Source organism: Erythrobacter alti, assembly GCF_037996805.1.
Classification (GTDB): Bacteria; Pseudomonadota; Alphaproteobacteria; order Sphingomonadales; family Sphingomonadaceae; genus Alteraurantiacibacter; species Alteraurantiacibacter alti.
Window position 1 is genome coordinate 1 of record NZ_JBBNAX010000009.1, and the last position, 57,671, is coordinate 57,671.

Here is a 57,671-nt window from a genome sequence, read left to right on the forward strand (position 1 = left end):
GCCGAACATCATGTCATTGCCCGAGCCGCCATCGATAATGTCATGGCCATCATTGCCGAAAATCGTGTCGTCGCCGCTGCCACCGTCGAGATAATCGTCACCGCCATTGCCCATCAGCGTGTCCGCGCCATCTCTCCCTTCAAGTCTGTTGTCGGAAGAATTGCCAATCAGATTGTCGTTGAATTGCGAGCCAGCTACTCCGTCTACGCCGTTGAAGATGTCATTGCCTCGATCGCCGACGGACTGACTTCCAAAGATGTTGAGATCGACGGTTACCGCGATGCCGCTGTCATCGTACAGCGCTACGACGTTTGTACCCTGGGCATTCAGAGTATCGTTGCCAATGCCGCCGCGTAGGTATGTTATTCCCCCAGTCGCGAAACTGTCACCGCCACGTAGAGTGTCGTCTCCGGCGCCGCCGTCCAAAATGTTATTGCCACCGCTTACATCGACAAGACTATCGTTCCCGTCTCCTCCGAATAGCAGGTCGTTACCCGCTCCGCCGGAAAGCAAATCGTTGCCGTCCAGGCCGTAAAGATCGTCGTCACCCTCCCCGCCCTGGATGTCGTCGTTGGTGGCACCTCCGGTCAGCTTATCGTTGCCCAGATAGCCATATATCGCCGTATGGTTGCCGAGGCCGGAACCGCCAGCCAAGATCAGGTTTGTGCCAACGGTGATATCGTCGTCACCGACGCTTCCATTGATGACCTCAATGTGTTCGATGTTCTGGATCGTTCCGCCACCAACAACAATTGTGCCGCCGCTATTGAGAACTGTCGAAAAATCGACTGTTACGCCATTGGCTCCAGCCGCAGCGAAATTAAAATCCGCCGTATCGAAATTCGAACCGCCGTTGAAATTGTCACCATAACCGCCCGATAGGTAATCATCACCTGCTCCACCTTCGAGCGTATCGACAGAGCTGCCGCTCCCGTTTTCGTCGCCGCTGAACAGGCGATCGTTTCCGTCCATACCCTGCATTATGTCGGCACCCGCGCCGCCCTTTAGGTCGTTGTTACCAACTCCGCCGACGAGCAGATCGTCGCCATCGTTCCCTTCAATAGCACCGTTGCCAAATACAGTGATCTCATCGTCGAAATCTGTCCCACGGACTGTTATGAATTCGATATCGGTAATTGTGCCGCCTTGGACGACCGCTGTTCCGCCACCCGCGAGCAGCGAGAAATCCAATATCAAACCCGAGGCTGCACCAAGGTAGCTGATGTACAGATTGTCGCCATTGGTACCGGCTTCCTCGTCACCGCCATCAATATTGTCCCCAATGCTAGCGTAGATCGAGTCATTGCCGGCACCCCCGTCTATCGTGTCGACATCGGTATCGAAATGCCAGAATGCCACGGTTCCGCCTGTGATCAGGTCCCTTCCGTTGCGGCCAAAAATCGTGTCTGAGCCTTCGCCGCCGATGAGAATTTCAGCCGTTGAGCCGTTACCCAACGTTGCCCCGCCAGTGATCGTGTCATCACCAGTGCCGCCATCGATAGTGTTACTGGAATTGGATCCTACATTGGCAGTCACAGTAATAATGTCATTGCCGGCATCGCCATACAAAGAGCCGCCGCCTTCAATCGTGTCGTCGCCTTCACCGCCGGCGTAAAAGCCGTAGCCTCCGATCAAAGTATCGTTTCCTGCTCCTCCAAGAATATTAGCATAGTCCGCAGACGAGCGAAAAATATCGTCTCCATTGCCCCCAATGAAATCGGTAGGTGTGCTGAGCACCGTGATGTCGATGTCGTCGCCGAAATCGCTCCCTATAATCGAGCGAACTGCTTCAACGTTGGCAATGACTCCGCCAGCAATCGTGTCCGTACCGGTGCTGAAAAGCGTAGTAAAATCGGCGGTGACTCCGGCAACGGCACCCCTCCAATTGAAGTCAATCGTATCGAAATCTGCTCCGCCATCGGCGTTGTCGCCAAAGCCTATGATGAGCACATCGTCCCCGTTACCACCGTTAAGGGTATCAACCTCTGTGCCGTCATCCTGGTTCGTTGATCCGTTCGCATCAGAGGCGATGACGTCATCACCATCGAGTCCATTGAGGGTATCAGCGCCTCCGAGCCCTTCAATCGTGTCCGCATCGTTCGTGCCGTCGATTGTTTCTCCCGCATTAGTGCCGCTAAAATTACCCATCAAACGCCCCCTCATTTATCAATTTTTGAAAATTCCGACCGTCTCGATTAAAATAAATTTACATCTCTTTGTCAAATTCGTGCCCAAAATCAGTCAGGTTCCTGACAGTCAACATCGATTTGTGATGCCCCTATTTCGACCGCAGCGTGAAGTGCTATTTGAATATTACCAAAGGCAATCCTCAATTGGATCTTCCGCAGCTCAATTCATTTTATGACGCTTCCACCGAACACGGCACCTGCCACCAGCGGACATTGGGCTAGCCGCCTAAAGCGTGCGGAGCGCGATCACTGCCAACCGTGTGTTAGTGGTAAAAGCGGAGGAAGGACGCGAACCCCTGACACGCTGACAGTGACCAACAGAGGTTCGTCAATGCGTTTCCACGTGCATGCTCTTCAGCCAAGGGTCTTAGGAGCAACGAATTTGCGCAGCACCAAAAATGCAAAAATTGTTAAGCTTGTTTCTTGCCTAGAGTGTTAACCCTTAGCCTTGCGTCGATGTTATGAGTTGGTGTGCGACTAGCGTGGAATGCTTGGGGCGTTTCGCCTCGCAATCCAGGAAACGCACGTCATGAACAATACTCGTAGCTATGCCGTCGCCTTGGCCGCAGTCCCTATCGTTCTGCTGGCGCAGCCGGCCGCCGCCCAAGACAGCACTTCCGGCACCATGCCGGTCTCCGCAACTGTGCTAGAAAATTGCACTGTCGTCTCGTCTGCAATGGCCTTCGGACCGATCACCGATGTCGGTGCATCTAACGTAGATTCTACTGCGACGCTCACGCTCACTTGCACCGCGAACGCCAGTTATGAAATTCAGCTGGACGATGGTGTTAACGCGGATTCCGGCCAGCGTCGTCTTGCGAATGCAGGAAATGATCAATTCCTCAATTATGATATCTATCAAAACCTCGCCCGCAGCACACGGTGGGGCGACGACCTCGGTATCGACACGGTCAGCGGTTCTGCCAACGTTCTGGGCATCTCGACGGTGACCGCTTACGGTCGCATTCCCCAAGGGGTCGCCAAGGTCCCTGCGGGCCTTTACGCCGATACGATCACGGTTACGGTTAACTTCTAACGCGGATTAAACGTTTTTTCGGACATCGCCATTAGGAGCGGTGGGTGTGATGAAGCACTCGCCGCTCCTTTTGTTTTGCGCCATCATGGTAGCAGCCTGCTTGCCCGCAGATGCACGTTCGCAGGCTGCCACGCCACGCGCCAACATGAATGTTACACCGCTCAGCCTCAGCCTGCCATCTGGGCAGTCTGCCACGCAAATGCTCGTGCGCAACCAGGGTGAAGACCGGCTCGCTATTCAGCTTCGCGTATTCGAATGGACGCAGGTCGATGGCGAAGATCATTATGCCGAAGCCGAGGATATCATAGTCTCGCCGTCCATTGTCCGTATCGAGCCTGGCCAGGCTCAATCGTTCCACGTCCTGTCACGCAGCGAACATCAAGCGGGCCGCGAGGGCCGATATCGCGTTGTCATAGATGAACTTCCCGGAACCACCGTCGCAAGGTCGGGCACAGCACAGACGCGGCTACGGCTGACACTTCCCCTGTTTACAGGCAGCGATACGGTCGCCCCAGCCAGTCCGCAATTTGTTGTGCAACCGGGCAAACTTCTGATCGGCAACAGCGGCGGCCGCGTGCTGCGACTGACAAATCTTGAGGTCAATGCCGCAGGCCAGCCTGTCGATCTGGGCGCAGAAGCAGCGCTGCAATATGTATTCAGCAACAGCTGGGTGAGCATCCCGTTGCCGATCGATACCGCCTGCTCCGATGCCGTTGTAAGCGTGTCTGCGCTGGCTGCCGATGAGCCGATCGATGCGATCGCGCACCAAGACTGCTCTTAAGGCAGCTACGGGTCTAGCGACAGTTGCCCTTGCGTTTCAGTCGTTAAAGGCAAGCGCCCAGAACGATCCGTTCGCCCTGCCCCCTCAGACAGCACAGGGTTGTGAGGCACATTTCTGCCGAAACACTTCTTCGTCGCAAGATCCCACCGCTGACCGGGATCGAGGCACCTATTATGCCGATGTCGTCATCAACGGAGAGCGCCAGGATCGCATCGTAGCCATGCGCGGCGTTGGCAACGAATTGGCCATCGCCAGCGGCTTTGCCCTGTCGGCAGGCATAGTGCGAACATTGCCCGATACCGAATTTGTCAGACTGTCTTCCGTCGAAGGCCTGACGCATAGCTTCGATACGCGAAGCTACATCTTGTCGATCGAAATGCCGCTTTATTCGAATGGCGCCAACCTTGTCTCTTTCGCGGGCGCGCGACCAAGAGCGGTAACAGCGATCTCAGATCTCACTGCGCTAATCGTCGATTACGACCTTTCAGCCCAGCTTGATGGGGACGGTGCCCACCTGAGCGGATTGGTTGCACCGCGGCTGGTGAGGGGCAATGTCGCGCTGGAGGCTAGTGCACGCTTCGACACGAGCGGAGGCCGCGAATCACGCGGAGTCACAAGACTCGAAACTGCGCTGACAATCCGCGAGCCAGCAGAAACGTTGTCAGCCACATTGGGCGACTTCATCAGTCAGGCCCCAAACGGCGCGCGCGCCGTGCGAATGGGTGGCATCAGAATTGGCACTGACTTCGATTTACGCCCAGACATTGTGACACAACCGTTGCCCGATTTTGTTGATAGCGTAGCCGTCCCGACAAGTCTGGACGTGCTGGTAAACGATCGGCGAGTGGGGAGCGCACAGATCCAATCGGGTGAGTTCACGGTCCGAGACATTCCAGTTCCGGTTGGCCGTAGTGAAGTAGGCGTCGTGGTGCGCGACGCGCTTGGGCGGGAAACCATCAGGACGGTGAATTTCTATTCGTCACGCGCCTTGCTGGCCCCGGAGTTGCGAGAAGCAGCGCTGAATGTTGGCGCGGTGCGCAGGAATTACGGGCGTGCAAGTAATGACTACGGTCCACTCGCTGTAAGCAGCATGTATCGGCAAGGCCTGACGTCACGCCTGACCGCGGGGGTCATGGTCGAATTGGGAGGCCGCGTTAGCACCGCCGGTGTGACGGGAGATCTGGTCATAGGCGACCAAGGCATCTTGTCTGTCGTTATGCGTGCCAGTCGAGCGAACTATTTCTCTACGGGCGAGCAAGGCGGAACACTTGTTGAGATCGGATATGAAAGCGTTGGCCGCGAGCTCTCTTATTCAGTGCAATACCGCACTGTGTCGCCCTATTTCGCGGACATTGCCAGTGCTAATGGCGATGCACCGCCGCCATCGCTTATCGCGGCCAATATCGGCTTCGACTTGCGTGATTACGGCAAGGTTCGCTTATCGGCAATTCAGCAGGAACGGCGCAACGCATCGCAGCCGACAGACCCTGCACAGGTCACTCGCCTGATCTCTGCCAACTATCGTCACCGTGTCAGGCGGGGGATAAACCTCTCGCTCGATGCAAGCTATCGCAGCGATCGCCGCGGTCACGATGGACTGTCCTTCTTGGTGGGCCTTTCGATGTCGCTGGGCGGTTCACGGTTTGGTCAAGTCAGCTACTCGCATTCTTCGGGACATGGATATTTGCAGGGCGGATATTACGATCCTGATATTGAACCGCTCGACACCGGATACTCGCTCGTTGCGGGGCTCGGTTCTACACATCGGGTAGCGGCATCGGTATCTCGACGCGAACATTGGGCGCGAATGGAGGTGCAAGCCGAAGTCGTCGGAAGCGATTTGGCAATGCGCGCCGGAATGCGCGGTTCTCTGATTGTTGCCGATGGAGAAGTCTTTGCGTCAGAGGGCGGTAGCGACACCTACATCTTGGCCGATGCCAACGGCATCAACGATCTTGAAATCCAGCGCGAAAATCGACCAGCAGGCACCACTGGCCGCGGCGGAAGCCTGCTCATCGGGCAAGTGCCTGGATATAATGAGATCAAGATTGGCTTTGATCCAGCTCGCCTGCCAACTGACGTTTCAGCCGGTAGTATCGAAGAATATGTCACCGCGGCACCGCGATCGGTCGCGCGGGTGCAACTAGACGTCACGCGATATATCCCGAGGATCATTGCTTTGGTCGATCCCAGGGGCGAGCGCTTCCCCCCAGGAACGGTGGCAATCGCGATGCCATCGCGGTCAGAATATATTGTTGGCCTCGACGGAAGACTGGAACTGAATGCCGCGCTTGATGATGCCAGTCTCGAAATTATTGAGCCGAGCGGCGAGATATGCCGCGCGGAGTTGATCGAGAGCGTGACCACAGAACGCGGACACGAAATGCTGCGCTGCTTTATCCGCTCGCGAACCTATGCATTTGACCCCAGCGAAGCATCGAGCGCGATAGCCAGTCCCAAGAACCGAAAGTGTCGCAAACGCGCGAGCACGACGCAAGCTTGCCGTCGGTCGCTTTCCTTCGGAAGATGGTGACGGAGAAGAGACTTAAACCCGCGACACGCGGATTATGATTGAAAATGAAACGATAGATAGGCGCGTCCCATCGTAAGCGATGAATTTGCTCACGTCAGACCTGACTTCCAAGCCTATTTGCCACGTGCCTTCACTTGCTGCAATGTATGGCAAACAAAGGGATACCCGTGAGCATATTTAAATTCACCGCATTAGCTTTCGCAGCGATATTCTCCGCCCCTTCGATCGTGGAAGCCCAAGTGAGGATCACGAATGTCTCGGTTCTCAACGTCGAGAACGGAGAATTTTTACCTAACCGCACAGTTATGATTGTGGACGGTGTGATCGCCGATGTCTCGATGTCCGATGAGGAACCACCAAGCGCGGACGCACAGGTTATCGATGGGACCGGCAAATTCCTCATACCGGGTCTCATCGACATGCACGTTCATACCGATCGTTCAGGACTGCCGCTGTTTTTGGAATACGGTGTCACCACAGTCCGCGATATGGGCACCCATTTTGCGCCATTGGAGGCCGGATCTGGCGGTCAGCTGCAAATGCGTTCCGACGTGGCCAGCGGACTCGTGGCAGGCCCGGAATTGTTCCTCTCATTGCGTATTCTTGATGGAATTGAGCGCAACCGATGGCTCATGCACTTTGCGCATGCCGACACTCCCGAAGAAGGAGCAGCATTGGTCGATCAGGTTGCCGATGCGGGCGGAGATTTCATTAAAATCTACACCGACCTCGACCCGGATGTGTTTAACGCGATTGCCACCAGAGCGCGCGCAAGAAATCTGCCGATGGTCGGTCATGTCCCCGGACGTGTAGGCTATGCGAAAGCGGCAGAAATGGGCCTAACCACCGCCGAGCACCTGCGCGGATTCTTCATCGATGCGTCCAACGAGGAAGACCGCTGGCGCGACATATACGAATTGGCAGCACTAAGCGGAGACGCTTCACAAACATACGCCTTGGTCAACGGTCGCCTATTGGAGATTGCGGAAACTTACGACTACGAAAAGGCAGCGGCACTATTCAGTCTGCTCCGAGACAACCGGGTTGGAATCGTTCCGACTCTCGTAGTGCTGGACGATCCCCGCTGGCAATATCCCTCCGCTCAACCAGATCCGGCCCTCGTGGCGCGGCTAAGCGAGATTTATGGCAATATCGTCACGCCATCCGACGACCCGCGAGGGCCTTTTGCGAGCGTGGCTGACGGGCTCGCGGTTCATGTCAGGCAGCGCCAATTAGTTGGCGATATGCACCGCGCAGGAGTCGCCATACTTGTCGGGACTGACGCCTCAAATCCATTTGTATTGCCCGGTATCTCGCTGCACGAGGAGCTGGCACAGCTGGTGCGTGCCGGTCTGACAAATGCAGAGGTGTTGCGGGCAGCAACTATTACCAATGCGCGGTACCTTGACGCTGATGACCGCATCGGGTCAATCGCAGTTGGTAAAGAAGCTGACCTCGTTTTGTTGCGCTCAAACCCGTTGATTGACATCGCAGCCACGAGAGACATCGACGCCGTATTGGTCGATGGTGAGATCGTGCAAATCAATAGTGATGGTGCGCAAGACCGTCAGAGCGCTCCGCAGTAGCGTAGCGCTCGAAAACAGATCGACTAAGTTTGATAGCGAGAAGGGGCTTAAATCCCCGACAGGCGGATTGAGAGTCCTCTATTCGACACAATCTGCTCTCTAAGCTTTTGTCCGCTTTCCACCCCAATTGTCGCCATTGCGGTGGCGTTTGGTCGATCCAGAATGCAGTCGTCGTCAGGAATTGGTCTTGTGAACGGAATTGGGCCGCATCCGGACGGTAAGGTCGGAAGCGGGTTCCTAAAATGCTCTAGAAACACCTAATTCCATTCGCGTCCTCCGATAGTCGAAAATTTCAACGGTGCTTGTATTTCTTTCAAGCGTCCCGCGGATAAATGGTGCAAATGTGCCGATGCGGAAATTTCGAAATGTTGCTCCAAGACTGGCTCGATAAAGGCGGTCAGACCGCCTTTCAGGAAACAGTGCTAGTCGTTCGTCCGCTCTTACTCGCCCGAAACTTGCAGTTGCGATTAGCGTGATTGGCCCCGCTTCTCGGTAGGCCGAGAGCATGGCAATTCCTGCCCAAGTTGAATACGCTGGATCGCGCGACGATTGGCGATCAACTGAAACCGTCACTCCGATGCCCGCGCGGCTTGATAGAGCGCGCTCGTAGCCAAGTGAAACTGAGTAGGTAATTCCATCCTGCAACGCGTTGAAGTGGTTGGAATTGAAGAGCACGCTTGCCGCCCCGCGTATTTGCGCTTCGCGTCCGAGCGGATGGAAGTAGTTCAGATTGAGCGTGACGGCGCTCGAGTATGGGGCTCCGCCGAACCAGCGCCATAAACCGCCGGCCTCGACCGAAAATCGATCTGCACCAATGCGAAGCTCGGGGCCGAGCGTTGCCGCGAGGGCCAGATCGTTGAAGTCCTTTTCGCGATAAAGATCGGCTGAACCGGAAACACGGCTGAACAAGTTTACCTGATCATTCATCGGAAAGCGCGCAAATGCCTGCGCGCGGATTGCCAGTCCGACGCCAGATCGCTCTCTCGCGTCTTCGTTGAGCGTGAAGTCGCCAAATATCGTACCGAGCGAGTCTGAGCGTGTAGCGCGGTTGATATTGCTGTCAGGTGCCAGGGCTATGTCGAAGCTGGCGCCGATAGGTCTTTGTGCGCGCAAGGCAGCCGAATAGTGATCAACTATGCGCGCCACTTCGGGTGGCAATCCTCCAGCCTGTGCTTCGCGCAATGCGCGGCGTGCTCCCGCTTCGTCTCCCATCAAATCTAGCACTTGGGCCAATTCCAGACGAACCCGCTGTGCGTCGGGGATCTCATCGAGGATCGAGCGCAACAAGACCGCCGCTTCGGAGTAGCGCCCTGCCAACATGTTCAGTCCTGCGAGGCGGAACCGCGCTTCGCTGCGAATTTCGAGCGACGGGTCATCAGACAAGGCGCGATACGCGGTTTCGGCGGTAGCGAGATCGCCGTTATGCTGCGCTTCTTCGGCCAGCAGGAGAAGTTGACCTGCATCCAGTCTGACCTCCTGTCTTTCTTGGGCTTTATCAGCAGATGCAACCGCAGGAACTGATTGGGACATTGTCGCCAGCACCCATGAAACACCTAGGCAGGCATGGGCAAGCTGGCGACGAGACAATCCAAAGTGAGGCGCGGATCGCATTTTTCATCACCGCCCTGCTTGGGCACCGTCCTGCCGGCGGGCAATCCATGCCCCGATCGCCTGATGTGACTGACCGTTGATCATCAAAGGAAGAGCCCAGGAACCGATGGCTTCCTGGGCGGCCGGCCCGGTAAAGAGCCCATTGAAATGGTTGAAGCCGGTCAGACCGGTTATGAATTGGCCTGAAAAGGAATTGGTGCCCGATGTCAGAGTCATTGGCGACGTCGTGAAATTTCCCACCAAGCGCGATTGCATTCCATCCGGCACGTAAAGTTCAAGCGATCCTGTTAACAAGCTTCGAGCAAAATCGACGTTGAGTGTCGAATAGCCGTCTATCCCGCCAAAATAATAGCCGCCATAAAGATTGTCGAAATAGGTGATATCGACTTGGCCCGATGTGACGCCTCGATACGTCGCGCTGCCAGTGACCGGAATTGACGAGGTCGGAGTTGGCGAGCCAAACGCGAGATATCCAGTCAAGCCACTATTTGCATCGCTCCAACTGGCCAGCTCCGAATATTGAAACCCAAGATCGGCGCTGCGCCGGGTTATGAAAGTTGCATGATTTTGTGAAGCGGACGCAGTCTGGAAGAAATTGTTGTCGCGGGTCGGATCGAGCAGTCCCTTGTAGTGAATTAGCCGGTCATAAGCGGCACCCGGCAGCCGCACCTCATAATAGCCCGCCGCGTTGTACCGAATACTGGGCTGGCGGGTGGGCTCGATCGAGACATCTATCAGCCGCGTATTTTGTTCGATAGCCGAATAGCCATCGCCAGCATTTGTCGTACTGACACCAATCCCGGCGTATTGCTGGGGCGACGGATTGGCGAAAATCGTGACTGGCACATTCGGCGGAGCGGGAGTGGGAGCAGGAGTTGGTGTGGGGCGAGGCGCCGCAATTGGATCCGGCGCGAAAGCGATCCCGCTGTTCCCTCCACCACAGGCGGAAAGACCAAAGCATACCAACCCGGCAATCGATTTTGCCATGTTTGCGCGGAACAACATGATATTTTCCTCCCTGTGCTAGTTCCTTCGGGCGATCCAAACGCCCGCCATGGTGCCGATTTCAGTAGTATTGGGATAAACGAACGGAGCCTGCCAATTCGCCATCAGTTCCGTCCCCTGCGGCCCGGTGAATCTACCCCGGAAGAATGATTCCGCATTGGAACCAGGCGCAGCAAAAGAACCGGAGAAACTGGTACTGCCCGTCGAATAGACCGTGTCTCGAAACGCATAGGTCCCTAGCGGCGTGCCATTGACACCAATCGCAATCCTGGGCCTCATTTCACCGCTCAAGGTTCCCGCCGCAAAATTGAAGGCGAGATCGACAGAACCAAAGACGTCAAGGCTCGGTCCCACGCCACCAGTCGGCGATAGCCTGCCGTTTGTGAGCCCCCGAATGTCGCCCGAGTAGCTTGCCGTACCAGTGATGGGCACGTCGTTCGCCGAAGTTGGAATCCCGTAGGCAAGGACACGCTTGTGCTCGCCAAACGAAGCAGACTGATACTCGCTCCCGAAACTTGTGTAGGTGAAGCGCGATGATTGGGGCCAATCGAGTGAAAAGGATTTGCTGTTGAATTGAGAGCTGCCGTCAACTGATATGTACCCACGGGTCCGCTCGATGTTGGTCCAGCCGTTGGAATTGTAAGTGCCGTCGGCGGTAAGCGGAACATAGGTTCCACCATCAACCCGATAGGTTCCGTCGGTCGCCGAATACGTTATCCGAACGACATCTTCCTCTGACCAAATGGAGCCCCAGCCGTCAGTGCTGACACTGGCAGTAATGAACGGCGCCGAACTCTGCAGGCCAATTGGTCCAGCCGGAATAGGAGGAGCGGCAGCACTTCCCATCGGTGGGGTCGGCGATGGAGGAGGCGTACTGGCGATACCACCGCCGCTTCCTCCACCGCAGGCTGCCAGCAGCCCACAAACCGATCCTGCAAGGAAGAACTTGCGAATTTGCGATCTTTTCATTGGTGCCTCCATCTACCAGTATTCAGCGGCGAGACGGACCCCGTCGCGGTGGAATGCCAACCGGACTTTTTCTTTGCGAAAATGGACGTGCGAAATAGGCTGACGATGCTGAGAAATAGGCCTATTTTGGGCGTCGATGTCACAATCTGTATCCCGGTAGTCTTCCGAGAGTATCGGGTATTCAGCCGGAACAGTTAATGATGGAGCGACGATGTTTGGCTGATGATTTGCCGACGACTGGCCCGAAAGAGCGCGATTGCCTCGATCTTGCACACCGTGGAGACATTGTGCTTGGGCGCACCACTATCCGCCCATCAATCCGGACAATCGAGGGTCCCGAAGGCGCCGCAAAATGCGAGCCGCGCGCAATGCAGGTCCTTTTGGCACTTATCGACGGGCACGGTTCGGTATTGGCGAGGGACGATCTGATCGAGCTGTGCTGGGACGGGAGGATTGTTGGCGATGACGCGATAAACCGAGCAGTGGCTGCGATCCGCCGCACGGGTGCGGAGACGGGCGCGGATTTCACGATCGAAACGATTCCGCGTATCGGCTATCGACTCACCTGGGCCGATTCGCAATCTGGCGAACCGCCCGGGCTCGCAGGTGTCGAGCCGCGAGATGATCTTGACGGTGCTGGAAGCGGTCTGTCTCGTCGAGCAATGCTAGCCGGTTCGATCTCCACCGCAGCCATATTAGGAGCCACTGCTTGGGGATATTTCTTCTTGCAGGAACGAGCCGACTATCTTGCAAGGATTGGCTTGGCGCGGCGCCTTCTCAACACCCAAGATGGCATTGTGAGGGCTCAGCAGTCGCTTGAAGAACTGGCCGAAAGCTACCCCGACCGCCCCGAGGCCTGGGGGCTGCTGGCTTACGCCAGATATAAAGCGGCCGAAATGGTGCCTTTCCAGGAAACGGGTGCCATGGTGAGTTCTAGCGAGGAAGCCGCCGAACGTGCGCTTTCCCTGGATGCCGAGCAGAGCGATGCCTTGCTCGCCATCGCCATGCTCAGATTCAGCTTTGCAGACTGGAAGGAAACCGAAGACAGGGTCCGACAAGTCATCGACATTGCACCAGACAATGTAGAGGCTATCGAATTTCTTGTCGTCCTGCTTCAATGTGTCGGTCGATGCGAGGAATCGAGCCAATGGCTCAATCGCGCAATCGCAATCCGGCCGATGCAACCTTCGCTACTTTTCAAAAAAGCCCTCAAGCATTGGATATTCGGGCGAGTGGCAGACGCAGATCGGGTGATTGATGGAGCCCTGAACCTCTGGCCGCGAAACGAATGGGTATGGAACACGCGATTAATGATTTACGCGTTTACCGGGCGTCCCCGTGCGGCAATCACGATGCTTGAGGATAGAGAAAACCGGCCCGCATCGATGTTGTTGAGCACGGCGAGTGTTTGGCGAACTGCCTTAATAGCGCTCGATAGTGGCTTGGCTGATGACATTGCCAAGGCCCGCGACGCAATATTGCAGTCCGCGCCTCATGGACCAGCCAATGCAGGTCAGGGCGTCATGCTCTTGTCGTCGCTTGGCGAACTGGATGCAGCCTATGAAATCGCCAACGGTCTTCTTCTCGCCCGTGGCAGGAGTGTCGGGTCCATACAGGCAAGCATCGACCCACGACTAATTAACAGCCAAAGCTGGCGCAGGACCCAATGGCTTTTCATTCCGGCAACCGAGAACCTGCGCGGAGACGATCGTTTCAGTGATCTTTGCCGGGACCTTGGGTTGCTCGATTATTGGCGGATGGTGCAGGTGTGGCCGGATGACATCGTCATCGGGTCCTTGAAAACTGAAGTCGCCTGATCGATCAAAACCGAGCCTCGATGCCAGCCCCGACTTCTCGAGGATCACCTGCAGTTGCGCTCATCAGGTCAGCAAAGCGATAGGTGAGGTAGAACTCGTCGAGCAGGTTGCGAACATATCCGAATGCAGTGATGCCGCCCCAAGTCCACGATGCTCTCGCGTCCAGGGTGGTGGATCCGTCAATGCGACGCGCGGCAGTTTCTAGATCGTCACTGAAATAGCTACTGTTGTGTCGAACCTGTGCGGAAAGCGTAAAATGCTCGGAAGGCGCCCAAACCAACGAACCCGAGCCACTGAAATGCGGGGACCGCTGAAACCGCTTGCCTAGGGTCAGGTCAGTTGGATCGATGGTTTCTGTCGTCCGCGTGTCGAGGATGCCGATTGCACCTCGTATTTGAAGCCGCCTTGATGGTCGCCAGTCCACAGCGAACTCGCCACCCATTGACCAGGCGCGGGGCGCGTTGCCGACACTTGCTATTGTGGTAACTTGACCGCCGGGGAGAACTACCGGAATGGCGGTGGGGCGCTGGGCATCGGTCAATTCGTATCGAAAGACATTGGCCGAAGCGGCCAGACTGTTATCGATCAACTGCAGGCGGCCGAAAATCTCGAAATCCCAGAGATATTCAGCGTCGAACGTCTCAACCTGTCCAATTGCCGCATTGATGTTTATACCACCTGGGTTGGACGCGCGCTGAATCATTGATCCAACACGCAGTTCCGATGTTACGTCCCAAGCGAGTGAGACTTTTGGCAACCAAGCCGTGAATGTTCTATCATATTCAACGGGAAGGCTGAGAACATTTCCCGTTAGCGCCCCAAGCCGGACCTGTCCGTCATATTGGTAACGCAATCCCGCAATCAAAGTGAACGACGTGTCTAGTGGATAACTAACCTCGCCGAAAAGCCCGAGGCTAATCTGCGTATCTGAAAACACACCGGCTCCGCGAACCAGGGGAAACGCGGCAAGGTTGATGATCTGCTCAAGGCTCGACCGCGTGAAGTTCGTTCCCCCTGTCAGCGTCAGTCCGTCGCTCGATCGCCAAGTGATGACTGGCTCGACCGAGAAGTCCCTGGAGTAGATGGCAGCCTCCCCCAACCCCTCCGGGGCATAGCGTTGAACGTCAGCTACGCCGAAGCTGGAAATCACGCGCAATTCGAGACCGTCCGAGGGCTGGTACGAGATTTCGCTTGTCAGGGAATCCACGCTTATCTCGAATATGCCATAAATCGCGTTTGGATCGAGGCGATCTTCGAAAGGCTGTTTGATCCCTTCGATTTGAGGCATGCGGGAGAATCCGTGCGAATAGGTCAAGCCAATGCGAGTTTCCGGAAGGCTGGACGGCTCCACCAGCATCTTGGCGCGCACAAAATAAAATTCATCGATGTTGGGGTCGATACCAACTACCGCACTGACGATCTCGCTAGATGTTCGACTGCGTTGCCAATCTCCGCTAATTCGAAATGCGATTGTATCGTCTAAGAGCGGACCAGAAATCAAACCTGAGGTGTGCCGTTTGTCGTAATTTCCTGCGACAACCCGGGCTCGTCCCTGCCAATCGAAGGTGGGTTCATTGGTTTCGACATGGATCGCGCCGCCAATTGAATTACGCCCTTGCGAAGTCGATTGCGGGCTACGGAAAACTTCGAAGCGTTCAACGTCCCAAATCGAATTCATGCCGAACGCAAGCTCGTAATAAGTGAGGGTTCTACCATCGACCCGGATTGTGACACGCGGGCGCGAACCAGAAAGAAAGGCTGGAAGATCACGCACGACCCCCGTGGAATCTTGACCTCTGATTGATGGCCCTTCTCCGCCTGATCCTAGTTGGATATTGGGGATATGCGAGAGTAGTTGTTCAACCCTATCGGGGCTGGCTAATTCGTCGATTGCCTCGCGGTCCTGGACGACAGCGCTGGAAGCCGTCTCTTTGATGGTACGCGAAACGCGCTCGCCCGTTACGACAATTTCTGGCCGTTCCTGATCTTGATAAATTGCGGCTGGCTCGGCTGGGACCGAAGCCAGTATCAACACCTCAATCATTGGCAGATATTATCACAGTCTGCCAATGAGATCGCGAACTAATTGCATCGATTAGGAACGCCTAATCCAGCTGCTGCAAGCGGTGGAGGTCAACTGGTCGACGCTCACGCTTTCATTTGGTGCGTCTCCTCCTGCGAACACTCATGCTTAATAAGGGTGAATGATGGCAATAGCGCCTGCCTCTTTGCAACAACTCACGACTGGCGCTCGTTACCATCAGGCGCGACGTTGGTGGTTCCATCCCGAATCTCGCTTATGGCGGCTCTTAGACTGGAGCTAATAGCTGAGAATCGTGCAAATTTGAGGGCGCAAAGCGGTCTTTCGAAGGAGACTAATTGCGTTGTGACTGCCTCCACCGCCACTTGCCCAAGCACTTGTCTTTCGGAAGAATTCAGTCGCTCAGGCAGCGAGCGAATTTGGCGAATTGTCGGTCAGCTGACATGCCGGGCGCGCCGGGATATCTGGCGCCCATGACGGCGCCCTGATAGCGCGCAAGCGTGATTTGCGGATCAATGCGGCGGGCCTCGTTGACATTGGCTACAGCAGCGCGCGGCCTGTCCTCCATGCATTCGCTGAATGCGAGGCCATAGTAGAAGTGGGCGTAATTGGGGTTCCGGTCGATCGCTTCGACCATCGCCTCACGTGCGGCCGCATATTCACCCTGGGAGTTGTGACAGCTTGAGCGGAACCACGCCCACAAGCTGTAGCGCCGCTCTCGCGGCGCGCGCGTTTCCGATTGCCGCAGGAGCGCCAGACCATCCTCCGCATCGCCAAGGTAACAGGTCGCCAGGCCAAGCACTGCCGCGGTGTGCGCTTCGTTGGGATTGATCTCCAGCGCCCTGGACAACAGCCTTCGCGCGGTCGGCAAATCTCCATCGATATAGATCGCCAATTGCCCTGCCACAGCAAGGATTTCCGGATCGCCGGGATCGGACCCGCGCAGCGAAGCAATCAGTTGGCGCGCTTCGACAAGGTCCTGTTCGCGGTTCACCGAATACCTGCTTGTGGCGTTGAGGACGAGCTGGGTCGCAAGCAGGGTCTGCGCGGCACGGCTATCCGGATCGATCTCCAGCGCACGTCGCGCCAGATCGACTATCCGCAAGGCAGGCTCGCGGCCGTAGCGATAGCGCTCATCCTCTGCCTTTTGGACCAGTTCGTACACGTTGAGGTCAAAGGTATCGCGTTTGCGCACGCGCGCGATTTCCGATGCTTCGATTTCCGATAGCACGGCGGTAGCGATTTCTTGCACAGCCTGATCCTGCAGTTCGAAGAAATCGCCGATGGGGCGAGTAAACCGCTTGGACCAGATCTGCGTTTGGCTTTCGGTGTCGATCAGGTCGATACGGAGCAGGAAATTGTCTCCCTGTTCGCTGAGCGAGCCGGAAACGAGGTAGCGCGCACCGAGTTCGGCCACCCTTGAATCGGCCGATGTCAGTATATCTCTGGTGGAACTGTACGGCGTGATCCGCATATCCGGTACGCGCGAGAGGCGCGAAATGATGTCACGCGTCATGCCCTCGGCCAGAAATGTTCTTTCCGTCGACCGGCTGTCGTTTTCGATCGGGAGTATCGCCAACGAGACACGCGGGTCCTGCATCGCGGTCCCTGCATCCGATGCCCCGAGGCTGTCACCGCGCAGGATAGCCAGGGAAAACAGCGCGAGGACAGCGAAAACCGCCGCGATTGCCACTGCGTATCGGATACCCGCCTTACGCCCCGTTTCGGCGAGGGGATCGAAGGTCTCAGCTTGCGCAGTGGCAAGGTCCTGCGGCGCAGCTAGGGCGGATTCTATCGTTGCATCGAGACGGTATCCGAGTTTGCGAATGGTCGCGATGCGGTCTTCGAGCTGGTGATCGTCTGCCAGTGTCTTGCGCAACAGCGATATCAGCCTGCTGAGGCTTTCGTCGCCTCCTTCGCCGTGGGGCCAGAGCCGTTCGATAAGCTCGCTGCGCTGCATGAGCTGTCCGGGAAATTCCGCGAGCGTGGCCAAAAGGGCCATGACCTTGGGCTCGACCATGCTGGTTGCGTGCGGGCTGGACAGGCGCATGGCTGCCGGCTCGACAAGTACACCGTCGAGCGTGAAAGCCTCCAGCGAAAATTCAGACCGGCTCGCCAATTTCCAAACATGTCCCCCCTGCCCGCTCCTTAGCACTTTCGCGCAGTCCTCCAAGGAATTTCAATCCGCAGGGACAGAGAAATTTGACCTGCGTAAAAGACGGATTTGCGTGAAATCATCCTGCAAAAACAAGCCATAAGAAAACCATCAGATGACGATCAGGACAAGTCGCGTGGCTTGTGGGACTATGGCTTCGATCAGATAACCGTGGAGGGGGGTCACGATGATCAATGCACGGTCACGCACCGTGAAAATGGGGGGCAGGAGCGGCAGGCTGGTGGCGGTTTTGGTCGTCACGCTTGCTGCTCCGCTTGCCGCCTGTGGTTCGCCCGCCAGCGAGTCCGAGCGGGCCGACCAGTCGGCTATCGGAGAGGCAGTGATGGCCGATGTTGGTCAAACAGTCGCGGCGTACAACGCCCGGGATGCCGAGCGTGCAGTGCGGAGCACCGCGCCGGATTTTGTCCAAATCGCGCATGGTCAACCCAATGCCGATCAACACGCAAACCTGGCCAACACAAGTTTGGCAGTGGCCGACCCTGCACTCGAGATGACCATCAATGACGAAGAAGTGGTCGTCACGCAGGCGGGCGATATGGCGATCTACTCCAGCCGCTATGCCTATACCCACACCGATCCGCAAACCGATGAGGCGGTCGTGGAGGAGGGCAACTGGTTGCTGATTTACCGGCGGCAACCCGACGGCACGATAAAAATCTATCGCGAAATCGTCTCTGCCCTGCCGGCAGAAGCGCAATGACGTGCCGGCACGTCACGATCGGCCATGCGCCGGATTCCGGCATTTGCCCGCAGCACAGTTCCATCGAAAGGTTTTCAGCATGACGAAACTACGTTCTCCCGAACATATCGTCGACAATTGGCATTGCGATACGCGGGTCTGGAACGATTTTGCCCTTCGTCCTGGCGACATAGTGGTGGTCACGCCGCCCAAATGCGGCACCACCTGGACGCAGCGCATCCTCGACATGTTGTTGCACCAGTCGATCGAACACAGACCCTTCACCATGACGCAGCCGTGGCTCGATGCCTATTTCGTGCCCAATGATCTCGCGATCCCTGCCTTGGAAGCCACCGAAGGTCCTCGCTCGCTGAAATCGCATGCGCCGCTTTCTGCGCTGCCGTTGCATGATGATGTGCTTTACATTCACGTTGCAAGGGATCCGCGCGATGCGGTCATGTCGTTCTTTGATCATACAAGCGCCTATTCGGCAAAGACGCTCAGTGAGCTGGATGAGCGGGGCATGGCCAACCCGGAGCTTGGAGCACCCTATCCGCGGGCGCCCCAAGAGCCGCAGGCGTTCTTCCGCCGCTGGATGCGAGACCCTGCCTATGCGCCATTCGATGACTACACATCGCGCGAGATGTTCGAGATGTCGCGAGGCTTCTGGGCCGAACGCAATCGCCCGAATGTCCTGTTGTTGCACTACAATGACCTCAAGGCGGACCGCGAGGGAGAGATGCGCCGGGTTGCACAATTCTGCGGTATCGAAACCCCCGAACCCCTTTGGACGCAAATGGTAGAGGCTGCGGGCTTTGATGCCATGAAGCGCGACAGCGAGGCGCTTCTGCCCAACCTCATGGAAGCCTTCGAAGGAGGTGCGCGCCGCTTCGTCAACAAGGGAACCAACAAGCGCTGGGAAGGCGTGCTGTCCGAGGAGGACCTCGAAGATTACCGCGCACTTATGGAGCAGGAACTAGAACCAGACCTTGCCGACTGGCTGGAACATGGCTGGCGGGATTCGGCACGCGAAGACCATGCAGTCAGCGGATCATAGCGGTGGCAACGGCAAATCCTGCATACGTCGCGCCACGACCCGGCATGTGGAAGCTTATCGGTCCGGCGCTGCTGTTTTCGGGTTGTGCAATCGGCACTTCACACCTCGTCCAGTCCACCCGTGCCGGGGCGGTCTACGGCCTGGCGCTGGTGGTTATCATCCTGCTCGTCAACCTGCTCAAATATCCGGCCTTCCGTTTTGGTGTCGACTATGGCCACGCGACCCATCGCTCGATCCTTGCCGGCTATCGCCACCTCGGGCGCTGGGCCGTGGTGCTGTTTGCGCTCGCGATCATACCGATAACGCCGATCATCCACGCCGCAGTCACCGCTGCCACGGCGGGTGTATTCATCGCAGTCACTGGCGTCGAACTGCCGGTAACAACTGTCGGGGCGGTATTGCTTCTGACCATTGGGGCGCTGCTATTGTTTGGAGGTTATGACTGGCTCGACAAGGTCAACAGGGTGCTGCTCGCCTTCCTGGTGGTCTCGACACTCGCAACTACCGTGCTGGTGCTGCCGCGCGTCGAATGGGGAACGCTTGCCGATGTGACATGGGTGGCAGACCCGGTCGCCATCCTGTTCGTCATCGCACTGGCCGGGTTCATGCCCAATCCGCTCGAAGTGTCGGTGTCGCAGTCCCTCTGGACCGCCAAGGTGGAGCGGAACCTGGGCGAGGGTAATGGCAGCCTCATCGCCGACGCTCGCAAGGCCTTTGCATCAGGCTATACGCTGACGGCCATTATGGCGGTCTGCTTCTGCATCATGGGCGCGGGTGTCATGCACTCGGCAAGCGTCGCGCCGGAAAGCAATGCGCCAGCCTTTGCCGCGCAAGTAATCGGGCTTTACCGCTCGGTGCTGGGCGAAAGCGCGGCAATGCTTGCCGCGATCGCAGCGCTGAGCGTGATGCTGACAACGGCGCTCGCTGCGGTTGATATTGGCAGCCGGATCGCCGCCTCGACCGTCCAGCACATCAGCGACCGGACCAATGATGCCGATTTCAACCGGTTCTACCGTTTTGCCGTGCCGGTGCTGGTGGTGCTCGACATACTCGTGCTGTTCACCTTGCTGTCCGATTTCACCACGCTGATGGATCTGGCGACGAGCCTCGCGTTCGTCGCCGCACCCATAATTGCCGTCTTGAACCATGTCGCCGTGACCGGCCCCACCATGCCGGTGGAATCGCAGCCGGAGCGGCCGATCCAATTGCTGAACATTGCTGCTATCGTCGTGATGACCGCCTTGAGCATCGCATTTTTCGCGCTTCGTTGAATGAGGAGATCCAGTCATGTCCAAAATTAATCATCGCCTGTCCCGCCGAGCCTTCACAGCCAGTAGTCTTTCCGCCGCAAGCCTGCTTTTTGCCGGTCGCTCACTGGCACAGGATCACGCTGTCTCGCCCACGCCCGAGCAGGCACTCGGTCCGTTTTACCCGAGCGGTTATGCGGGTGAGGACGATGCCGACCTGACCATGATCGATGGTCGCACCGAGCGTGCCTTAGGCGACGTTATCGAAGTGACCGGTCGCGTCCTAGACCGTCACGGCAATCCCATGAGCGGCGCCCGCATCGAACTGTGGCAAGCCAACGCGGCGGGTCGCTACGCCCATGCAAACGATATCAGTACAGGTGCACTCGATCCGAATTTCCAGGGCATGGCGCGCCTTGTCACCGGCAGTTCGGGCGAATGGCGGATCAGGACGATCAAGCCGCGTTTCTACGACACGCCGCTGGGCCTGCGCACACCGCATATCCATTTCGATGTGCAGGGAACCTCGCATCGCCTGATCACACAGATGTATTTCGATGATGAGGCCGATCAGAACTCGGGAGATTTCGTTTACGCCGGTCTGGGTGGCCAGGCACCGATGACAGTTGCGCGAACCGATGGCCCTGCTTCCTACCGCTGGGACATCGTTTTGATGGATGCGGTCTGATGCTGGGGGGTTCCTGTTACCGCAATGCTCTGGCCTCAACCTTGGCGGCGGCGGCGCTATCACTTGCATCCTCTCCAGCTATTGCCGAGGGGTCGGACAGGGATGCCGGGCAAGCGGGTGAAACATCCACGCAGCAATACTCACTCTTTCCGGCTGATCGCTCGCTGACTCATGCCGAGGATGGTGTGGTTCTGCCCGATGGGCGGCTGCTCGTAGGTGACTGGGACCACGGCCTCGTCACGCTGTCGCCTGACGGCTCAAAGCAGCCGTTCGGTGATTTTGCCGCAGCCGGTTTCCGGAGCAGGCCCGACGCGCTGTGGAACAGTCCGAACGGTATCTCGTGGGAGCCGGATATGCGTCACGTTCTGGTGGCGGATATCACCGGCGGACATATCTACCGGGTCGATACGATGACCGAACAGGTACGTCTGATCTACGATCATCCCTTCGGTGTGAATGCTGTCGTGCGCGACCCGTCAGGGGCAATATGGTTTACTCAATCCACCGAGAATGAGGCTGGCGAAGGTTCGGAATCGCGCATGTTCGCCGCGGCGGACAGGCCACTGTCCGATGGCGCGGTATGGCGTATCGCGGCTGATCAGTTGGACCGTGACGAACCGCGCGCGGTCAAGATGGTCGAAGGCCTCGATTTCGCCAATGGTATTGCATTCGACGCGGCGCGCGGACGGCTCTACGTCGCGGAAATCGTCAGGAGCAGGGTGCTGGGTTTCAGTGTCGATCCGGACAGTGGAGCGTTGGGCGACAGGCGCGTGCTCGTGGAATTGCCGACCCCGGATAACCTTGAACTGGATGACAATGGCGATTTGTGGATCGCCAGCCCGTTCGGCAATGCCGTCTTCGTGGTCGATCCCGATACCGGAACAGCCCGGACGGTCTTCGCACCAACACCACAGGCCAGTGCCGATATAGTGGCGGAGACGAACCGCCGCCTTGCAAATGGCGAATCCGTTCTGGAGTTGCTGACGCCGCAGATGTGGGGGCCGATGCCCGGCTTGCTGACCGGTGTTATCCTCGCTCCGGATGGTACGGTCTACGTGTCGGGGCTGGGCAACGCGCTGGTGAGGCTGGAGCAGGGCACGCCTGCCGGTTACGCGACCGGTGGATTTCAGGCCGAAATCGAGCAGGTGCTTCGCCACCGGACACATGCCGTGCTGGAGGCAATCCGCACAGGCGAGATTGCACAAGTCCTCGAACTGTACACAGACGATGCCGTGTATTCGCCATCATCCGACAGCCTGCTGACCGACGCTGCGGGAATCGCAGCGTTCTGGCAGGCGGTTGTCGAAAGCCCGGCCAGCACCGCCACGCTCGAAGTGGTCCGGATCGAATGGCTTGGGCCAGACGCGTTCCACGAACTCCAGCGATACGAAGTCTTCGACGGGGAAGGTGAGCGCATGTTCGGCGGATATGCTTCGCTCATTTGGCGCAAGGTTGGCGAGCGCTGGCTGATAGCCGCCGATGTATCCAATTGAAGGAGCAGGAAATTGACCAGTACTCAAAGCGGAACTTGCCATTGCGGCGAAGCGCATTTCTCATTCTCGGAGCAAGCTGAACTGACGTTCTTCTGTCATTGCGAAGATTGTCAGCGCATCTCGGGTGCCCCGTTTTCCGTCGAACTGATGGTGCCCGACAAGGGGCCAGACGCAGGGCGATCTGGCGACGTACACCGTTACCGGAGACTCCGGGAAACAGGTGCACCGCCGTTCCTGTGCGAATTGCGGGTCAGCACTGTTTCTCATCTGCGAGGCCGATCCCGGATTTGTTTTCATCAAGGCAGGCGCGCTGGATGACCAGTCCGCCGTCGCGCCGGAGATGCATATCTTCGTCTCAAACAAACAACCCTGGGTGAAGCTGGATGACGGCCTGCCGCAATTCGACCGGATGCCGCCCGAGTGATCGGGAGGCCCGACGGTCGCGACAGAACCTTTGCAGGAGAACTACTGATGCCCACGAACTCGGAAATAGTACAATCGCTCTACGCTTCCTTCGATACGGGAGATATCGCGGGAGCAACCGCGGTCATGGCAGATGACATTGTCTGGAACGAGGCGGAGAACAACCATCTGGCAGACGGCAATCCCTATGTCGGGCCACAAGCCGTGGTCGAGGGTGTATTCGTGCAGTTGGGAAGTGACTTCGAGGGGTTCAGGGTCGAGCGCGAGGCGTTCGTGACCGAGGGCGATACTGTGGTTATGCAGGGCCGCTATCACTTCACAGCAACCGCCACCGGGAGCGCCGCCAGTCCGCAGGTCGTGCATTGGTGGACAGTCAAAGAAGGCCGCATCACCGGCTTCCAACAGCACATCGACACGCTCGAACTGGCCCGTGCGCTCGGCCAACTTGCGTGAGCGGCGTAGCACCGATCACCTCGCGCGAACGTGTTGGCGAACTCGACGTCTTGCGCGGCTTTGCCCTGCTCGGCGTGATGATAATCAACCTCAAGGAACTGGGGGGAGTTGATGTCACCATCACTGCCGATCAGCTAGCAGCACTTCCCAGCGCAGCCGCTGACACGAGACTGGATTTCTGGGTCCGGCTTTTCGTGGCGGACAAGGCCAATACGCTGTTTGCGTGCCTGTTCGGCCTGGGATTCTGGGTGCAGATGCAAAGGCTGGAGGCGCGCGGTGCGCCATTTCGTGAAATCTATCTCCGACGTGCGGGAATCCTGCTCATTTTCGGATGGCTCCACGTGCTGCTGCTGTTCAGCTGGGACGTCCTCCACATTTACGGTATCGCGGCCTTTATCCTGCTATTCAGCAGGAAACTGTCCAACCGATCGCTGCTCCTCATTGGCGGGGCGCTGCTGCTTCTTGGCAAACCGGCCATCACCGCATTGTTTTCCTGGTCGGGCATTTCCGGCCCACTGGATGCGATAACCTTCGCCGATAGCGAAGTGCTGGCGCGGCAGGCGGCGGCGCAGGCTGGCGACTTTCCCGGCTTCATGTCCCTGATGGCCGAAAACCTGTGGCTCGGCTGGTTGCTCAACGGAGGGCTGATTGGATGGATCGCTTATGCAACGGGCAGGTTCTACATAGGCGCATGGATTGCCCGAAAGGGCTGGATACAGAACGCGAAGGATAATCTTTCACCTTTCCGCCGCTGGTTGTGGCCCTTGCTGCTGGGCGGCTGGTCGCTCGAAGCTGTTCGGCTTTTGTCGGAAGAGGGACTGATCGGGTCGGGCGAGCCCTGGACAGCCGTGGCAGGGGAAGCGCTTCATGCCATTGCAACACCGATGATCGCAGCAGGCTACGTCTGCGCACTGGTCCTGCTCTTCAACACGCGGGTATCGAGTTGGCTAGTCAGGCCATTTGCGCCGGTGGGGCGCATGGCGCTTACCAATTATGTCATGCAGGGATTTGCGATCACTCTGATCCTGACGGGAGTAGGTCCGGGGCTGGCACTAGCTGGTAAGGCGGGGCTTTCTGCTTTCCTGCCAATGGTCTTTGCGTTTTATGCGGCACAGGTGGTCTTCAGCCATCTGTGGCTCACATACTTTGCCTACGGACCGCTCGAATGGGGCTGGCGCGCGCTGACCTACGCCGAGCGCCCGCGTTTTCGCCGTGCTGTTCGGATCGATGCCACGACTTAGGCAACCACTAGCCAACTTTGATACGGCGTCTACTCGCGCTCGACCGTCACGCGCGCGATATGGTTCGTGCCGCTCTGGTGGATCAGCAAGGCACTGCCGTCGATTGTGGTGCGCATGTGGCGCAATATCCCGCCGCGGACCGGGCCGGAGGGGATGGGCCAGCTCTGGAAGGTCTCCGCCTCCGGATCGAACCGGACGAGCATATCGGGGCGTACGCCGCTTTCGTTGTACCACACTGCGCCGTCGAAGATGGCGATGGCATAGGGATGCGATCTCGGGCCGCTGGGGGAGGCCCACTCGGTAATGTCGCCGCTCACCGGATCATAGCGCCCCAATCGCCCAAGGCCCGAATTGACCCACCAGATAATGCCGTCCTCATCGATATCGAGCCGCCTGACGGTTGTGCCCTCTTCGGGCAGGGTAATTTCGGTGACGTCCATTGTGTCCGGATCAATGCGGAGCAGGCAATTGGCCCCGTTGCAGGCGACCCAGACTGTGCCGCCCTCCGCGATTTTCACGCCATATGGCCGCGAGTTATCCCGCGGGCTTCGCACGAGCCTCACTTCGCTGGTTTCAGGATCAAGTCGGCCGATCATGTTGCTGCCTTGGAGGCTGAACCAGAGGATACCCTCGGCATCGAACTCGGCCGTGTGCGGATCGCGCGCGGCCGGATCGGGCATCGGGTATTCGGTGATTTCGCGTGTCGCCGGGTCGAAGCGGCCCATGGTGGCGTTGCGATTGCCGGTATACCACGCCATTCCGTCCGGCCCGATAGTCACCGAATGGGGCCGCGCCCCACTAGGCAGGCGGAATTCCTCCATCTCGCCGGTTTGCGGGTCGAGACGTCCCAGAATGTCGAGCCACTGGCCGACCCACCAGATCGTGCCGTCAGGCGCCTCGACCGGATCACGCGAACGCTGCCCCAATGTCGGGACCATCCATTCTTCGAAGCTTATGTTCAGCGGCCCGCTTACCATGGTCGCGGCGCGGTTGTCGCTCGGCGGGAATGTCGCCGCAAGGTAATCGAGAATTGCATCTTGCGCGGGAGGATTGCCCGAAAGGTCAACCATGGTTGAGATCAGGAAACGCCAGTCTTCACGCGAATAGCCAGAGCTGCGCTCGATATGACCTGTACCGTGGCAGCCGGTGCAAACGCTCTCGACCAGATCGCGCCCGGCCCCCTGTGGCAGGGCGAGGGCTGACGAGGGCATCGTCAAAGCTGCAAGGACAATGGTGAGGCGAGGCAAAATGCGTGGCATGGTGGGCGCTCTCAATCGTGACGTGTCGACGCGCAGTAGATGACCAACCACTGCTTTCGTCAAGAAACAACGTACCGATGCCTGTCCGAAAGGTTCGCCGCCGCTTAAGCGACCAGTTCGCTGATTGTGCGATTGGTCTCCATCGAGAGGTGGCCCCAGCGTTCAACTGGAACGCCCATGATCTGCTGCACGGTAAGTCCGATGCGGGCGATTGAATCGCCGCCCCCTGCCAAGTGGTAGCCGGTGCGAACCTTGCCGCCTGCATTGCCTGCAATCATGACAGGAATGCCCTCTACCGCATGGGCTTTGGCGATCGAGCAATCCGAATGCGCGAGCACCAGGCAATTGTCGAGCAGCGTGCCGTCGCCCTCCGGGATTGCAGAAAGCGCGTCGAGGAAATCGCGCCAGCCGACCATGCTTTGTGTCACGAACTGGCTGTGCTGCTTCTGATAGCCCAGTTCGGGGTCGTTGGCTTCTTCATGCGTGATCGTGTGGTGCGTTGTCGTCTCGCCCGGAAGCCTCAGGTTGGAAGTCGTGTCGGAAAACAGCATGTTGAACACGCGGGTCTGGTTGGTCTGCAATGCGCGGGCCAACAGACTCGACATAAGCTTGTGCGTTTCGAGCACATCGCCGATTTCTGATCCCAACCCGTCCGCTTCTGGCTGCGCGGGACGTTCGAAATTCTCGACTGGTGCGGGTGGCTGCAATTGCAGGTCGAGCTGCTGCTCGATCTGGCGGATGGAGGTGAAATATTCGTCGAGCCGGTGGCGGTCCGCTGCGCCGACTTCGCGCATCAGGCGCTGACGATCTTCCGACACTGCCGAAAGCACACTGCGCCGTGCCATGATTCCTGCATCGGGCGTGAAGCTCGACGAGTTCGGGTCCTGGAAACCTGCTCCGAAGATGCGACGATAGAGTTCTACCGGAGACATCTCGCTGGGATTGGGGGAACCAGCGGAATGATACGAATAGGAGTTTTCGAGCCCGCAACTGCTGATTTCCAGTGATCGGAACCGGGTATCGGCACCAATCTGCTGACCAATCAATACGTCGAGCGTTGGGGCGCGCACATTGCTGTCGGGCACGGGGATGCCGGTGCGCATTCCAAGACAACCAGTGATATGCGGTTTGTTGGCGACTCCATCGAGGCGGACATCGAAACCGGACAGGAGCGCCATGCGATCGCGATAGGGCTCCAGCGGCTCAAGATCAGCGGGCATTGCATAGTCGGTGCCGGTGCTGCCGGGGATCCACTTTTCGGGGATGAAGCCACAGCCCCAGATCCATGTGCCGAAGCGTGTAGGGATGCGCTGGCCGGTGGCAGCAATCGCCGTACCGTTGTTGTTCAACAGGCTATCAAGCAGCGGAATTGCGACTCCCACCGCAGCGCCGCCAATGGCACCGCGAAGGACAGTGCGTCTTGAAATTCCGCTCATGATATATCTCCTTGAGCTGAGCCGCGCGTGTCGGCGCGCGCTCCAGCAGTAGTATCCGACCGTCTTGCCCTTGGCGGGGTTACGGTGAAGAAATTCTCGCTGGTGGCGATCCTGCGCATCAAGTCGGGCACACTATAGTCATCATCGGCAAATTCGTCGATCAGCCAGTCGAGATAGTAGCGTTCGCCCCATTCGATGTCGCGGCCCACGGCGGCTGTATACATGCGCTGGGCGAGGCAGCGCGGTGTTTCGGGGTGGTCGCGCAACGCCTCCGCCAACCCGTCTGCCGTGGCGTAGGGCGTACCGTCAAGCTCACCTGAAAGGTCGATCAACTCACCGTTTTCGTGGGTACGGAAAGTGCCCACGCCGTCGAAGCTTTCCAATGTCAGCCCCAGTGGGTCCATGACCTTGTGGCAGCCGGCACAAGAAGGTTCGGTGTTGTGGATCGAAAGGCGATCTCGCGCAGTCACATTGGCCTCGTTTACATGCTCCTCGATTTCGGTGAAATTCACGTTGGAAGGAGGATCTGGCACTTCCTGGCACAGGAAAACCTGCCGCAGCGCATAACCGCGCAGCGTCGGGGACGATCGTCCCGGGTGGGAGTGCAAGGCGAGGAAGGACACGTGGGACTGGATGCCCGCGCGTCCCGCATCCGGCGCGAAAGTAACTGGCTGCCAGCCTTCGCGGGCAGGCACAGGGGTGCGATTGACAACGCCCAAGGCGCGCGTGAGGTAAGTGTCACGCAGCGTGAAGAGGTCACGATAATCACCATCGTTCTCGACTACATGTTCGATGATCGTCTTGAGCGTCTGTTCCTGAGCATCAAGAGCCAGGTCGGAGTTGAACGCCGGATAGATTTCCGGGTCTTTTGCAAGCTCGCCGAAGCTGTCGAACTCCATCATGTCGGAAAAGAAGTTACGCACCGTGCCTTCGAAACGGTCCGATGCTATGAGCCTGTCGGCCTGCGCCCGTATACCACGCGTGCTGTCCAGATCGCCATCTTCTGCGGCTCTTAGAAGCTCATCGTCGGGCGGGGCGTTGGTGAGGAAGAAGCTCAGCCGCTCGGCGCGCGAAAAAGGATCAAGTTGGTCAGGGTGTTCCGGGTCTACGCGCTCGATCCGGAACAGGAAATCGGGTGCGACCAGCATTGCATAAAGGCTGAGCCGCAGCCCGTCATGGAAATCGCCAAGCTGTTCGGCTCCATTGCGCGCAAGGCCGACATAATGCTGGACTTCGAAATCGGCGAGCGGGCGGCGGAAGAGCATGCGTCCCTTGTCTGACAAGAAGGCGCTGGCACATACGACATCGAACTGGCGTGCGTCGGCCGGGCTGCAATCCAATTGGCTCGCGCGTTGTTCTTCGCTCAGGACCGTTGCGGCGATGATCTGGGCAGAAGCTTCATATTGCTCGACCGCAAAGGGAGAAATGCCCGCTTGCCCGGTGCCCACGGCGATGAGGCCATGCGCACGGAACGGGCGTTCGAACCGCCCCGCAATCTCGATGTCAGGACCGAATATGTCGGAAATGGAGTTGCGATATTGCTCTTCGGTGAGGCGGCGGACCATTGGCGGACCACCGGTCGTCTCTGGCTCGCCTGAATCGATTACGGCGAGTGCAAAGACCATGACGAGGATTGCGAGCACGGCGTAAACCACCAGTCTTTTGCCGCGAGATCCGATGCTGATGAGAGGTGCTTTCGATTCCTCAGGCATCATCGCTCTCCGCATCCAGTTCGGGCGCTACCAGGAAAGCGGGGCGCGCTTCGAATCGGTATTGGGTCGAGATCGAGGTGAAGCTGCCGCCATCATCGGGATGTCCGTCGGCAAGCCGATGCAGCGATTGCCACATGCCCTGGCAAGTGTGACCCAGCACACGTGCAGAACCGTTTGAAGTCTGCAAACGGCGCGCTTCGGGGGCTGGGGTGCCATCGCCATTTCGCGCGTTGCGATAACCGAACTGGAAATCATACAGGGCTTCGACCGGCGTGTATCCTCCGAGGATGCCGTTGAGCTGGCCGCTGGCATCGAGGGTTGCACGTATGCGGGCGTCAAGCAGTGGGCGCACCGTGTACATACTGTTGGTTACGTGGTGGAACTGGACATCCACCGGCTCGCTGATCAGCACGCCATCAACAATACGGCCTGTGGTCGTCGCGTTTAATGCCGGATCGGCATCCCAGGCATAGGTAGCATATTCGAGCGCAGCGCGCGTCGGGCTGAGGCGAAGAGGATCGGCGCTGGCGTGGATGCCGATCCGGACGTGATCGTCATTCTCCAGGTCATCGACGCCAGCGAGCGAAATGAGGATGCCCCATTCGCCCGCATACATGCCGATTTCATAAACGTTGGATTGACCGTCGGACTGGTAGGAACGGTTGCAGCCGACCGCGCGCCAGAACTGGTTGTCGACCCCTTCCTCGCCATCAGGTGAGACAAAATCGAACCGCCGGGAGCGAATGTCAGCAGACGAGCGGGACACAGCGCCGTCTAGGTTTATGCCGTCGGCCACGGCGTCGGGATCGAGCAGTTGCCGCGTGTGAGGATCGAGCGGGGCGACCGCGGGGAACATGCACATGTTCCGCCCATCGGGAAGTTGCGATGATGCCTGCCCACCGGTTTCCAGCCGTTGGCCATATGCCTCGTCGTCTTCGCCCGCCCGCCGAGCGGCTTCGGGGGTTTCGGAAAAAATCTCGACGACGTTCTTGCTCATTCCATTGGGACAGGTGCCGGCTTCGGCTGCATCAGGGCCTACCGCATAGGCAAAACTCGTGATTACGAAGCCGGCCTCGCCGTCGCGAAGGAAGCCGCCGCCTTGCACTTCGATCCGGTCGTCCTTCAGCAAAGCCCACGCGCCAACGCCGATTGCGGCAACGACAATCGAAGCCAGCAGGATCCTGTAAATCGTGTGCTGACGGGCCATTCAGCCGTCCTCTCATATGTTTCTTTCACCCCTGTTACTAACAGGGTTGCAGAAAACTGCAACAGGTAATAGAAGCGAGTGCATCGCTGCCCCCTTAGGGCCATTCATTATTGCGAGGTTTCATGGCGCGCCCCCTATCGGTAACCGACGAAGAGATCTTCGATGCTGCGCAGAATGTCATGGCGCAAAGCGGACCTGCAGGCTTCTCCATTTCGGAAGTCGCACGGCAGGTCGGCTTGTCGCGCGCGGCGATCACGTTCCGATTCGAAGGACCTGACCAGCTCAAGCGCGCAACCTTCGCCCGGGCCATCGCTTTCATGGAAAAGGAAGTCGCCACCTGGACAATTGAGGAGGGCAGTGAAGGGCTGCTGGAAATCGCGTCCCGGATTGGTCGCATGGTCGGCGGGCGTGAGAATTTCGGCAGCTTCATGATGCGCTTTTCCGAAAACCTCGATGATCCTGCGGGTATCGAGATGGAGCAGCAGCGCGGCGAAGTGGTGCGCGCCGCAGTCGGCCGCGCAATGCCCGAAACCTGCGTGACCAAGGCCGAGGCTATCGATGCGTTCATGGCCAACATCTCCGGAGCGCTGCTGTCGTGGCGGGCGAGTTCAGGCGAGGATGCAGAGGATTTCATGGTTGCGCGCACCAAAGTCTGGTTGCGCCTTGCAGGCTTGATGCCGGAGGCGAAAACCGGTGGCTGATCGCGCGCGTTGGAAGCGCTGGGCACAGCGGGGTGGCATTGCGCTGCTGGCACTCGCTGTCGTCGCGCTGGCTGGGGCGGCTTGGATTTTCCGTCCACTGCCGCTGGAGGGTTCTCCAAAGCTGGAAACTTCGGCTGCCAGTGCGGAACGCGGTGAATATCTTGCGCAGATCGGCAATTGCAGTGCGTGCCATACAGTCCCCGGAGGTGAGGAGCTTGCTGGCGGGGTTGCCTTCCATACCGACTTCGGGACGATCTATTCGACCAACATCACACCCGACCGCGAAAACGGCATCGGCAACTGGACGTTCTCGCAGTTCCACCGCGCCATGAAGCACGGCATTGGCGATGGCGGAGAGCATCTTTATCCGGCGTTTCCCTATACCTCCTTCGCGCAGATGACGGACCAGGACATCGGTTCGCTCTATCTCCATCTTGCGCGGACCCCGGCAATTGCCACCGCCAATCGCGACAACGACATGGATTTCCCATTCGGCAATCGCGGCCTCCTGCATTTCTGGAAGCGCCTGTTCCACGAGCCCGAGCAATTCCAGGCCAATGCCAGCCAAGCGCCCGAGTGGAACCGCGGTGCCTACCTGGTCGAAGCCGTGGCGCATTGCGGCGCGTGCCATACGCCGCGCAACGCCCTGGGCGGGCCGGACAACGACCGTCATTTGCAAGGCGGCATCTATGTCGATCAGGTCCGGAACGGGGCCTATCGCCGCTGGGCCGCTGTCGACATCACGCCGGGCGAGAACGGGCTGGCACACTGGAGCGCCGAAGATTTCGAACAATATCTGGCCGAGGGGCAGAACGCGCACGCCGTCGTACACGGTCCGATGAACGAGGTCTTCGCGTCGACAGGGTTGCTGACGGACGAAGACCGCTTGGCGATGGCGATCTATCTGACGGGCGTCGCTCCCAGTTCGCCGCGTTGGAGACTACCATTTCCGTCGCTCGGCGCGAGCGATGGTGAAATTGTCTACACGGTGCATTGCGGCACTTGTCACCTGCCCGATGGAGGGGGCGACCCAACGCTCGGTGTGTCGCTGCACAACAATCCCGTCATCCAAGCCGAAGACCCAAGTTCGCTGATCAACGTGATCCTTTACGGACCCGACCTGCCGCCGCCGCCTTTTACAGTTGGGCGCAGCCGAATGAAGGCATTTGGTAGACGGCTGTCGGATGACGATATTGCCGCAGTCGCAACCTATCTGCGCAGCAGTTTCGGCAATAACGCCAGCGGTGTCTCTGCGTCGCAGGTAGCCCGGCAACGCTGATGCTGCGCGGCTTGCTGTACGCATTTAGGCGTTGATGGAATCTATCACTTCCTGGGTAATGCTGGGCTTGCCCGTGTCACCGGCGAGGAATTCCTCGTGCTTGCCTGCAATGAAGTCGTCCGGTCCCGCCGCGTAGTCAACAAGGGTTGGCCACAATTCCTCATGAGTGGGGATGATGATCTTGCCTTCTTCCATACCGTCGCTGAGCAGTGTGGCGGCTTCCTGTTGTGACTTGACCCAGAGGTTGCTGCCCGGCGCACGCATTACGTACTCTCCGCCATAGTCGCGCATGCCGGGGCCAGACGTCGAATTGGTCATGACCGGACCGGGACAAAGGCAGCTTACCTTGATGCCGAATTGCATGAGGTAGAGCGCGAGGTTCTGCGACATCGAAACGACCGCGGCTTTCGAGGCGCCGTAATGGATGCGACTGGCGGCAAAGGGATAAAGACCAGCAAAGCTCGCCGTGTTGACGATGTGGCCCGCGCCGCGCTCTATCATGCGCGGCACGATCACATTGTTGGCGCGCACCATGCCGAAGATATTCACTTCGAACATGCGCTGCCATTCCTCGATCGGGATGTGCTGCGGATCGCCACCCGAAATGATGCCGGCATTGTTCATGTGTATGTCGAGCGGGCCGAGTTCCTTTTCGGCAGCATCGATCGTTTCGAGCACCGAGCCGTCATCCATCACGTCACAGCGCAGGCCGACACTTTGCGCGCCGGTCTTGCGCAGCTCTTCTGCCGTCGCTTGGGCAGCTTCCCCGTCAACGTCGGCAACAGCGACACGGGCTCCGCGCGCGGCCCATTCCTGCGCGATACGCTTGCCGATGTTCTGCCCGCCCCCGATTATCAGCGCTGAACTGCCTGCAAATGTACTTCCCATGTGATTTTCCTTTTGAGCACGCGATAAGACGGAACTTTCACGCCCCGCATCGGCGTTACCTCACGTCAGATCGTTCGCAAGACCGCCACCGAAGGCAATGCTCCGCTCAACCGTCGCATCAAAGGCGCAATTCCCCGTCCACCCTCGGGAAAGACCACCGCATCGCAACCGCGATATGTCTGGCCGCTGATCGGAAATCACTCGACCAGCACGGCAATCCCTCTAACTCGGAACCATCGCGAATGCTGTGCGAGGCTATCAGTGTATCCGGCGAAGATCGGGATAAGCACTTCCAAAACGGCATCGGATTGAGGGTCTTTTGGGAGGATTAATGCAATGAGAGTTCACAGCAAAGCGCTGGTTTCAACGGCAGCCATAGCCTTGTCGGCGTCGATGTTGATGCCAACTGTTGCACTTGCACAGGATGGTCCTGATGAAGCCGATGAGGAAAACCGCATCGTCGTTACCGGAACGTTGATCCGCGGCGTGGAAGAAACCGGTTCCAAGTCGATTGACGTAGGTGCGGAGGAGATCGTCGCACTCGGTTCGTCAACGACAAACGAACTTCTTGGTGAAATCCCGCAGGCGACCAATTTGTTCAACGCGCGTTTTGATGGCGATCCGCGCAGCGCCGACCGTCAGCAGGTCTCTCGTCCCAACCTTCGCGGCCTCCCGGGCATCAATGCTGCCACGGGTTCCACGACACTTGTTCTTGTCGATGGCCACCGGGTAGTGCCGATGGGCGTTGATCAGGCGTCGTTCGATCCTGATTTCATTCCGCCGGGCGCTATCGAAAAGGTCGAGGTCGTTCTCGACGGCGGTTCCTCGCTCTATGGTGCAGACGCCGTGGGCGGCGTGGTGAACTTTATCACGCGCCGCGAAGTGGATGGCATCGAGGCAAACGCCACGCTTGAACTTGGCGACGATTACGAAGCCTACAATCTCGGACTTTCCGCCGGCACGGCGTGGAACAACGGTTCGGCCTATGTCACATACAACTACTATGATCGCGGCATCTTGCTGCGCGGTGACAGGGATTTTGCAGCGCAAGGTTCCTGGAACGCTGACGGTACTGTCCTGACGCCGTCGGGAACGCAATGTCTCGAGCCTGTAGGCGAAATCGTCACCTGGGCGAATTTTGGTGCAGGGTGGACGAGCAATCCCGCAGCTGCTGCACTCGGGGTAAGGCGCACGGCCGTGGGCACGCCTTGCGATATCGACGCAGAAGGAACTTTCTTGCCAGCGCTGGAACGGCACACCGTGCTGTTTGGTCTTTCGCAAGAACTTTCGGACACATTGACGCTTGATGTGCGGGCCAATTTCGGCGACTCGCATGTCACTTTCGCAGCCTATCCGCTTGGCGATACGGTATCCGAACAGGATCCCAATACGCTGATGATTCCAGGCAATTTCGGTGACACATATGACGTCGCCTCGGTCGGATTCTCCTATGGTGCGAATTCGGCTTATGTCGATCGCGACCAGACGCAGGATCTGCGTGTTTACGGCATTGCTCCGGAACTCACGATCTCTCTTGGCAATGACTGGCAGATCAAGAACTTGCTTTATTGGGGGCGCTCGGAAAACAGCCGCTTGCTTCCTTCCAGCAACCGGACTGTCCTGCTCGATTATGTCGCATCTGGCGATTTCGATCCCACCGATGTCGCTGCCGCTAGCCCGGGCGTAATCAATGACATCCTCAACTTCGAAGTTGCAGGTGAATCCCGGCAGGAACTGGCGCTGTTCCGCTCCATTGCCGACGGTCCGATCTTTGACCTGCCTGCTGGTCCGGTCAGAGCGGCTTTCGGCGTCGAGCTTAATCTTGAAGAAGCAAGCCTGAGGTCCGAATCCGTGACAATCGGCGGGCTCTCGGCAATCCCGTTCAGGAGCGAGGCCCGGAATGTGAAGTCCGTCTTCAGCGAGCTTTCAATTCCGGTCTTCTCCATGCTCGACCTGTCGCTTTCGGCGCGCTATGATGATTACAGCGACTTTGGCGACACCTTCAATCCTTCGGTCGGCTTCAATTTTGAACCTACCGAATGGCTGCGCGTCTTCGGCCACTGGGGCGAATCCTTCAATGCGCCGACTGCACTTGATGCTGTCCGCACGGCGAACGCTCGCTTCATCGCCAATGCTGCTGCAGGCGTGCCCGATCCCAACATGGAGCGGACAGATCCCAATCGCGACGATGTCCTGCTTGTGGAAGGTTCCGGTGGCGGCTTAAGGCCGCAGACAGCAGAGACTTGGTCCATCGGCACCGAGTTCGAGCCCGTAAGCGATCTCGTTTTCAGCGCGAACTATTACAATATCGACTTCAGCAACGTGCTCGGCGCAGTAAATCCGCAGCTGGCATCTGTTGTTTTGCTGAACCCCGACAAGTTCATCTTCAACCCGACGCAGGCAGAATTTGACGCCTTCCTGGCAGCAAGTTCGAATGGTGAGCAATTTGCCGACATCAACGCGGATGACGTCGGCGTGATTATCGACCGCCGTGTCGCTAACATCAGCTCGGCACAGTTGGAGGGCCTCGACTTCTCGGTCGATTTCCGCACCGAGCTGGGCGCGGGCGACCTGAACCTCGGCCTGGCGGGTAACAAGCAACTCGACTTCGTAGTTACTGACAACGGAATTACGGTCGACCAGCTTGAATTCGACCTGCCGGATCTCGCTCTCACTGCCTATGCCGGTTATTCGCTCGGCGGATTCAGGAGCAGGCTCAGCCTCAACCATACCAGCGGCTTCGATACCAACACGGCCGTTGCCCAGACCGAGGTTGATAGCTTCACCGTGTTCAACCTATTCCTCGGCTATGAATTCCAGGAAGAAGATGGCTTGTTGGAAGGGTTGGCGTTCCGGTTCAATGTCGACAATCTGTTCGATACCGATCCGCCGGTGTTCCGCCAGCAGCGCAACCTCAACTATTCGGGCTTCACTCTCGGCCGCGTCTTCAAGATCGGCGTGAGCAAGCGCTTCTGATAGGTTGCACAGACAAGTTCGGGGGCGGCAACCAGACCGGGTTGCCGCCCCCTTTTCTTTGCGCTTCGGCAAGTATCGCGGACATAGTAATGATCGCTCGAATATGAGCTGACGCCCGAAGCGATAAGCACCGTAAGCGCGAAAGGGACATTCGATTATGGCAAATGAATTCGAAACAGGGCTCAATCTCTTCGGAGAGATCTATGGCGAGCAGGCAGCCACAAATTGCCGTGCCTATGCCGAGAGCGACAGCTTCGGTAGCAAGCAGGCCGAATTCGCGATGGCATGGGCGTTCGGTTCGGTGTGGTCCCGCGAAGGGCTGGAACGCAAGATGCGCAGCTGCGTGGTGCTCGGCATGATGATTGCCCTCAGGCAATCCGATGAAATCTATCACCACACCAGGATGGCGCTGGAAAACGGCCTCACACGTGGTGAAATCGAAGAAGTCCTGCTCACCGCAGTCCCATATTGCGGTCTGCCTGCAAGCAATGTTGCCAAGGCAGCCATGCAGAAAGCCTTCGACGAGATCGACGGTTAGAAGACGCTCACACCGCGTTTGATTATGTTGCGGAGACTGCGGACTGCACGGTTGGCTCGTCGTTTTCGACCCACTCGGGGTATTTGCCAAGACTGAAGACAAGCGCCCCGCTTATAAGCGAGATAGCGGTCCCGCAGATGAGGAACACCGAGTAATTGCCTGCAAGATCGAAGGTAATCCCCGCCAGCAGCGGTCCGATGCCGGCTGCGAGCGCAATCATGCTCGACATGAAGCCAAAGATCGCGCCATAGTTGCGCATCCCTCCGTACCGCGACGTCAGATAGCCGCACAATTGCAGCTTGGTGCCCGCAGCGTAGCCGTTGACCAGCATGGCTACGATCACGAGCGTCGTCGTGCTGAAAGATTCCAGTAGAAGGGGATAGGCGAAAGCGGTCGACGCCAGCGTAAGACCGCCGACCCAGCGAACATGATAGCGGTCGATCAGCGTTCCCGTTACCAGCTTGCCGATGATGCCAGCTATACCGGCCATGCTTGCCAGCCAGGCCGCATTGGTGCGGCTGAAGCCCGCGTCGACGATGATCGGCACTTGGTGAACCGTAATGCCGATGGTGATGCTGAGGGTCAGGAGGGTCGCAATCGCCACACGCCACAGCGACGAATCGCGCCAGGCTTGCGAAATGGTGAGCCCCGGCAGATTGGGCGCCTCGGCAGCCTTCTCCTTGTTAACCTTGAGCAAAAGGCGTTGTTCGTCGCGCGCATCGAACAGGAAGAACAGGCACAGCACGATTGCAATGGCTCCCCAACCCGTACCGAGCGCGACATAGGCTGCCCGCCAGCCGAAGTCTTCGATCAGCCAGTTGGTAAGCGGTGCGACGATGGCCGAGGCGAGCGCGGACCCTGCCAGCGTTACGCCCAGCGCTAGACCTCGACTGGACTTGAATACGCTGGCGACGGCGGTTGTCCAGGTCGTCGCGTGGATGGTCATCGAGACCAATCCGTAGGCGAACCAGATCAGCAGCCATTCGTATTCCGCTCCGCGCATCAGGGAAAAGGATGCGATGGCGAGCGATGTTCCGAACAATCCGCCAAGCGCCAGCCTGCGCGATCCGAAACGGTCGATGAGTGCGCCGAACAGCGGCGACAAGAGCAACGAGATCGCCGCCCCGATCAGCGAGCCGGATGACAAAAGCGTGCGGCTCCAGCCGAATTCGTCCTGCAATGGGCCCATGAACAGGCCCACGGCAGGCGTCATCAGCGATGCGAAAGAAAACCCGATGCCCGCCGCCATGACCAGAAGACCATAGCGTTTCCATTCCTGCTTCGCTGAAAGCGCGGCTGCTGGCACGACTGGTATCTCCTCAAATCCCGTAGGGACGGAGAGAGAGGCGGCGGGACGCTGCTGTCAAATGTGGTGTCCCGTAAGCAAGGAATGATCGCTCAGGCGTCGGACTGGAAAGCGGCTGCGGTCATTGAACCCAAGGCCTCGTGCGCCAATCCGCCGCCAAGCCCGTTCATCATCCGGCACCGCAGATCGTGGACCAGAACCTGACGGGTGTAACGCAGGATCGGCAAGGGCAACTTCGCCAGTTGCTCGCCGAGTTCGCGTGCACGGGGAAGCAATTGCGCGGCGGGTAGCACTTCGCCGACTACGCCTAGCTGCTTCGCTTCTTGCGCCCCGATGCGTTCGCCGGTTAGCAGGAAATATCGCCCCCGATTGGGACCAAGAAGCATTGGCCAGATGATGTGGACGCCGTCTCCGGGCACAGTACGCCCCGGCACGTGCGCAAGGTCAGCCAGCTCGGCATGGTCTGCTGCAAGCACGATGTCCGACAGCACCAGCAATTCGGCATGGATCAAGGCAGGTCCGTTGACCGCACCGATGACAGGAACGGGAATGGCGAGGAGGTTATTGAGAAGCCCGACACCTTCTTCATAGATGCGCGGCCACATGCTCGCCTGTCCCTCTTGCGACATGTCTTCCATGTCGAAAGTGGTTATGAAACTGTCTCCCGCGCCGGTCAGGATGACGACCTTGTTCTCCGTGTCGCGCGCGATGTCGAGAAAGGCGTTGGGCATCTGCGCGTGAAGGCTGCTTTCGGTCGTTCCCCATTTGGGGGACTCGCCCTTGGTGTGGAATGTAACAACCAGCACTCCGTTTTCACGGCCGAAGTTGATTGAAGGATATTTGTCCGAGTAGTCGCTGAGTTGCATGTATCTGGCTCCAAAGTAGCTTGAACGGTCGCCTTGAAGGAGGCGGCGAAATCAGGCGCGCATGATCCAGCCGCCATCGACATGTATCGTCTGGCCGGTGATCCATTCGCCGGCCGGAGAACACAGCAGCAGCAATGTACCGACCAGTTCGTCGGGCTCACCTTGCGGTTTGGTCGCCACGACGCCCTTGAGAAATTCGATAAAGGGTGATCCTTCGGGGGCCAGCATCTTGCCTGCATCCGATTTCACATTGCCCGGCGCGATTGCGTTGCAGGTGATGCCTTCCTTGCCAAACTGCTTTGCGAGCGAGGTTGTCAGGCCGACGAGGGCAAGCTTGGTGATGCCATAGACGCCGGAGGGCGGATACGCTCCGCCGCTGGTCTGATTGATGATCCGTCCACCTCCGCGCGAGCGCATCGAGGGGATGCACGCCCTGGCACAGAGCAGCGCACCATCGAGATTGACCGCAAAGGCCTTGTGCCAGGCGTCCATGCTGATCGTTTCGCAATTGTCGTAGCTGATATCGACCATAAGGGCGGCATTGTTGACGAGGATATCGATGCCGCCGAAAGCCTCGGTCGCAGCATCCGCCATCGCGAGTGTGGCTGCCTCGTTCGCTACGTCTGCCGCGACACCGATGGCCTTGCCGCCACTCGCGTTGATCTCGTTCGCCACGTCCTTGGCGCCGTCTTCATTCAGGTCGGCGACGACGACAGATGCGCCTGCATTGGCAAGGCCCATGGCATAGGCGCGGCCGATTGAATTGCCGCGCCCGCCGGCTCCGGTGACAATCGCGACCTTGTTGTTGAGACGGAATTGATCGAGATTGAACGCCATTGAAATGAGCTCCAGTATGGAAATTGGTCAGCCGGCAGTGATGCCGGCGTCGATATTGATGCAGGCACCGTGGAAACCGCGCCCCGCGTCTCCGGCCAACATGCAGACCATGTCGGCGACATCGTCGACCTCGACTAGGCCTCGCAGCCCGGAGTAGCGGCGGATAAGCTCGACATCTGCGTCTTTGGGAAACTGCATGTTGGCTGCGATATTGGTCATCATGCCGCCCGGTGCGACGGCATTGATGCGGATCGGTTGCTTCACGAATTCCATCGCCATGGCCTTGGTCATGCCGACGAGGCCCCACTTGCTTGCACAATAGGCCGCGGCATAGGCTTCACCGATGAATGCTGCGGACGAGGCCACGTTGACTATGGCACCATTGTTCTCAAGCAGATGCGGGATCGCCGCTTGTGACAGGATGAAGGGCGCAGACAGGTTTACCGCCAGAGTTTGCTCATAAAGATCGAGCGGCATATCCGGAGTGTCGGCCATATGGATGACGCCTGCGATATTGCACAGTGCGTCGAGCCTGCCGAAGTGGTCGACAGTCGCCGAAACCAAGCGCTTGCATGCCTCCGCACCACTCAGGTCGACCTGGTGTAAAAGAGCGCTTTCGCCCGCACCGCCGATCATTGCGGCAGTCTCGGCAAGTCCCCCCGCATCGCGATCGACAAGACACAGGCGCATATCGGCGCCTGCCAGCTTACGCGCAACTGCTCTGCCAAGACCCGATGAGGCGCCGGTTACAATTGCCACCCTATCGCCCATATCCATCCCCATCCGTAAAAAACACGCATTTATCTGAGGTTTCAATCCCGCAGATGCTTTCAATTTCGAATCATTAGGCATAATATATGCATATTATTGTGACTTGTGAAGATTGGAGCGAATGCGGCACTGATGAAAGAGATTGAACGCCAGCCACGCCAGCTTGTGCAATCAACCGCTGAAGTCCTGCGTCACAGGATTCTCGATTGCGAGCCGGGCGAACGGATCGGTTCGCTTCGCGAGATTGCCGAGGAATTCGCCGTCGGGATCGTCACGATCCAGCAGGTCGCGCGCATTTTAGAACTGGAAGGTCTGCTCGAAGTACGCCGGGGGCCGGGCGGCGGATATTTCGGGCGTCGGCCGGATATCCAGACGCTCGAAGGATTGCTCTCGGCCTATATGCGCAGCCAGCCCGCGTCGTGGGAAGAGGCGCTCGACATGACCTCGCTCCTGTTCATCGAATTATGCGCTGCTGCTGCCGAGGCGGACATGTCTGACGCAATGCGAAGCAAGCTGGAGGCTTTCCTCGCGCGCCTCGATCTTTTTACTCCTGACGACCAATTCGGGGTGCTTGAAGAGGAGTTCCAGACGCTTCTCTTCAAGATCGTCAATCGGCCTTTGTTTGAATTGCTGACGCGCGTGACGCTGCATTTTTCCCAATCATCCCCCGATGCGGCGGGCGGCTTCATGTCCTCGGAGATTTGGCTTGAAGGACGGCGCAGGATCATCGCAGCAATCCTTGGCGGAGATGTGCCCTTGGCCCGGTTCGAAGCGCAACGGTCTAACCGGGATATCATCCTCGCTTCCATAGCCCACCGGAATTGACGACATCTCCTTTCGGAAAGTGATGCAATTTGTTCGCCGCGGCGATCATTCGCTGCATCGGCGCTGATCGGGCGGCGCGGGAGCCAATGTTTGCTATCGCAGGTCTTCCAAACGGGAGTTTATCGATGGTTCGTGTCGCCCTTGTTCCTATTCTTGTTCTGGCTCTGTCAGGGTGCTTATCCCCGCCGATTGCCGAGAACAGCAATCCGCTTGTGCAACCGGTCTCCACTTCGATCGCTCCGTTGCAAGTCGACGGTTTCACCGCGGCCGATGATCTTTTTGCGCAACCCTACATCGACGTGCAGGAATGGCGTGAGGAACCGGTGCGGCATTTCTACGTGCATGGCGGATTCACTGGCACCGACACACGCTTCTCCTATTACCTGCCGCCCGAAAATGAGTGGGAGGGCCGTTTTTTCCAACACGCCACGCCCGTACCGCTGAATGAAAATCTCGCGCAGGAAATGCCGGCAGGCAAGTTCAACAAGATCGGGTTTTCGGTCGCCAGCGGGGCTTATTTTGTGGAGACCAATGGCGGAGGCGAGCTCGATATCGCCAACGGATCGCCTCTGGCTGACCCGACCATCACTGCCTACCGGGCGAATGCAGCAGCCGCGCGTTTCTCACGCCATGTGGCACAACAATTTTACGGCACGGACGAGCACATTTACGGCTATCTGCACGGCGGTTCTGGCGGCGCCTATCGCACCATCGGCAGCATGGAGAACACTAGCGGAGTATGGGACGGAGCGGTGCCCTATGTGCCCGGCTCTACGATGGCCATCCCCAACATGTTCACCGTGCGCGTTCAGGCTTTGCGTGAATTGTGGGACGTATTTCCGCAGATCATTGACGCGGTTGAGCCCGGCGGCAGCGGCGATCCTTATGCCGGTCTGACCGACCGGCAGGCGCGAGTACTTCGCGAGGTCGAGAACATGGGTTTCCCCATGCAGACCTGGTATGGTTATCAGACGATGGGTATCCACGGTTTTGCCGCGCTCTATCCTGGCGTGAAGCTGGCCGACGGCACCTACTTCACCGATTTCTGGACCCAGCCAGGATACCTCGGTCACGACCATCCCGAGTATTTCACCAACGCACGCCTGCAGCATTCTGCCGAAGTGGTGGAGGCAATTACACTAGCGGAGTCGGTTCGACTTGGCATCAATACTGATGCCAGCAGCGAACAGGACGTTGGCGGCGTCGACAATGCATTCGAAGCGGTGTTGGGGCCGGAAGGGGAGCGGGTTGTCGGCTACCGTCTCGCACAGTCTCCTCCTCCGGTACGATTTATAGGTGGCGACGTGGTAATCGAGAGCGGCACAAATGCCGGTCGCACCATGCCCTCCGCCCGGATCGTCGGTGATATCGTGGTGCTTGGCTTTGCCGACGATGATCTCGCCGTTTCGGTCCAGCCGGGGGACACTATCCGCGTCGACAATTCCGACTTTCTCGCGATGGAGAGCTATCATCGTCACCAGGTGCCGGGCCCGGACTTTGCCGTGTGGGACCAATACCGCGACGAGAATGGCGAACCGCTGTACCCGCAGCGACCGTTCCTGGTCGGCCCCCTGTTCACCGCCAACACAATGGGTGGCCCCTTCCGCGCCGACTTCCACGGGAAGATGATCATTCTCTCATCCCTGTGGGATCGCGAAGCCATGCCTTGGCAAGGCGACTGGTATCGCCGCCAGTACGAAGCGACCGGCAATGACGTGCGACTTTATTTTACCGATCACGCGCTTCATGGAGACCAGCCGGGAGAGGACGATGCCAGCCGAGTAGTCTCCTACGCAGGACCGCTGCAACAGGCCTTGCGCGAACTCGCTGCATGGGTGGAGGGCGGCGCCGAGCCGCCTAGCAATACACAATATGCAATCGAGAACGGCCAGGTCATTCTGCCCGAAACGGCTGCTCAGCGCCTTGGAATGCAGCCCACTGTCTCGCTCACTGTGGGGCAAGGAGATCGCATCGAAGTCGGCATTGGCGAACCCGTCGACTTTTCCGGTCTCGTATCCACGCCTCCCGATGGTGGTGTGCTCGTCTCAGCCGAGTGGGATTTTGATGGTGACGGACAATATACCCGGCGCGCGGATCTCGCGACGGCGGAAGGGGCGACAAGCGCGACAGTCACCGCAACCCATGCATACAGCGAAGCCGGCACCTACTTCGTTTCGCTCCGCGCAACCGCGCAACCGCGTGATGCGTTGGGAACGCCCTATGCCGAATTGATCAATCTCGACCGCGTTCGGGTGGTGGTTACGGACTGACTGGCAATGAACATCTACGATTACCTTGTTCGAGCGGCGGGAGTCGATCCGCAGGGCGTTGCAGTCTGTCTGGGTGATCAACTGCATCAGACCTGGTCCACGCTCGATGACCGCTCCCGGCGGCTTGCTCGTTCGCTCGCGGTGAAAGGGCAAGCCGGTGACAGGGTGCTGATTGCCAGCCCAAATTGCGCTGAATTCCCCGAAATCATGTTCGGAACCTGGGCGGCAGGCATGGCCGTCGTTCCGATAAACGCCAAGCTGCATGTCCGTGAAATCGCTGAGATAATTGCCGACTCCGAGCCTGTGGCCGTCTTGGTATCAGCCAAGATCGCCGAGGGCCTTCAGTCGATCGGCGAAGCTGCCATTGAGATCGGCTCGGAAGAGTATGAAGTGCTTTTCGCGGACACCGGCGCTAGTCCGGTCGCGCGCGGAAAAGACGACCTTGCCTGGCTTTTCTACACCAGCGGAACGACCGGAAGGTCAAAGGGCGCAATGCTGACGCATGGCAACCTTGCCGCAATGACAGATGCGCATCTTGCCGATATCGATAGCCCTGAAGGAGCTTCTGCTTTGCTCCATGCCGCGCCGATGTCGCATGGCTCCGGGTTATACATGTTGCCCTATGTCGCGCGCGGTTCGCGGCAGGTCATTCCAGCAAGCGGCGGCTTCGACCCGGCAGAGTTTTGCGAGCTGTGTGTCATGCACGAGGGCGTTCGTGCATTCCTCGCCCCTACGATGGTGCAGCGCCTGCGCCTGGCGCAAGACGATCAAACGCCATTCCCGACCAATCTTGAGCTGGTCGTATATGGCGGTGGCCCGATGCATGTCAGCGACATGCGCGCCGCGCTCGCCGCATTCGGCCCGATCTTCGCCCAAATCTACGGGCAAGGCGAGACACCGATGACGATCACCGGACTGACGCGCGAAGATCATATTGATGCCAGTGACACCGTGCTTGGCTCGGTAGGAAAGGTGCGTAGCGTAATCGAACTCAAGATTGTCGGCGACAGCGGTGAGCGAATGCCCGCAGGAACGCCGGGCGAAATTCTGTGCCGAGGGGCAACCGTGATGGCCGGTTATTGGCATAATCCGGATGCCACAAAGGCGACGCTCGCGGATGGTTGGCTTCACACGGGTGATATCGGCACGCTCGATGAGAATGGCTTTCTGACCCTGCTCGACCGGTCAAAGGACGTGGTGATCTCAGGTGGCAGCAATATCTATCCGCGTGAGGTCGAAGAGGTGCTGCTTGCCCACCCCGATGTGGTTGAGGCGGCGGTGATCGGTTCGCCAGACGAGGAATGGGGCGAAATTGTCGTCGCGCATGTCGTTTTGTCCACCGACATTCCGCACACCGACCTCGATGGACATTGTCTCGCGCATATTGCCCGATTCAAACGGCCCAAACGTTACGTGGTGCACGAAGAACTGCCCAAGAACGCCAATGGCAAGGTGCTGAAGCGCGAGCTACGCGAAGTCTAGCCCTCGGTCGCGAGACAGACTTCCGTCACTCCATCGCGGGTGCGGACAGGATAGGTCGCAATGGCTTCGGTGGCAGGAGGATTAAGCGGCTCTCCCGTTTCCAGGAGAAAGCGCGCGCCATGCGCTGGGCAGGCAATCCAGCCAAAGCGGACCATCCCGCAGGCGAGTTTCTGATGGGCATGGCTGCATTGGTCAGCGATCGCGTGAATATTGCCCTCGCTCCGGACGAGCAGGAAGGACAGCCCGCCAACGCTCAGGGCCACCACTTGCCCGTCTTCGAGCGCTTCCGCTTCGGCAAGGGGGTGCCACTCGCTCAAGGTTCGTCTCTTTCCGATCGTTGCATCGTTCCGTTATCCAGTGGACGCGAACGCAGTTCAATCGAAAAACCTTTCGCTGAAGTCGTCCTTGGCGCGGCCGGAGTAATGTTCTGCGGTAAACGGCATTCCCATCACGCCCTGCGACCAGTCGAAGGCGTCACCCAAGTCGGAGAACCAGTCATACAGCATGACACGGTTGGCGACGCGCCATTCGCCATCGCGCTTTTCGAAGGTGTCGAGATAGCGCGCACCGATGCAGGTGTCCTGGTCGCCAGCGCCCATGTCGACGCGGTGGTATGAGATGACGTGGGTCTCGGCCTTGGCCGCATCGCCATTCAGTTCGATATGGCTCTGCCCTAGTACATGCTGCGTGTTCTTGATCGCATCGGCACCGGGGACGACCCAAGCCAGATACTCCTCGAAACTGCCATTCTGGACGCCGTAGTCATAGGTGGCATCGGGCCACCAGCAGGAACGGATCAGACCCGCGTCGCGCCGGTCTTCGCCGCGCGCCAGACGAGCGGTACACTCGGTTATCTGTACCTTGTCGACGACGGCCTGCAATTGCGCGTCCATAATGCGTCTCCCTTCCCGCGTGTTTCGCATTGTTGTGTCACCGTCGGTGGCAGGAGCAAGAGGCGGGCAGGTGCCAGTGTCGCCTTATCGCGCGGACGATAGATCGCTTCTGAGCCGATCCGGACATATGCCGACCCCGCCGCTTGGGATAAGATGGTGGACAGATAACCTTTCTTGTAAAGACTGGAATTGTGCAATGGCGACCGAAATCCTCCTTCCCAAGCTCGGCTTTTCCATGACCGAAGGCCAGGTTTCCGAGTGGATGTTCGGCGACGGCGAAGATGTGAAGGAAGGCGACGTGCTGTTCCTGCTGGAAGCCGACAAGTCCGCCAACGAGGTGGAAGCACCTGCCACCGGCAAGCTCAAGATCGTCGTCGAAGAAGGCGTCACCAAGCAGGTCGGTGAAGTGCTGGGCTATATCGAGTAATCGCCATGACCTTGCGCGTCGGAATCGTATCAGCGGCATGGGGCGCGTTTGCACACTTGCCCGCATGGCGCGCGCTTCAAGGTGTGGAAGTCACCTCAATCTGCACGTCGCGGCAGGAAACTGCCGAAGCCGCTGCCGAACGTTGCCAGATCGAACGACCGTTCTGGGATGCGCTGGCGATGTGCCGCGATCCGGATATCGACATTGTTGACCTTGGCACGCGCCCAGGCGTGCGCCTGCCTATGGTGCTGGAAGCACTGAAACACGGCAAGCATATCTACAATTCCTGCCCGCACGCGCCTGACTGGGCGGGAGCAAAGGCCATCGATTTTGCATGGGATCGCAATACCAGCAAAACGGCTGTCGATGCGTTCTCGCGCTATCTCCCTGCCCATATGCAGATGCGGAGCATGATCGAGGCGGGCAATCTCGGAAAATTGCTGGGCGGGAACTGCCGCTTCAACATGTCGCTGTTCAACCGGCCCGACAAGCGCTTCCCCTACAATTGGTTCGCCGATGGCGCGGCAGGTGTCTCCGCACTGCGTAATTTCGGAAGCCATCTACTGTATTTTCTGTGCGAAATGCTCGGCCCGGTCGAGGAATTGGTGGCTGACCAGACCATTCTGCTTAAGGAATGGGAATTCGCCGACGGCGACCGGATGGCGGCGAATAATCCCGACTATGCCAATCTGATCCTGCGCTTTGCATCGGGCGTCAGGATTTCGCTCCAGACAAGCTGGAATCAGCCGGCGCAGGAAGGCTGGACAATCGACATGTTCGGCACCGATGCGCGCTTGCAGGCCGTTGCCCCGAGCTTTCCAACCGTAGGAGATACACGCCTGCTGTCAGGTTTGGCGGGCGACCGTGCGGACAGTGCCTTGCAGCCGGTCGAACTCACGACACCTGCCACTCCGCATATCGCAATGGATCATATCAGCGAGCCTGCACCTGCCTACCCGATGGCGCTGACGATGCAGTCGCTCGTTGACACGGTGCATGGCAAGGGATCGCCGTATCCCGATTTCGCCCTCGCGCTCGAAGTGGAGCGTTTGCTCGAAGCTGCGCGAATTTCCAACGAGGAACGCCGCTGGGTGCGTCTCGCCGGCGTAGACTAGGCAGCGCTGAAGGTCAGGCTGTTGCCTCGGCAGCCAGCAGGTCGGGATAGCGGCCTAGCGACATGAACATGACCGTCGAGACACCGAACAGCGGGATAATGCCCCATAGGATGGCGTCGTAACCGCCGAATATTTCGTAGAACGAATTGGCGATGAACGGCGCGACACCCGATGTGAATCCGAACAGCCCGCCAAGCACCGCAAAAAGGGTGGCGAACTGGTTGCGTGGGAAATGGCGCGAGACGAGGTAGGCGCAGGCATCGTATTCCGCCCCAGCGGTCAAGCCGAGCATGACGCAGGCGACCGAAGCGGCCAGCGGTGATTGGTCCGTGGCGAGGAAGATTGCCGCCGATCCGAGCGCACCTACTGCGCAGCCCACGGCGACATAGCGCCCGTCTATACGGTCGAGCAAAAAGCCGCCGAGTATCCGCCCGGTTATCGTGCCGATTCCGATCAGCCCAGCGATCTTGGCCGCGGCGATCAGCTCGAAACCTTCCTCCATCAGAATCGGCACGGCATTGATGCCAAGCCCGGTGGCGGCAAGAGAGTAGATGACCCCGGCGATCGAAAGGCGGATAAATTTGGGCGAAGCGAGATCGCCCAGTTTTCCTGCATGTTTTGCGGCGGGCGGCGGCTGGATTTGCGTCGGCTTTGGTGGCTCGTCCTTTGCAAACAGGAAGTAAACCAGCGGGAACTGGATGATGAAGGCAAGCGCGCCCAGGCCCATATAGGCACCTCGCCAGCCATAGGCTTCAATCAGGGTGGCCCCGAGGATCGGCACGAATGTCGATGCAATGCCCGTTCCCGAGAGCACAACTGCCAGCGCAAGCCCGCGGTTTGCCTCGAACCGTTGCGCAATCGCGGCAGTCCATACGCTGGGGTATACGAGGATCAGGGCGACCGCGAGCAAGGCATAAAGTGCCAGCCAGGAGACGATCGACGGCCCTGCCAATGCAATCGCTGAAAGCGCGATCGCAAAGCTGGGCACGCCGAGCAGGGCGATCTTGCGCGGCCCATACTTATCGACGGCCCGACCACCGAAAGCGGCCAGCAAAAGTGCGGTGATCGATGTGACCAGCGGCCCGGCGGATATTTCTGCACGTGACCAACCGAATTCTCGTTCCAGCGGTTCGAACATGACGCCCAGCGCATAGGGATGAACTGCCACCAGCGTCATGCCGAACAGGGCAGCCGGAACATTGACGCCGAAACGCCGCCATTCCTGCATATCAATGACTTGCGCAGAGCCCGTCGTTGCCATCGATCATCTCTCCCAATCGCGCCTGTTTTTCACAAACTTAGAATTAGTTGCGCACGACTGGACCTTTTCGTGTCCGCGCGCGAGGCTTTATGCCTAGGGCAATCAGCTTGGCGGGGATATGCCCATGCAGCCTGCTGTCGGCCTTTCCCGCCGTGGCGATGCCGCCCCTCAAATGCCCAGGTCTTCGAGAATCCCCTCGCTGGCTTCCCACAACTGACGGGCTGCCGCATCGTCGTGCGCTTGCGGCTGTGCTTCTGCCTCGGCGCAGTCGTGGAAATAGCGCCCCGGCTTCCCCCCGCATTCGGGCGAGGTGGCCATCCACGCGATAGTGCGCGCAGCGTGCTCGGGCGGATTGCCACCTTTGATTTCGAGATGTGAGCGCATCGATGCATCGCCGTAATTGTAGAAATTGCTGGCGATGATGCCGGGATGCATGGCCTGTGCAATAATGCCATCGCCCGAATGACGCCGCGCAAGTTCACGCGTGAACAGCAGGTTGGCCAGCTTGGCCTGACAGTAAGCCGCACCTGCTGAAAAGTTCTCCTCGAACTGCAGGTCGGCAAAGCTCATCGCCGGCATATATTCATGCGCTGACGATGAAACTGCAATCACCCGCACGCTCCCGGGCGGCGTCACGGCGGCGGTGCCGCGCAAAATCGGCAGCAAATCGCGGGTCAGCAGGAACGGTGCGAGGTGATTGGCGGCAAAAGTCGCCTCCAGCCCGTCTAGCGTCGCATATCTCTTGTCTCGTACACCGCCCGCATTGTTGACAAGAACATCGATCCGGTCGGTCAGCTTCGCAATCTCGCCAGCAACCCGCCGGACCTCGGCCATGGTATCAAAGTCCGCTCGCAGGAAATCAATCGTCACACCTTCGGCCTCGAGCTCGGCTTGTGTGTCCTCGCAGCGCTGCGGATCGCGACCCACACCAATGATGCGCCAACCTTGTTTGCCCAAAGCCACGGCGCTTGCCTTGCCGATCCCGGCGCTTGCACCGGTGATGACAGCTGTCTGCATGGTAGTTGAATCGCCCAAATCGTGGCTCCAATTCGCTGAACACAACGCCCCGTTGAGGTATTGCGCGGGCGATATGCGGTCAAACCGGCAAGCGCATATCGCTCCGGCGAAGTGTCTGGTTTGACGGCGCAATTGCTCAGCTGCATTGCTTGACGGATCAGGACTCGCAGCGGTTTTTCCGGCCTTTATCGACTTAGGAGCATGAGATGACACAGAAAGTCGCCGTCGTTACCGGAGCCAGTCGCGGCCTGGGCCGCGGGATTGCCCGCGCACTTGGTGGCAAGGGGATGGGCATCTACCTGACCGGTCGCGACGAGGCCGAACTGGAATTGGCAGCGGGCGAGGTCGATGCGGCTGGTGGAAAGGGCATCGCGATCCAATGCGATCATTCCGATGACACGCAGGTGAAAGCACTGTTCGAGCGCGTAGCCAGCGAGGCGGGAAGGCTTGATCTGCTCGTCAACAACGCGGCGGCTGTGCATCCGCAGGAACTGTCACGGCCTGGCCCGTTCTGGGAAAAGGACGTCAAGCTCGCGCAGATGATCGATGTCGGACTGCGCTCGAACTACATCGCCAGCCATTACGCTGCTCCCTTGATGTTGAAGACTGGTCCTTCGCTGATCGCGAACATAAGTTTCTACGGCGCGGCGAGCTATTTCCATGGTCCAGCCTATGGCGCGGCCAAGGCGGGGACCGACAAGATGGTTCACGACATGGGAATCGACTTTGTCGATACACCGGTCAGCGTCATTTCGATCTGGCCGGGCTATATCCTGTCAGACATGATCAAGGCGCTTCCCGAAGAGCACAAGACACCCGAGTTGAAAGCCATGCTGCCCGAATTCGAAACGCCCGAATTCACAGGCATGGTCATCGCTGCCCTGCTGGAAGACCCAGACCTGAAATCGCAATCGGGCAAGGCACTGATCGGTGCGCGCCTCGGACAGAAGTATGGCATTCGCGACCTCGACGGGAAGCAGCCGAAAGACTGGTCCGAACGCCATGGCGAACCGATAGCTTATTTCTCAGCTCAACAGTCCTGACGGAGACTAGCGAATGATCGAAGCCCATCTGGTGGTGCTGACCAATGCCGTTGAAGGCCGCGATGCGGATTTCAACGATTGGTATTCCAACATCCATGCACGCGACACCATGCGCATGCGCGGAGGGCTGGCCCAGCAGCGGTTCGTGTTCGCCGACGATCAGGTGCATGACTTCGCTGGTAAGTTTCCGGCCAGATACCTCGCGCTCTACGATGTGTATGACGTGAAATCATTCACCCAGGAGCATATCGATCGTGCCGGTACGCCTTACATGATCGTCGAGGACTCGCTCGACATGTCGCGGCTCGACGATTTCTTCTATTTTCCGCTTCATTATCGCGACAAGCGCCCGCGCGCCTTTGCCAAGTGCGGTGTTGTGCTCGAACAAATGCAGGTGAAGCCGGGTGAGGAAGAGGCTTTCCGCGCCTGGTATGGCGATACCTACATGGCCGAGCGGTTCAAACAGGATGGGATTGTTTCTGCGTCATTCCTCGGCTTTGAAGAATACGGCCAGATGATGCCATTCCCTCCGGGCCATAACCATGTGGCCATCTGGCGGATCGAGAATGACGGTGCCCGCGACCTCTGGCGCCAAAGCCATCCGCTGGCCGATTGCCCGCACCTCGAAGCGGACAAGACGGCGATCTCCTGTTGGGACATCGCCTCACGCCGCCTGATCAAGGACGAAGTGACCTATCCGGACTCCGCGTCACTCGCCAAAGAAGAAGCGGCGCGCGCGCGGATCAGGGCGCAGGATTCGGTCGTCAAAGTCGGCGAAAGGCGTATCAAGGGTTAACCCGCAATCAGGGCGATTGGAGCTTGGCAATCAGCGGCACCAGCTTTTCCATGACGAGCTGGACATTGAAATGTTCAGCCACAGACCGGATGCAATTATCCCGCATCCGGAAGACAAAGACGTAGGTATTGGCGTAATCCGTCCCGTCGATCAGCTTTGCCTTGCCGCGCACCTCGGCGACAACCCGGTCATCTTCTGCGGATATGGCATCCACGGTGAAGTGGATGGTTCCGTTGGTCAACTTGGCCAGCAACGGGATCGCGCTAGCATATTGTTCGTGCGTGAGTTCGCCTTGCGTCGTGGTCCACGCAGAAAAATCATCGGTGAGCAGCGCTTCTGGCAAATGCCCCGCTTCCAGCGCAGTGAAAAACTTACGAACGATCTCGTGGCCGGGATGCGTCACTCCGCAATCAGAGCGGCCGAGCCACCATTGCCTCGAAGCGCTTCTGCCGCACGCAGTCCCGAAAACACGCAATCGCCGAGCGACAGCCCGCTGACATAATAGTGAGAGCAAACGCCAACGGCGGTCCGCCCGGCAGCATAAAGGCCCGCTACAAGGCCGCCTTCGTTGGACCGCACCTGACCGGTTTCCTCGTCGACAAGCAGACCGCCCATGGTCAGCGCAGGGATCGGTGAGAGCTTGAGCGACGAGCCGATATCGGTTGCGTGGAAAGGCCCCTTATCGATCGTTCGGCGGTATTTTTCCGACTTGCCCAACGGATCAGGCTCGCCCTTGGCGATGCGCTGGTTGTAGGCATCGATAGTCGCCTGCATCTCTTGCGCCGGAATGCCGATCTTCGCTGCCAATCCTTCCAGCGTCGGAGCGCTGACCGTGTAATCCTTTTCGATCGCGCGGAACTGGATTTTCTGGAACAGCATCTTGTTCATGCTGGCAATTTCACTGACGACCATCTGGTGCAATGGCTCGTCCATGATCATCCAGCCCTTGCCGCCGCCTGTTTCGAACACCGCTTCGCCGGTTCGCGCTCCGTAATACTCCTCGCCCACAAGGCGTTTGCCATCGGGGCCAACTGTGCAGCTCTTCACCCAGCTTTCGGGCTGGTAGAGAAACTTCCATGCCGAGACCGTATCCAGCGAGCCGGTCGCACCGCCGACCGACATGCCAAGCTTGATGCCCGACCCGTCGTCGGCAATCGTTCCAAGCGGGTGCGAGGTGAGATAGGCTGGCGCGGTTTTCGCCATCATCGTACGGTTATAGGTAAAGCCGCCTGCCGAGAGTACCACACCCTTTCGGACGCGAATGCGAACGGTTTTCGCCTTCTCCTTTTCGACACTCGTAATCGTACTGTAGAGTTTTTCGGTCAAACCCATGATACCGGCGACGATATTGGCAGCCAGGCCCCATGCCTTCTTGTGCTTCCAGGCGGCGATGCCGGGCGGAATCCGGCGGACTTCGATGCCCACAACCCCGCCCGCCTCGTCGGCGATGAGCATTGTCGCGCGCGTCTGGCGGAAGAAGCGGACATTGGGTTTTGCCTCCATCGAGCGGATCAATGGCGGCAGCAAATACTGGCCGGAAAGCTTGGTCGGTTCGCCGCCTCCTTCCGGCTTGGCCCGATGGCCGCGCGGCGCAGGCGTAGCCAGCTCGCGGCCCGGAACGGTTAGCTCATTGCCCGAGTAATATAGCGAATGCTGATTGGGGTAAGACGTCTTCTCGTCGGTCACTGGTCCGCCGAACCGCGCGCCATATGTCTCGAGCCAATCCTGAAAGCGTGAACTGGCGTTGGCGAAGCGGCGGACAGTTTCGCTGCTAACGATATTGCCCGTCTCGAATTCCAGATACTTGGCCATGTTTTCCGGATCGTCTTCCACACCGGCCTCGCGCTGCGCCTTCGTGCCGCCGCCCATGTATATGACGCCGCCCGAAAGCTTGCTGGCCCCGCCGCCTTCGCCGCGATCGATGGCAATGACCTTGAGAGAGGAGTCCTCCGATGCGCGCAACGCGGCGCAGACCCCGGCGAGGCCGACACCAACAACGAGCACATCGCACTCTTCATCCCACGCCGCCTTATCAGGATCGGCGATGACTTCGGCTGGTTCAACCTCGTTCGATGTCGGTGTCAGGTCGCCGAGGAAACGGTTGTCAGGCTTCACGTTGGGTCACTCCGGTTGATTAGTCTGCGGCGACGTCCGCGAACAATTCGATGAGGGCAGGGCGGTGGACCTTGAAGGACAGTGTCTTGGGCAGCTCGTCAACGAAGCGCCAGTGGACCGGTACGTGGGTCGCCATCACATGTTCGCGAAGATGCGCCTCGACATTTTCGAGGCTGGGCTGGTCATGGCCCGGCTTCACCTGGATAGCGGCTCCTGGAACTTCTCCGAGGCGGCGGTCTTTCACGCCGACGACACCGGCGGCGGAAATATCCGGGTGGAGCAGCAGGGCTCGTTCGATCGTTTCGGGCAGCACCTTGAAACCGCCACGCATGATCGCGCCATCTGCACGCCCGCGGTGGTAGAGGAAGCCATCTTCGTCGATCATTGCGAGGTCTGACGTACGGATCCAGTCCGGCCCAATGCGCGGGCTGACGACTTCCAGCAGGCCTTCGGTACCCGGAGGTAGCTCATCGCCGGTTTCAGGATCGATTACCCGCAGCTTGGCGCCGCCGATCGCACGCCCGACGCTGCCGCGCTTCGAGCTGCCGAATTCCTCGACATCCTTCAGTGATGTCGCCGTCACCGGGCCGCCGAATTCGGTCGCGCCGTAGGAGATCAGGATCGGAACATCGTAATATTCCTCGAATGCCTGCTGCACCGAGGGGTCGAGCGGCGCGGCACCTGTTCCGATACCCATCAACCCGCTCAGTTCTTCCTTGGGGACCTCGGCATCAAGCACCATTTGCACACCAGCCGGCGGCAGTCCCGCCATCTTGGGCGAGTGGCGTTTGATGTAGTCGCGCCAGCCTTCGATGTTGAACCTGTCCAGCAGCACGGCGCGATTGCCGCGCACGAAGGTCGGAATCGTCGAATAGATGCCTGAAATATTACCGATAGGCATGTAGAGCAACAGCGGCGGCTGGCTGCCAGCGTCTGCCACCTGCTGGTTGCCGCTGGTGCCGCCTGCGAGCAATTTGTCGATCATCTCATAGGCGACGGGAAATTGCTTTGGTGGCCCCGTTGTGCCGCTGGTGAGGATCTCGACCTTGGGTTCACCGGATGGCGCAAATGCCACATCAGAGCGTACCGTCTCTGCCCCTTTGACAGATTTCGCCACCAGGTCGTCGATCGCGATTCCGGCGTATCCATCGGCCCGCAAGGCCTCGACAACGGCTTCGGAAAACTCCTGGTCGGCGGCGATAACCAGCGGAGCGGCAAGGCGACGGATGTCGCGCACAATGCCCGTTGGCGACTGGAAGGCGTAGACCATGCGGACCGTCCGCCCCTGTGCCAGCAACGCCAGCAGAACCGCCACGGCCCAGGGCCGGTTTCGCGGAATGAAAGTGACCGGCGCATCGGCGGGCACGCCGCTCTTGGCGAGCAGGTCTTCCAACTGGTCGCGGACCTTGCGAAGATCGTCCCAACCGAACCACTCACCCTCGAATTCGACAACCTGCGTTCCACCAGGACGCGCAAGGGCTTCCGCGCAGAGCCGGGGTATTTCGCTCACTCGCCTTCCTCCAGGCCGAGCAAGTTTTCATATTTGTCGTGCCATGCGCGGATAATCGATTCCTGATAGGCGGAATAGATGACGTGCGCCGGCATTTTGGTACGCAAGCCCTTGTAGACCTGCGTGACATTGTCGCTGTCCTGGTCGAGAATTCGCGCAAGTGTGCCCATTTCCTCGGCATCGGTCCATGCCTGGTCAGCGTCCAGCATACGCAGCGGCGCTGCTTCCGGCTTGGGCTTGTCCTTTGGCCAAGGGGCCAGCAACATGATGTCTGCAATACACTCGTCATGCCGGTCGCCGTTGGGGCGGAAGCGGTAGACGATCCGCGCCCAGCCGCCCCAAGGGTGGAAATTGGGGAACAGGTTGTTGAAGCTTTGTTCGACCAGCTCGTGGTCGGAATATTCGTCCACCTCGTCACCGATCAGGCTGCGCAGATATTGCTTGTTCATATCCGCCACCATGCGGAAAGTTTCGAGCGTGCGTTCCGGCGGAACCTTGATCCCGCGCTGGATACTTGACCCCGGCGCGCTGGCATGGCCGAGCCGGCTCCAATTGCCGAACACGTCATATCGCGTCTCGGCGAGATCGCCGCCCTGCAGCAACAATTGCGGGTGGGTTGCAACCGAGTGATAGGCTTCGAGAAAAGCCTCCATCATCAGCTTCCAGTTGGTTTTCACCACCTTGCCGACATGAACGGCCTTGTAGCGGTTTTCGAGCCGCACCTTCTCGTAATGCGCGAGCATTTCCGGTCCGGCATATTCCTCGAACGAAATCGCATCGGGATCGGGGTTGATGAAAACGAAGCCGCCCCAGCGCGCGCTGTTCACTTCGGTCATCCCGCCCACTTCCTGCCGGACCTTGGGGAAATCCCATTCGCAGGTCAGGTCACGCAGCTTGCCGTCGATCCCGAAACTCCAGCCATGGAACGGACAGCGAAATCCCTCGGCACGCTTGCCGTTGTGAGTGCAAAGGCGTCGGCCGCGGTGCGGGCAGGCGTTGACGAAGGCCTTGATCTCGTCCTCCGCGCTGCGGGTGATGATGAATTCAAGATGCGCGATCTTGTAGAGAAAGTGATCGCCCACCTCGGGGATATCATCCTCGCGGCAGGCCATCTGCCAACTCTTCTTCCACATGTGCTCGACTTCGAGATCGTGGTATTTTTTGTCGATGAAGCGGGCCACATTCACGTGCTTGGGTCCGCCTGGATAGGGAGCTTCCTTGCGGTAGACGTCGGGCAGCAGGTCGGGCTGGCGCTCGTTATCGGTAAAATATTCCTGCGGGATATGCGCTGCCGAGCGCATGCCAGCTTCGGTTTTCAATCCCGGATCTGGTTTATAGGGCGCGATGATCTTGGGGCGCTGGGTTCCCTCCTTATCGCTACCGCCGCGAGCGAGGTTTTCCTTAAACATCTGCTCATGTTCGGGGGTTGGAGGAAGCAGCGACCAGAAGATGTCCTTCGCTGCGTCCATCGTCGGCCCGCCGATGAAGCGCAGCATGTGCGGATCGGCTTGCGTCAGATCGCCTTCGATATAGCGGCCATCCCAATGGAATAGGCCGCTCTTGCCCGCGTCCTTATCCTCCACGCGAACCATTCCACCTTCAACCTCTTGATAGACCGCTCCGGTAAAAGGGTGGGGTTCGCAGCGCATCACATTCTCCGTCATTGGGCATTATCCGGCGTCGGTGTGCCGAACTCTTTTGGCGAATGTGCAGGGGCGATACGCGCGAGCGCAACTGTTTTCGGGCGATACCGGACATTGAACGCGGCAGCGATGGACGCGTGCCTTGTCCGAGTGCTGAGGCAAACTGCTATCGCCTGCGCGATAGCCGCTGGGCGATGCTGTTCTGCACCTGCCAAAAGAGCTAGTCGATCAAGCAAGCACTTCGGGGAGAAGGTACACGTGCTGCGCAGGGCGATATTGCAGTTGGCGCTGGCGGCGTCTGGCCTGACGATGCACGCGGGCGTTTTAGCACAGGACAATCAAGGAGTACCGGAAGCGATGAGCGAAGTGGACGAAATGTCTTCCGAAGCGATTCCCGTCGTTGAAGGCTGGGACACGATGATTGATGGATTGCGCGATCTGCCGCAGCAAATGCTCGCCCGCCTTCCCGAAGA

At 58.7% G+C, this 57,671-nt stretch carries 49 protein-coding genes and 1 pseudogene (1 of these 50 running past the window's edge); 26 read left to right on the forward strand and 24 right to left on the reverse strand.

Annotated elements, in window-relative coordinates; genetic code table 11:
* On the reverse strand, positions 1–2,148 hold a 2,148-nt coding region (locus tag AAC850_RS11825; protein WP_340588965.1), incomplete at its 3' end, for a beta strand repeat-containing protein.
* 570 nt (positions 2,149–2,718) lie between these two features.
* Here AAC850_RS11825 and AAC850_RS11830 point away from each other — a divergent pair.
* The 4 genes from AAC850_RS11830 (at position 2,719) to AAC850_RS11845 (ending at position 8,125) form a co-directional block, all read left to right on the forward strand.
* Entirely contained in the window at positions 2,719–3,225 is a 507-nt protein-coding gene (locus AAC850_RS11830; protein ID WP_340588966.1) for a Csu type fimbrial protein, read from the forward strand.
* Between the two features lie 85 nt (positions 3,226–3,310).
* Positions 3,311–4,006, forward strand: a complete 696-nt coding sequence (locus AAC850_RS11835; RefSeq protein WP_340588967.1) for a fimbrial biogenesis chaperone — start codon at positions 3,311–3,313, stop codon at positions 4,004–4,006.
* The gene (locus AAC850_RS11840) at positions 3,978–6,539 is read left to right on the forward strand and encodes a fimbria/pilus outer membrane usher protein (protein WP_340588968.1); all 2,562 of its coding nucleotides are present in this window, start codon (positions 3,978–3,980) and stop codon (positions 6,537–6,539) included. The genes AAC850_RS11835 and AAC850_RS11840 overlap by 29 nt, the downstream gene beginning before the upstream one ends.
* Before the next feature lie 167 nt (positions 6,540–6,706).
* On the forward strand, positions 6,707–8,125 hold the full coding sequence (locus AAC850_RS11845) for an amidohydrolase family protein (protein WP_340588969.1): 1,419 nt from the start codon (positions 6,707–6,709) through the stop codon (positions 8,123–8,125).
* Between the two features lie 237 nt (positions 8,126–8,362).
* Here AAC850_RS11845 and AAC850_RS11850 read toward each other — a convergent pair whose 3' ends face one another.
* The 3 genes from AAC850_RS11850 to AAC850_RS11860 all read right to left on the reverse strand — a co-directional run bounded on the left by AAC850_RS11850 (position 8,363) and on the right by AAC850_RS11860 (position 11,710).
* Positions 8,363–9,508, reverse strand: a complete 1,146-nt coding sequence (locus AAC850_RS11850; protein ID WP_340588970.1) for a porin family protein — start codon at positions 9,506–9,508, stop codon at positions 8,363–8,365.
* A 234-nt stretch (positions 9,509–9,742) separates the two neighbouring features.
* Positions 9,743–10,741: a HupA family protein gene (locus AAC850_RS11855; protein WP_340588971.1), complete on the reverse strand. Its 999-nt coding sequence runs from the start codon at positions 10,739–10,741 to the stop codon at positions 9,743–9,745.
* Positions 10,742–10,759: 18 nt separating this feature from the next.
* Positions 10,760–11,710 carry a hypothetical protein gene (locus AAC850_RS11860; RefSeq protein WP_340588972.1) on the reverse strand — a complete coding sequence of 317 codons (951 nt, stop codon included), beginning with the start codon at positions 11,708–11,710 and terminating at the stop codon, positions 10,760–10,762.
* A 200-nt stretch (positions 11,711–11,910) separates the two neighbouring features.
* Here AAC850_RS11860 and AAC850_RS11865 point away from each other — a divergent pair, with 200 nt between their 5' ends.
* On the forward strand, positions 11,911–13,527 hold the full coding sequence (locus AAC850_RS11865) for a winged helix-turn-helix domain-containing protein (RefSeq protein ID WP_340589137.1): 1,617 nt from the start codon (positions 11,911–11,913) through the stop codon (positions 13,525–13,527).
* Between the two features lie 4 nt (positions 13,528–13,531).
* Here the strand turns inward: AAC850_RS11865 and AAC850_RS11870 are convergent, their stop codons facing one another.
* The 3 genes from AAC850_RS11870 to AAC850_RS11880 all read right to left on the reverse strand — a co-directional run bounded on the left by AAC850_RS11870 (position 13,532) and on the right by AAC850_RS11880 (position 17,984).
* Positions 13,532–15,571, reverse strand: a complete 2,040-nt coding sequence (locus AAC850_RS11870; RefSeq protein WP_340588973.1) for a TonB-dependent receptor — start codon at positions 15,569–15,571, stop codon at positions 13,532–13,534.
* Between the two features lie 391 nt (positions 15,572–15,962).
* Positions 15,963–17,687, reverse strand: a complete 1,725-nt coding sequence (locus tag AAC850_RS11875; protein WP_340588974.1) for a winged helix-turn-helix domain-containing protein — start codon at positions 17,685–17,687, stop codon at positions 15,963–15,965.
* A gap of 147 nt (positions 17,688–17,834) precedes the next feature.
* Positions 17,835–17,984 carry a hypothetical protein gene (locus tag AAC850_RS11880; protein WP_340588975.1) on the reverse strand — a complete coding sequence of 50 codons (150 nt, stop codon included), beginning with the start codon at positions 17,982–17,984 and terminating at the stop codon, positions 17,835–17,837.
* On the opposite strand from AAC850_RS11880, the gene AAC850_RS11885 reads away from it, so the two are divergent.
* The 9 genes and pseudogenes from AAC850_RS11885 to AAC850_RS11920 all read left to right on the forward strand — a co-directional run bounded on the left by AAC850_RS11885 (position 17,965) and on the right by AAC850_RS11920 (position 25,025).
* Positions 17,965–18,444, forward strand: a complete 480-nt coding sequence (locus AAC850_RS11885) for a YybH family protein (RefSeq protein ID WP_340588976.1) — start codon at positions 17,965–17,967, stop codon at positions 18,442–18,444. The two genes, AAC850_RS11880 and AAC850_RS11885, sit on opposite strands and share 20 nt — an antisense overlap.
* Before the next feature lie 79 nt (positions 18,445–18,523).
* Positions 18,524–19,480 (forward strand): sulfotransferase domain-containing protein, encoded by a 957-nt coding sequence (locus AAC850_RS11890; protein WP_340588977.1) that lies wholly within the window; start codon positions 18,524–18,526, stop codon positions 19,478–19,480.
* A 44-nt stretch (positions 19,481–19,524) separates the two neighbouring features.
* Positions 19,525–20,751, forward strand: coding sequence for a divalent metal cation transporter (locus AAC850_RS11895; RefSeq protein WP_340588978.1), 1,227 nt, complete (start codon positions 19,525–19,527; stop codon positions 20,749–20,751).
* 16 nt (positions 20,752–20,767) lie between these two features.
* Positions 20,768–21,415: a dioxygenase family protein gene (locus AAC850_RS11900; protein WP_340588979.1), complete on the forward strand. Its 648-nt coding sequence runs from the start codon at positions 20,768–20,770 to the stop codon at positions 21,413–21,415.
* Positions 21,415–22,908 carry an SMP-30/gluconolactonase/LRE family protein gene (locus AAC850_RS11905; RefSeq protein ID WP_340588980.1) on the forward strand — a complete coding sequence of 498 codons (1,494 nt, stop codon included), beginning with the start codon at positions 21,415–21,417 and terminating at the stop codon, positions 22,906–22,908. The genes AAC850_RS11900 and AAC850_RS11905 overlap by 1 nt, the downstream gene beginning before the upstream one ends.
* A 12-nt stretch (positions 22,909–22,920) precedes the next feature.
* Positions 22,921–23,064, forward strand: a pseudogene (locus tag AAC850_RS14000) (GFA family protein); the annotation flags it as partial.
* A gap of 25 nt (positions 23,065–23,089) precedes the next feature.
* Positions 23,090–23,332: a GFA family protein gene (locus tag AAC850_RS11910; protein WP_479691106.1), complete on the forward strand. Its 243-nt coding sequence runs from the start codon at positions 23,090–23,092 to the stop codon at positions 23,330–23,332.
* Between the two features lie 47 nt (positions 23,333–23,379).
* The gene (locus tag AAC850_RS11915; protein ID WP_340588981.1) at positions 23,380–23,784 is read left to right on the forward strand and encodes a nuclear transport factor 2 family protein; all 405 of its coding nucleotides are present in this window, start codon (positions 23,380–23,382) and stop codon (positions 23,782–23,784) included.
* Positions 23,781–25,025: a DUF418 domain-containing protein gene (locus AAC850_RS11920; protein ID WP_340588982.1), complete on the forward strand. Its 1,245-nt coding sequence runs from the start codon at positions 23,781–23,783 to the stop codon at positions 25,023–25,025. Before AAC850_RS11915 ends, AAC850_RS11920 begins: the two co-directional genes overlap by 4 nt.
* A gap of 29 nt (positions 25,026–25,054) precedes the next feature.
* Here the strand turns inward: AAC850_RS11920 and AAC850_RS11925 are convergent, their stop codons facing one another.
* From AAC850_RS11925 to AAC850_RS11940, 4 genes are all read right to left on the reverse strand, one after another.
* Positions 25,055–26,236: a Vgb family protein gene (locus AAC850_RS11925; protein ID WP_340588983.1), complete on the reverse strand. Its 1,182-nt coding sequence runs from the start codon at positions 26,234–26,236 to the stop codon at positions 25,055–25,057.
* 152 nt (positions 26,237–26,388) lie between these two features.
* Positions 26,389–27,720 (reverse strand): DUF1552 domain-containing protein, encoded by a 1,332-nt coding sequence (locus AAC850_RS11930; protein WP_340588984.1) that lies wholly within the window; start codon positions 27,718–27,720, stop codon positions 26,389–26,391.
* Complete coding sequence (locus tag AAC850_RS11935; protein WP_340588985.1) at positions 27,717–29,432, reverse strand: DUF1592 domain-containing protein; 1,716 nt, start codon at positions 29,430–29,432, stop codon at positions 27,717–27,719. The genes AAC850_RS11930 and AAC850_RS11935 overlap by 4 nt, the downstream gene beginning before the upstream one ends.
* Entirely contained in the window at positions 29,425–30,639 is a 1,215-nt protein-coding gene (locus AAC850_RS11940) for a hypothetical protein (RefSeq protein ID WP_340588986.1), read from the reverse strand. The genes AAC850_RS11935 and AAC850_RS11940 overlap by 8 nt, the downstream gene beginning before the upstream one ends.
* A 122-nt stretch (positions 30,640–30,761) precedes the next feature.
* Between AAC850_RS11940 and AAC850_RS11945 the strand changes: the two genes are divergently transcribed.
* Entirely contained in the window at positions 30,762–31,340 is a 579-nt protein-coding gene (locus tag AAC850_RS11945) for a TetR/AcrR family transcriptional regulator (RefSeq protein WP_340588987.1), read from the forward strand.
* Complete coding sequence (locus tag AAC850_RS11950) at positions 31,333–32,619, forward strand: c-type cytochrome (RefSeq protein ID WP_340588988.1); 1,287 nt, start codon at positions 31,333–31,335, stop codon at positions 32,617–32,619. Before AAC850_RS11945 ends, AAC850_RS11950 begins: the two co-directional genes overlap by 8 nt.
* Before the next feature lie 24 nt (positions 32,620–32,643).
* Here AAC850_RS11950 and AAC850_RS11955 read toward each other — a convergent pair whose 3' ends face one another.
* Positions 32,644–33,507 carry an SDR family NAD(P)-dependent oxidoreductase gene (locus AAC850_RS11955; protein ID WP_340588989.1) on the reverse strand — a complete coding sequence of 288 codons (864 nt, stop codon included), beginning with the start codon at positions 33,505–33,507 and terminating at the stop codon, positions 32,644–32,646.
* Between the two features lie 336 nt (positions 33,508–33,843).
* Here AAC850_RS11955 and AAC850_RS11960 point away from each other — a divergent pair, with 336 nt between their 5' ends.
* Both AAC850_RS11960 and AAC850_RS11965 read left to right on the forward strand, forming a co-directional pair.
* Positions 33,844–36,483: a TonB-dependent receptor domain-containing protein gene (locus AAC850_RS11960; RefSeq protein ID WP_340588990.1), complete on the forward strand. Its 2,640-nt coding sequence runs from the start codon at positions 33,844–33,846 to the stop codon at positions 36,481–36,483.
* A gap of 157 nt (positions 36,484–36,640) precedes the next feature.
* On the forward strand, positions 36,641–37,021 hold the full coding sequence (locus AAC850_RS11965; protein WP_340588992.1) for a carboxymuconolactone decarboxylase family protein: 381 nt from the start codon (positions 36,641–36,643) through the stop codon (positions 37,019–37,021).
* Between the two features lie 22 nt (positions 37,022–37,043).
* Here AAC850_RS11965 and AAC850_RS11970 read toward each other — a convergent pair whose 3' ends face one another.
* The 4 genes from AAC850_RS11970 to AAC850_RS11985 all read right to left on the reverse strand — a co-directional run bounded on the left by AAC850_RS11970 (position 37,044) and on the right by AAC850_RS11985 (position 40,801).
* Complete coding sequence (locus AAC850_RS11970; RefSeq protein ID WP_340588993.1) at positions 37,044–38,327, reverse strand: MFS transporter; 1,284 nt, start codon at positions 38,325–38,327, stop codon at positions 37,044–37,046.
* A gap of 92 nt (positions 38,328–38,419) precedes the next feature.
* Positions 38,420–39,193 carry an enoyl-CoA hydratase/isomerase family protein gene (locus AAC850_RS11975; RefSeq protein ID WP_340588995.1) on the reverse strand — a complete coding sequence of 258 codons (774 nt, stop codon included), beginning with the start codon at positions 39,191–39,193 and terminating at the stop codon, positions 38,420–38,422.
* 51 nt (positions 39,194–39,244) lie between these two features.
* A complete protein-coding gene (locus AAC850_RS11980) occupies positions 39,245–40,030 on the reverse strand; it encodes an SDR family oxidoreductase (RefSeq protein ID WP_340588996.1) in 786 nt (261 codons plus the stop codon).
* Positions 40,031–40,057: 27 nt separating this feature from the next.
* Complete coding sequence (locus tag AAC850_RS11985) at positions 40,058–40,801, reverse strand: SDR family NAD(P)-dependent oxidoreductase (RefSeq protein WP_340588997.1); 744 nt, start codon at positions 40,799–40,801, stop codon at positions 40,058–40,060.
* Between the two features lie 132 nt (positions 40,802–40,933).
* On the opposite strand from AAC850_RS11985, the gene AAC850_RS11990 reads away from it, so the two are divergent.
* The 3 genes from AAC850_RS11990 (at position 40,934) to AAC850_RS12000 (ending at position 45,378) form a co-directional block, all read left to right on the forward strand.
* Positions 40,934–41,626, forward strand: coding sequence for a FadR/GntR family transcriptional regulator (locus AAC850_RS11990; RefSeq protein WP_340588998.1), 693 nt, complete (start codon positions 40,934–40,936; stop codon positions 41,624–41,626).
* Between the two features lie 125 nt (positions 41,627–41,751).
* The gene (locus AAC850_RS11995; protein WP_340588999.1) at positions 41,752–43,896 is read left to right on the forward strand and encodes a PKD domain-containing protein; all 2,145 of its coding nucleotides are present in this window, start codon (positions 41,752–41,754) and stop codon (positions 43,894–43,896) included.
* A 6-nt stretch (positions 43,897–43,902) separates the two neighbouring features.
* The gene (locus AAC850_RS12000; protein WP_340589000.1) at positions 43,903–45,378 is read left to right on the forward strand and encodes an AMP-binding protein; all 1,476 of its coding nucleotides are present in this window, start codon (positions 43,903–43,905) and stop codon (positions 45,376–45,378) included.
* On the opposite strand, the gene AAC850_RS12005 is transcribed toward AAC850_RS12000, so the two are convergent.
* The gene (locus AAC850_RS12005; RefSeq protein WP_340589001.1) at positions 45,375–45,695 is read right to left on the reverse strand and encodes a Rieske (2Fe-2S) protein; all 321 of its coding nucleotides are present in this window, start codon (positions 45,693–45,695) and stop codon (positions 45,375–45,377) included. The genes AAC850_RS12000 and AAC850_RS12005 overlap by 4 nt on opposite strands.
* 57 nt (positions 45,696–45,752) lie before the next feature.
* Complete coding sequence (locus AAC850_RS12010; protein ID WP_340589002.1) at positions 45,753–46,271, reverse strand: nuclear transport factor 2 family protein; 519 nt, start codon at positions 46,269–46,271, stop codon at positions 45,753–45,755.
* Positions 46,272–46,467: 196 nt separating this feature from the next.
* On the opposite strand from AAC850_RS12010, the gene AAC850_RS12015 reads away from it, so the two are divergent.
* Positions 46,468–46,698, forward strand: a complete 231-nt coding sequence (locus AAC850_RS12015; protein WP_340589003.1) for a biotin/lipoyl-containing protein — start codon at positions 46,468–46,470, stop codon at positions 46,696–46,698.
* A gap of 5 nt (positions 46,699–46,703) precedes the next feature.
* On the forward strand, positions 46,704–47,813 hold the full coding sequence (locus AAC850_RS12020; RefSeq protein ID WP_340589004.1) for a Gfo/Idh/MocA family protein: 1,110 nt from the start codon (positions 46,704–46,706) through the stop codon (positions 47,811–47,813).
* A gap of 13 nt (positions 47,814–47,826) precedes the next feature.
* Here AAC850_RS12020 and AAC850_RS12025 read toward each other — a convergent pair whose 3' ends face one another.
* Both AAC850_RS12025 and AAC850_RS12030 read right to left on the reverse strand, forming a co-directional pair.
* Positions 47,827–49,074, reverse strand: coding sequence for an MFS transporter (locus tag AAC850_RS12025; protein ID WP_340589005.1), 1,248 nt, complete (start codon positions 49,072–49,074; stop codon positions 47,827–47,829).
* A 168-nt stretch (positions 49,075–49,242) separates the two neighbouring features.
* The gene (locus AAC850_RS12030) at positions 49,243–50,091 is read right to left on the reverse strand and encodes an SDR family NAD(P)-dependent oxidoreductase (protein ID WP_340589006.1); all 849 of its coding nucleotides are present in this window, start codon (positions 50,089–50,091) and stop codon (positions 49,243–49,245) included.
* Between the two features lie 206 nt (positions 50,092–50,297).
* Between AAC850_RS12030 and AAC850_RS12035 the strand changes: the two genes are divergently transcribed.
* Together AAC850_RS12035 and AAC850_RS12040 are read left to right on the forward strand one after the other, a co-directional pair.
* Positions 50,298–51,134 (forward strand): SDR family NAD(P)-dependent oxidoreductase, encoded by an 837-nt coding sequence (locus AAC850_RS12035; protein WP_340589007.1) that lies wholly within the window; start codon positions 50,298–50,300, stop codon positions 51,132–51,134.
* 13 nt (positions 51,135–51,147) lie between these two features.
* Complete coding sequence (locus AAC850_RS12040; RefSeq protein ID WP_340589008.1) at positions 51,148–51,930, forward strand: hypothetical protein; 783 nt, start codon at positions 51,148–51,150, stop codon at positions 51,928–51,930.
* Positions 51,931–51,937: 7 nt separating this feature from the next.
* Here the strand turns inward: AAC850_RS12040 and AAC850_RS12045 are convergent, their stop codons facing one another.
* From AAC850_RS12045 to AAC850_RS12060, 4 genes are read right to left on the reverse strand one after another with little or no spacing between them, the layout of a single operon-like run.
* On the reverse strand, positions 51,938–52,333 hold the full coding sequence (locus AAC850_RS12045; RefSeq protein ID WP_340589009.1) for a nuclear transport factor 2 family protein: 396 nt from the start codon (positions 52,331–52,333) through the stop codon (positions 51,938–51,940).
* On the reverse strand, positions 52,330–54,045 hold the full coding sequence (locus tag AAC850_RS12050) for an FAD-binding protein (protein WP_340589010.1): 1,716 nt from the start codon (positions 54,043–54,045) through the stop codon (positions 52,330–52,332). The genes AAC850_RS12045 and AAC850_RS12050 overlap by 4 nt, the downstream gene beginning before the upstream one ends.
* 19 nt (positions 54,046–54,064) lie before the next feature.
* Positions 54,065–55,555, reverse strand: coding sequence for a class I adenylate-forming enzyme family protein (locus AAC850_RS12055; protein ID WP_340589011.1), 1,491 nt, complete (start codon positions 55,553–55,555; stop codon positions 54,065–54,067).
* Positions 55,552–57,204 (reverse strand): aromatic ring-hydroxylating oxygenase subunit alpha, encoded by a 1,653-nt coding sequence (locus AAC850_RS12060; protein WP_340589012.1) that lies wholly within the window; start codon positions 57,202–57,204, stop codon positions 55,552–55,554. The genes AAC850_RS12055 and AAC850_RS12060 overlap by 4 nt, the downstream gene beginning before the upstream one ends.
* A gap of 351 nt (positions 57,205–57,555) precedes the next feature.
* Between AAC850_RS12060 and AAC850_RS12065 the strand changes: the two genes are divergently transcribed.
* Positions 57,556–57,671, forward strand: the beginning of a protein-coding gene (locus tag AAC850_RS12065) for a hypothetical protein (protein ID WP_340589013.1). 1,093 nt of this gene lie beyond the right edge of the window; 116 of the gene's 1,209 nt are visible here — the first part of the coding sequence; the start codon lies at positions 57,556–57,558; the stop codon falls past the right edge of the window.

Coding starts and splice junctions, on each gene's coding strand:
- AAC850_RS11830 (WP_340588966.1), top strand. CDS start 2,719: ATGAACAATACTCGTAGCTATGCCGTCGCCTTGGCCGCAGTCCCTATC.
- AAC850_RS11835 (WP_340588967.1), top strand. CDS start 3,311: ATGGTAGCAGCCTGCTTGCCCGCAGATGCACGTTCGCAGGCTGCCACG.
- AAC850_RS11840 (WP_340588968.1), top strand. CDS start 3,978: ATGCGATCGCGCACCAAGACTGCTCTTAAGGCAGCTACGGGTCTAGCG.
- AAC850_RS11855 (WP_340588971.1), bottom strand. CDS start 10,741: ATGTTGTTCCGCGCAAACATGGCAAAATCGATTGCCGGGTTGGTATGC.
- AAC850_RS11860 (WP_340588972.1), bottom strand. CDS start 11,710: ATGAAAAGATCGCAAATTCGCAAGTTCTTCCTTGCAGGATCGGTTTGT.
- AAC850_RS11865 (WP_340589137.1), top strand. CDS start 11,911: ATGGAGCGACGATGTTTGGCTGATGATTTGCCGACGACTGGCCCGAAA.
- AAC850_RS11870 (WP_340588973.1), bottom strand. CDS start 15,571: ATGATTGAGGTGTTGATACTGGCTTCGGTCCCAGCCGAGCCAGCCGCA.
- AAC850_RS11890 (WP_340588977.1), top strand. CDS start 18,524: ATGACGAAACTACGTTCTCCCGAACATATCGTCGACAATTGGCATTGC.
- AAC850_RS11895 (WP_340588978.1), top strand. CDS start 19,525: ATGTGGAAGCTTATCGGTCCGGCGCTGCTGTTTTCGGGTTGTGCAATC.
- AAC850_RS11900 (WP_340588979.1), top strand. CDS start 20,768: ATGTCCAAAATTAATCATCGCCTGTCCCGCCGAGCCTTCACAGCCAGT.
- AAC850_RS11905 (WP_340588980.1), top strand. CDS start 21,415: ATGCTGGGGGGTTCCTGTTACCGCAATGCTCTGGCCTCAACCTTGGCG.
- AAC850_RS11915 (WP_340588981.1), top strand. CDS start 23,380: ATGCCCACGAACTCGGAAATAGTACAATCGCTCTACGCTTCCTTCGAT.
- AAC850_RS11925 (WP_340588983.1), bottom strand. CDS start 26,236: ATGCCCTCGTCAGCCCTCGCCCTGCCACAGGGGGCCGGGCGCGATCTG.
- AAC850_RS11930 (WP_340588984.1), bottom strand. CDS start 27,720: ATGAGCGGAATTTCAAGACGCACTGTCCTTCGCGGTGCCATTGGCGGC.
- AAC850_RS11935 (WP_340588985.1), bottom strand. CDS start 29,432: ATGCCTGAGGAATCGAAAGCACCTCTCATCAGCATCGGATCTCGCGGC.
- AAC850_RS11940 (WP_340588986.1), bottom strand. CDS start 30,639: ATGGCCCGTCAGCACACGATTTACAGGATCCTGCTGGCTTCGATTGTC.
- AAC850_RS11945 (WP_340588987.1), top strand. CDS start 30,762: ATGGCGCGCCCCCTATCGGTAACCGACGAAGAGATCTTCGATGCTGCG.
- AAC850_RS11955 (WP_340588989.1), bottom strand. CDS start 33,507: ATGGGAAGTACATTTGCAGGCAGTTCAGCGCTGATAATCGGGGGCGGG.
- AAC850_RS11960 (WP_340588990.1), top strand. CDS start 33,844: ATGAGAGTTCACAGCAAAGCGCTGGTTTCAACGGCAGCCATAGCCTTG.
- AAC850_RS11965 (WP_340588992.1), top strand. CDS start 36,641: ATGGCAAATGAATTCGAAACAGGGCTCAATCTCTTCGGAGAGATCTAT.
- AAC850_RS11975 (WP_340588995.1), bottom strand. CDS start 39,193: ATGCAACTCAGCGACTACTCGGACAAATATCCTTCAATCAACTTCGGC.
- AAC850_RS11980 (WP_340588996.1), bottom strand. CDS start 40,030: ATGGCGTTCAATCTCGATCAATTCCGTCTCAACAACAAGGTCGCGATT.
- AAC850_RS11985 (WP_340588997.1), bottom strand. CDS start 40,801: ATGGGCGATAGGGTGGCAATTGTAACCGGCGCCTCATCGGGTCTTGGC.
- AAC850_RS11990 (WP_340588998.1), top strand. CDS start 40,934: ATGAAAGAGATTGAACGCCAGCCACGCCAGCTTGTGCAATCAACCGCT.
- AAC850_RS11995 (WP_340588999.1), top strand. CDS start 41,752: ATGGTTCGTGTCGCCCTTGTTCCTATTCTTGTTCTGGCTCTGTCAGGG.
- AAC850_RS12000 (WP_340589000.1), top strand. CDS start 43,903: ATGAACATCTACGATTACCTTGTTCGAGCGGCGGGAGTCGATCCGCAG.
- AAC850_RS12010 (WP_340589002.1), bottom strand. CDS start 46,271: ATGGACGCGCAATTGCAGGCCGTCGTCGACAAGGTACAGATAACCGAG.
- AAC850_RS12015 (WP_340589003.1), top strand. CDS start 46,468: ATGGCGACCGAAATCCTCCTTCCCAAGCTCGGCTTTTCCATGACCGAA.
- AAC850_RS12020 (WP_340589004.1), top strand. CDS start 46,704: ATGACCTTGCGCGTCGGAATCGTATCAGCGGCATGGGGCGCGTTTGCA.
- AAC850_RS12025 (WP_340589005.1), bottom strand. CDS start 49,074: ATGGCAACGACGGGCTCTGCGCAAGTCATTGATATGCAGGAATGGCGG.
- AAC850_RS12030 (WP_340589006.1), bottom strand. CDS start 50,091: ATGCAGACAGCTGTCATCACCGGTGCAAGCGCCGGGATCGGCAAGGCA.
- AAC850_RS12035 (WP_340589007.1), top strand. CDS start 50,298: ATGACACAGAAAGTCGCCGTCGTTACCGGAGCCAGTCGCGGCCTGGGC.
- AAC850_RS12040 (WP_340589008.1), top strand. CDS start 51,148: ATGATCGAAGCCCATCTGGTGGTGCTGACCAATGCCGTTGAAGGCCGC.
- AAC850_RS12060 (WP_340589012.1), bottom strand. CDS start 57,204: ATGCGCTGCGAACCCCACCCTTTTACCGGAGCGGTCTATCAAGAGGTT.